The organism is Natrinema limicola JCM 13563, assembly GCF_000337475.1.
Lineage (GTDB): Archaea > Halobacteriota > Halobacteria > Halobacteriales > Natrialbaceae > Natrinema > Natrinema limicola.
Map to the genome: position 1 here is coordinate 57672 of NZ_AOIT01000010.1, position 57023 is coordinate 114694.

Here is a 57023-nt window from a genome sequence, read left to right on the forward strand (position 1 = left end):
GTAGCCGGGGCCGCCGCGGCCGGTCTCGGTCGGGTCGCCGCCCTGGATCATGAAGCCCTCGATGACGCGGTGGAAGGCAACGTCGTCGTACAGCGGCTCCCCTTCGACTTCTTCGCCCGTCTCGGGGTCGGTCCAGGTCTTGCCGCCGGTCGCGAGGCCGACGAAGTTGTCGACGGTGCGCGGTGCGCGTTCGTCGTAGAGTTCGACCTCGATGTCACCTTTGTTCGTGTGCAGGGTCGCAGTAACGTCTCCCATACGTCGGGGTCGACGGGACGACTGAAAACGATAGTGGTCTTGCGTCGCGGCCATCGGCGCGACGGCTGTGCATCGTCGTTGACTGGCGACCGGCGGCCGCAGGTACATACCCCCGGCCGTGGAACGACCCGCCATGAGCGACGGCACGCACACGGCGGAACAGGTCACGCTCGATCGATTGCCGTCGGGCGTAGAACTGACGACGACGGTCCACACCTATCGGGGCGGCAAGCCAGGGCCGACGCTATACGTGCAGGCGGCCCAGCACGGCCGCGAAATCAACGGGACGGAGGTTCTTCGGCGGTTTCACGAGCGCCTGCCTCTCGAGTCGCTGTCGGGGACCGTGATCGCCGTCCCCGTCGCGAACCCGCTGACGTTCGATCGGGTCTCCTACACGACGCCGGAGCCGTTCGACAGCGTCAACCCGAACATGAACCGAGTCTGGCCGGGCGACGCCGACGGCAGTCTCCACCAGCGCATGGCAGCCCGCCTCTGGGAGTACGTCACGGCAGCTGACGCCGTCGTCGATCTCCATACGGGCAGCCCCGACATGCTCCCCCACGTCGTCTACAGTGCAGGCGATGATCGATCCCGGTCGCTTGCTGAAGCTTTTGGGACCGACCTCCTGCTGGCTGAACGGGCTGGCGACGACGCGCCGGACGCATGGTCCCAGCGTGATTTCGACGGCAAGCTCCGTGTCACCGCCGCCGACGAGGGGATCCCCGCGATCACGCCCGAACTCGCCCACAACAAGCAGATCCTCGAAGGAGTCGTCACGGACGGCGTCACGGGCTTGCTCGATGTCTGTCGTCAGCTCGATCTCCTTCCCGGCGCGGTACCCGAACGCGATCAGACCGTCGCCCACAATCACGCCGGACAGGTCACTGCCACCGAGTCCGGACTGTTTCGACCGAATCCGACGCTCGAGGTGGGCGACGTGATCGAGGCAGGGACGCCGATCGGCACGGTCTTTCATCCGACGACGTACGAATCGCGCCACGAGCCATGCGTCGACCGCGACGGCCTGCTCTATGCACTCACTCGAGAAGCGACGGTGACCGCTGGCGACCAACTCGCGAGCGTAGCGGTGGTCGACGACGAGAATTTGATCGCGTAATCGGCAGTATCAATCACTCCTCGAGAGATCGACTGTCGCCGAACCGGTCAGCAGCGTCTTGTCTGTGGCCGTCCGCGCCTCGAGTGTCGTCTCGACCGTTCTCGCGTCGGGGTCGATCTCGACGATCTCGCCCGTCGCGATGACGGTGTCGCCGGGGAAGACCCGTGACCGAAATCGGACATCGAAACGCGTGACGTTCCGCAGGTCGAACCAGCGGGTGACGACGCGGGAGGTGATGCCGGCGGTTAACATCCCCTGGCCGAAGACGGTCTCATTGCCCGCGCCCGTCGCGTACGGTTCGTCGTAGTGGATCGGGTTGAAATCACCGCTCGCGCCCGCGTACCTGACGAAGTGTCGGCGCTCGAGATCGTCGACGACAACCGTCGGGCCGCTCTTGCCGACCACGAGTCCGTCGAGGTCGCGGACTCGCTCGAACCCGTCGTCGGTCGGTGACGGAACGTCGCTGTCGGCCGTGACGGCCCCCCCGTTTGGCTCGGCCATGTCGTCCGCTGTGTGCTCATCGGCAACCGCGTCCTCCGTCTCGAGCATGGTGGTCCGCTCGGTGAGCACGCGGTCGTCGTGCTGATCTCTGTACTCGGTCTCGAGGTGGGCAACGGTCATCGTCCCCGCACGGCCCCCTTCGCGCTGGAAGACGTCCGTGAGGGTGGTCGTTCCCTCGAGGACGTCGCCGACGAACAGCGGGCGCTCGTACTCGTGGCTCTGTTCGCCGTGGAGGACGTACTCTGGGTGGAAGCCGAGGTCGAAGCCGGTTTCCTCGACTCCCTCGGGCGTGTGCCGCGGAAACCGGCTGACCTGACTGTAGGTCAGCGGTGCGGGTACGCGGTCGTAGCCCCGCGTTGCAGCGGCCGCTGTGTCGCGAAACACTGGATCATTGGACGTGATCGCGCGTGCAAACTCCGCGACCTTGCCGGCCTCGATGCGGAACGTCTCCGTTGTCACTCGCGAGTCGCCGACCATCGCCTCGAGTTCCGCGAGTGACTTAGTCGGCATCGTAATATCCCCCGGCCGTTTGACCGGTCGTCGCCGACAGTCGTTCCGTCGTGGCGCGGTGCGTGTCGGGTCCGTCCTGTCCGCATCTCATTACCACCACGGTTTGCTGACGGCTGACATAACAGTATTCCCGGTCGCGGCTGCTCGACTGATACGGTTTGCTGTAACTGTTTACCGGAGGGACCGCAGGACCGCTCGCGGTCCCTCCGGAAGTGACTTACAGCAGACCGTATGAAGCCGCTACTCGAGGCCGCTCGAGTGAGTCAGCGAGTCAGCGGATGACGCCCGCGTCGCGGAGGGCAGTTCGCTGTGCCTCGTCGTAGCCCACTGACGCGAGCAGCTCGTCGGTGTGCTCGCCGTGGGCTGGGAGCGACTCGTCGTCGCTGTCGGGTGCGTCCGGTCCTGCAGCTGGGAACCCGACTCGTGGGGGTGCATCGTCCGGCCGTTCGACCAGTCCGCGGGCTTCGAACTGTGGGTGCTCGAGGGCTTCGGCCGGCGTATACACCGGACCGACGACCGTCTCGTCGCTCAGCGTCTCGAGCCACTCGTCTCGCGAGCGGGTCGCGAACAGCTCGGCCAGTTCCTCACGGATGGCTGCCAGTTCGGCTGGATCGTCGGTCTCGTGAACGTCGATGAGGTCCTCGCGACCGACTTCCTCGCAGAACGTGGTCCAGAACTTCTCCTCGAGTGCCGCAAAGGTCACATAGCGGCCGTCGGCGGTCTCGTAGATATCGTACCAGGGTACCGCGCCGGTGAGCGCCGTTTCGCCGGGCCGGGGATCGTCGCCGGTCAGCGCTTCGTAGGAGAGCGCCTGCGAGAAGGAGGCGACCACGTCGGTCATGGCGATGTCGATGTACTCCCCGCCGGTGCCGAGTTCGCGCGAGAGCAGGCCGCCGACGATGCTGAACGCCGCGAACAGGCCACCGCCGAAATCGCTGATCTGGTAACCCGGAATCTGCGGCGGTGTCGACTCGTTCTCGCGAGTCATATCGAGCAGTCCAGCGACGCCGACGTAGTTGAGATCGTGGCCCGCGCGGTCTGCGTACGGACCGGTCTGGCCGTAGCCCGACAGCGAACAGTAAATCAGGTCTGCGTTGTACTCGGTCAGCGTCTCGTAATCGATCTCGAGGCGGTCGGCAACGCCCGGTCGGAACCCCTCGAAGACGACGTCGGCGTCTTCGACCAGCCGGTAGAACGCGGTCCGGCCCGCCTCGGATTTGAGATCGAGTGCGACGCTTCGCTTGCCGCGATTGACGCTGTCGAACAGCGCGCCGACCTCGCGGTCGGTCATCGGCGGCATGTGTCGGGCGTAGTCGCCCGTCTCGGTGTCTTCGACTTTTATTACGTCAGCACCCGCGTCGGCGAGCAGTTGCGTCGCGTACGGCCCCGGGAGAAGGCGGGTCAGATCAAGTATCTGAACAGAATCGAGTTGCATGTGCTCACGTAACGGGCCGTTCTCAAAAGCCTACTGGCGCTCTTCGTTCTGTGGACGGCGCTTGAGTCACACCGTTTCGGTCGGCGACGAACGAACCGCGATCGGAAAACAGCGGGAAACTTCCCGGTCTCGTCGACCGCTCAGTACGCCTGTAGCTCCTCGAGGACGGCTTGGGCGCTGCCGTCGGCGATGACTTCGCGGGCCTGCTCGAGGCCGGCTTCCAAGCTGTCGACGTCCTGGCGGGCGTACATCCGGAACGCACCGTTGAGCGCGATCGCGTCGGCGAAGTGGTCGTCGCGCTCGCCGGCGAGGACGGCTTCGGTGATCGCCGCGGAGTCGGCTGCCATCTCGTCGACGGCGAGGTCGTCGCGTTCCATCTCCATGCCGTACTCGGCGGTTTCGATTTCGTAGTCCTCGAAAGACTCCTCGCCGTCGGCTCCCGTTTCGTCCCACTCGGCGACCTTCGTATAGCCGGGACGGATGTCGTCGTAGCCTTCCATCCCCTGGAAGAAGATCGCGCGGGAGTAGTCGAGCTGGTCGCTTTCTTTGATGAGATCGGTCAGCTTCTTCGCGAACGCGAGATGGTAGAACGAGCCCAGGTGCACGTCGGCGTTCGCCGGGTTGGCGACGGTCTCGATCGTGTTGACGAAGGTTCGGACGCCCATCTCGTCGCGACGCTCGAAGAGGTCGTCGATTCCGGGGTTAAACGCGGGCTGATAGTAGAAGCCGAAGCCGGTCTCGTCGACCATGTCGGCGCTTTCCGTTGGCTCGAGTTCGGTCCGGACGCCGAGTTCGTCGAGGACGTGTTTGTACGCCGTGGCCTTCTGGGAGGGGACGTAGTCGCCGGAGTGGACGACGACCGGCGTCCCCGCGGCGGCGGCGACGACGCCGGCACCGACGCCGAGGATGGCGGACGTGTCCTTCCCGTCGTAGTTCGCACCGCAGTCGACCGGATCACACTCGGGCTCGGCGGTCACGACCGACTCCTCGCGCATGACGTCGGTATAGGCCGACAGCTCCTCGGGGTTGTTGCGCTTCCAGCGGTTGGCCAGCCAGAACGCACCGAGGGTGGTGTCCTCGGGCTCGCCCGCCAGAATCCGCTGGAACGCCTCGCGAGCCTGATCGTGGCTCATGTCGTCGGCCGACTTCGGACCCGAACCGATGACCTCCGTCATCAGGCGTTTCAACGGCCATTCGCCGAACGTCTGGGATGCCTTCGCCATGTGCGGACGTTGGCACGGACGGCGCAAAAACCCCCCGTTTCCTGTATCCTGCCGGGAAACAGTCCGTGAACGCCCGCTCACGTCTCGAGTGTGCGCGGTGTCTAAACCGGCCAGCATCGAGATAGCACCCCGAATCCACCGGCGATGTCGACGACCGAGGAGTCCCGAAAGCGATACGGGGGCCGTCTCCCTAGAACGGCCAATGAGTACCCTGTCGGGGAACTGGCGTGAGGCCATCGACGACGTGGACGCAGCGCTGATCGACGGCTACCAGAGCGGCTTCCCGATCGAAGACCGGCCGTTCCGCCGGCTCGCTGCCGACCTCGAGATCGACGAATCGGACGCGGTCGAGCGCGTTCGGGCGCTCAAGGAGGCGGGGATCGTCCGCCGGTTCGGTGCCGTCCTCAACCCGCCGGTGATCGGCTCGTCGACGCTCGCTGCCGTCCAGGCTCCCGAAGACCGTTTCGACGAAATCGCGGCGATCATCAACGACTACCGGCAGGTCAACCACAACTACGCCCGCGACCACGAGTGGAACATGTGGTTCGTCGTCACCGCCGGGTCACAGCAGCGACGCGACGAGATCCTCGCGGAGATCGAGGCCGAAACTGGCTGTGAGGTCCTCAACCTGCCGATGTTGACCGACTATTACATCGACCTCGAGTTTCCCGTCGTCAACAGCGACCGCTTCGCCCGCGAGTCACTCGAAGATCGCACCGATTCGTCGGCCACCCGGATCAGCGAGGAAGCGACCGGCGATCTCTCGGCGCTCGAGGCCGATCTCTTGCTCGAGATCCAAGACGGCTTTCCGCTCTCGGCGACGCCGTATCGCGATATCGCCGACAACATTGACGCCCCGATCGAGGACGTCCTCGAGGCAGTCGATAGGTTGCTCGCAAACGGCTGTATCAAACGGATCGGCTGTATCATCAACCACGTCGTGACCGGTTTCGACGCCAACTGTATGGTCGTCTGGGACGTCCCCGACGAGAACTTAGACGAGTGGGGCGAGCGTGCGGGTGGCTTACCCTACGTGACCCTATGTTATCACCGGCCGCGCAGGCCCGACCAGGAGTGGCCGTACAACCTATTTACGATGATTCACGGCCGCGATCCCGAGGCCGTCGACGCGAAGATCGACGAACTCGCAGCCGACTATCTCCCCGTCGACCACGAGCGACTCTACTCGACCGAGACGCTGAAGCAGACGGGTGCACGCTACGATGACCTGATCGGCACCTAACGCTCATCTCGGCGACTGAGATCAGACAGCCACTCGCCCGGCGGAGCGGTCGGAACATGTATGTCTCCGACACATACCAAATAACCTTGGAATAGTCTCTTTAAATCCGCGCCCCAACAGACGGATTGCACCGCAAGGTGCGCCATGTGTGGGGTCCACCACCGCTTACCATTCGAGCCCCCACACAGCGGCTTCCGATTCTGGAAGCGTCTCCTCATAGAGCGACGACCATAATAAATGATTTTGCCCCTCTCGAGCGAGGTGTGTCGTCGATGACGCGGCGTTCACCCTGCGCTGTTGATACTGCCGGACAGAACGACGTGACGATCGGTCGCCTGCGGCCGTCACCGGTGGAGACGGCCGCGAATCCGCGACTGACTTCGTATTGACTGCTGTCCGACAGTATGAGCGATGCTGCCGTCACAGCGACGGTGCTACTGTGGCCGCTCGAGTGCCTCCGCCACGACCTCGATCGGCGTCGGTGGCTCCTCGGGTGCGCCAGGGCGGTTCTCGAGTTGGGTCCGACAGGAGGCCCCCGGCGCGACGACGCGGTCGCCGTCGCTGTCGGCGACCTGCTCGTAGAGGATCGCGGCGATGGCGTCGCTCATCGAGGCGTGTTCGGCCTCGTAGCCGAAGGAGCCGGCCATCCCACAGCAGCCCGAATCGAGGGGATCGACGGCGTAGCCCGCCCGTCGAAGCACGCCGACGGCGTGGTGGTCTTTCGCGACGGACTTCTGGTGGCAATGGCCGTGGTAGACGAGCTGTTGCTGGACTGCCGCAGGGTCGAAGTCGATGGCCTCGTCCAGCCGGAACGTATCGATGTATTCACAGACACCGTAGGTAGCGTCGGCGACCGTTTCGGCCGCATCGGACGTGAGCAGATCGAGATAATCGGACTGGAACATGACAGCATCGGAGGGTTCGATCACGACCACGTCCCAGCCGGCGTTGACCTGCGGTGCGAGCGCGGTCACGTTCTCGCTGGCCGTCGTCCGCGCTTTCTCGAGAAAGCCCTTCGAGAACGCCGGGCGTCCGGTGTCACCCAGTCCGTCTGGGACCCTGACGTGGACGCCCGCGGCCTCGAGGACGCGGACGGCCGCCTTCCCGGCGTCGGGATGGTTGTAGTTGGTGTAGGTGTCGGGATAGAGCACGACCGTACGGTCGGCGTCGGCCTCGGCAACGCGCGCGCCGCCTCGCTCGTCGAACCAGTCGCGGAACGTCTCGGCGTGGAACGTCGGCAGCGACCGGCTCGCATCGATCCCGACGGTGGCCTCGAGTAGCTTGCGGGCGCCCGGCACCTTCGCCGCGACGTTGGAGACGGGGGCGAGTCGACTCCCCCACTTCGAGAGCGTCGCGACGTTGGCGAAGAGCCGATCGCGCAGGGTCGCGCCGTTGCGCTGGTGGTACTCGTGGGTGACCTCGGCTTTGAGCTTCGCCATGTCGACCTCGCTCGGACAGTCGATGGCACAGCCCTTGCAGCCGATACAGAGGTCCATCACCTCCTCGACGAACTCGTCGGAGACGGCTTCGCCCGGCTCGAGCCCCCCGCTCATGGCCTGCCGGAGCGCGTTCGCCCGGCCCCGGGTCGCCGTGATCTCCTCGCGGCTGGCCCGGTAGGTCGGACACATCACGCCGCCGGTGGTCGACTGTTCGCCGCGACAGCCGCCACAGCCGTGACAGAGTTCGACCATGCCCTGCATGCCGTTGTCGTTGTCCCACTGGAGAGCAGGCTCGAACCCCGCCTCGAAGTCGTAGTCGGGGTCGAATCGCAGATGCTCCCGCAGATCGGTGGGGTCGTCCTCGCGGAAGACGACTTGGCCTGGATTCAGCAGCCAGTCAGGGTCGAAGGCAGTCTTGAGGTCCTGGAAGGTCTCCCAGAGTTCGTCGCCGTAGAGCTTGTGATTCCACTGCGTGCGAGCGCGACCGTCGCCGTGTTCTCCCGAGACCGACCCGCCCAGCTCGACGACGAGGTCCGTCACGTCGGCGGCGATCCCGTGGAGTTGCTCGAGGCCGACCTCCGTCTTCGTATTGACCAGCGGCCGGACGTGAAGCACGCCAGGGCCGGCGTGCGCATAGAACGTGGCGTAGGTGTCGTGAGTCTCGAGGATCTCCTCGAATCCCTCGACGAACTCGGGGAGGTGCGCGGGTGGGATCGCAGTGTCCTCGATAAAGGAGATGTGCTTCGCGTCGGTCGTCCGCGAGAGCAAGATCGGGAGGCCGGACTTGCGGAGCTTCCAGAGCTTCGCGCGTTCGGCCTCGTCGTAGGCCTCGAGCGCCTCGATCGCGCGCGTTTCGGCGTCGCTGTGTGGCACATTGGCGGCCGGCTCGCCGGTGGGTGTCGCCGACGGCACGCGGTCGGCAAGCAGGCCGGCAACCTGTGCTTTCCCGTGGGCGTCGTCCTCGGCGTAGAACTCGACGAGGAGGACGGCGTTCGTTCCCTCGGGCAGGATCTCGGTGACGGGGCCGAACTCCGCGGTATCGCGGGCGAGATCGATCAAGACGTCGTCGAGCACTTCGACCGCGGCGGGGTCGTGTTCGAGGATCGGCTCGACGTCGCACATCGCGGTATGGAGATCGGGATAGCAGAGCACGGTGACGGCCTTCGTCTCGGGAATTGGCTCGAGCGAGACCGTCGCTTCCGTCACGATCGCCAGGGTGCCCTCGCTGCCGGCCAGCAGGCGCGCGAGGTTGACGGTGCCGGGCTCGCCGGTTTCCTCGCCGCCCGGCAGGTCGTCGCCCCGTGCCTCGGCGACGAGCCGATCGAGGTTGTAACCCGAGACATTGCGCTTGAGGTCGGGATAGGCGTCTTCGATGCGGTCTGCCTCTTCGTCGAGAATCCGCTCGACTTCGGCGTAGATCCGCCCCTCGAGGTCGCCGTCGGGATCGGCCCGCTCGCTGATCTCTGCGACGGTCACCTCGCCGAAGCGGGTAACGGTGCCGTCGGCGAGGACTGCCTCTACTTCTTCGATGTAAGCGTCGGTCTTGCCGTACTTCAGGGAGTGTGCGCCGGTCGAGTTATTGCCGATCGCACCCCCGATGGCGCTTTTGTCACGCCACGCGGGGTCGGGCGCGAACTTGAGGTCATGAGGAGCCAACGCTTCGTTCAGCGTGCCCACGATCGTCCCGGACTGGACCGTGGCAGTGCGCCCGTCGGGATCGATCGCGAGAATCTCGTTCATGTGCCGGGTGAAATCCAACACGACGGCCCGGTTGACCGTCTGGCCGGCGAGACTCGTCCCGCCACCCCGCGGGAGCACTGGGATCTCGCGTTCGGCACAGTACTCGAGGATTCCCGCGACGTCGGCAGTCGATTCGGGGAAGGCGACGGCGATCGGCGTCACTTCGTAGGCGCTCGCGTCGGTCGCATACAGTTCGCGAGAGTAGGAGTCGGCTCGGACCTCACAGTCGACCACTCGCTCGAGGTCTGTGACCAGGGCCGGGCGGTCGACGTCGTCGCTCCGGTAGTCGTAGTTCGCTCGCCGGTCGGCGGCCGGGTCGGCGCTCGGCTCCAAAGACATACGTCACCCTTGCGCAGGGGCGACAAAAAGCACCCGCATTATCCCATTAGACGACCGGTACTGGGGCTGTTCGGTCGTCTCGCGTTTCGCTGTCATACGGACTACTGTCAGTCAGTTCCGGCGTCTCCGCGACCCGTCCTGCGGATACACCGGTACATCGGTACAGCAGACCGTATCAATCACCGATATCACAGGAAGGGGTGGTCGGACAGGCGGGGGATCTCGAACCCCCTGTCCGGCACGCGTTTGGTTCTGCAGTGTGATCGAGGTCAAACGTCGCCTCACTGCGTTTCAACGCGTGCGTCCCTGGGGGCCGCCGTTCGCTGTCTCGAACGGCACCCATCTGTACTCGAGGCATAAAAACAAATAATGTGCCTAACTAGTGAGGTATCTGTGCCGATGGCCCCACCAAACCGCAGTCGCCCTCGCTGTCGGCTTCGCGGCAACCAGTGTGCCTTGTGACCGTATCCCGTGGCATTAATCGGAATGTCTATCCCTCTCATTCGAGACGGAAGATGTATGCTGGATTTCGTACAACTCGAGGCCGACCTGGGACAAGAAGAGCGACTCATCCGCGAGACGGCGCGTGAGTTCGTCACAGACCACGTGCGGCCCGACATCGGCGAGCATTTCGAGAACGGGACGTTCCCGACGCAACTCATCCCGAAGATGGGCGAACTGGGGTTTTACGCACCGAACCTCGAGGGCTATGGCTCGCCGAACGTCTCGGAGACGGCCTACGGGCTGGTGATGCAGGAACTCGAGGCTGGGGATTCCGGCATCCGCTCGATGGCGTCGGTCCAGGGTGCGCTCGTCATGTATCCCATTCACGCCTACGGCAGCGAGGCCCAGAAAGAGGAGTGGCTGCCGGCGCTGGGTGAGGGCGAGGCAGTCGGTTGTTTCGGGCTGACGGAACCCGAACACGGCTCGAACCCGTCGGCGATGGAGACCCACGCGGAGCGCGCCCCCAACGGCGATGGCTACGTTCTGAACGGGTCGAAGACGTGGATCACGAACGCGCCGATCGCCGACATCGCCGTCGTCTGGGCGCGCGATCGGTCGGCTACCGACGACCCCGTCCGCGGGTTCCTCGTCGAAACCGACCGCGACGGTGTCACGACGTCCGAAATCGACGGCAAGCTCTCGATGCGCGCATCGATCACCGGCGAGATCGGATTGAACGACGTCTCCGTGCCCGCGGCGAACGTTCTCCCCGGCGTGTCCGGTATGAAAGGGCCGCTGTCTTGTCTCACACAGGCCCGGTATGGCATCGCCTGGGGTGCCGTCGGCGCGGCACGGGACTGCTTCGAGGCGGCCCGCGACTATGCCACCGAGCGCGAGCAGTTCGGCGGTCCGATCGGCCGGTTTCAGCTCCAACAGGGAAAACTCGCGGAGATGGCCACCCAGATCACGCTTGGCCAGCTACTGGCCTACCGACTGGCCGACCTCAAAGAACGCGGCGAGTTGCGCCCCCAGCACGTCTCGATGGCCAAGCGCAACAACGTCCGCATGGCCCGCGAACAGTCACGCGTCGCCCGCGAGATGCTTGGTGGCAACGGCATCACGACCGACTACTCGCCGATGCGCCACCTCGCGAACCTCGAGACGGTCTACACCTACGAGGGGACCCACGACATTCACACGCTGATCCTCGGCGAAGACCTGACTGGGCTGCAAGCGTACCAGTAGCCCGCGTCGACGGCCGTGCTGAAAATGGCTCTCTCTGCCCTTTTCGGATCAACAACGTCGTTTTGCTCGTGTTGCGCGAGCCGTTACTGCTGGTGTTTCCCTCGTCGTCGTTCGACACGTCCGAGCTAGCGTCCTGACAGCGGACGAGGTCCTCGAACGCGCTCGTCCGTTCTCCTTCCTGCCAACGGCTCGAAATAATAGCGGTAGCTCGAGAACGTGCTCGTCGCAACTGATAGGAAACTCGTCGCAAACCTTCAGCTCACGAGTTTGCTCGTCGGAAAACCAGTGGGCCAACTCGGATTTGAACCGAGAGCCTCCACCTTATCAGAGTGGCGCTCAACCTAATTGAGCTATTGGCCCGCGTCGCCTGCTTCGCACTCGGTAGTTGCTCGGTGGGACGTTTAAACGTTTCTTTCTGGAAGTCCCGTGCGAACCGCTACCGGGCAAAGGGATCGTCGTCTCGGTCGTCAGTGTGCTCGTCACCGAAATCGATCGTATACGAGTCCTCGCTGTCGTCGCCGTCGACGGTATAGTCGTCGTCGCCGAGGTCGTAGGTTCCGCCAGCAGTCGAGTCAGTTCGTCCTTGCGCCGTCTCTTGGTCGGGGAAACCGAACGTCCAGACCTTCCCACTGGCGAATCCGCTGGTTTTCTTGTCTGCGTACGGCACGATCACGAAGCGTTTGAGCGCCGCCCGAATCGGAATCCGTGTCACTGGCACGGCCAGCAGGAAGCCGATGGCGTCGGTCACCAGTCCCGGCGTCAGCAGGAACGCACCGGCGGCGATCAGCAAGCCGCCGTCGAGCAGTTCGTCGGTCGGCGGCTCGCCACGCACCATCGAGCGTTGCATCTTCCGGAGCGTTCGCCGCCCTTCGGCTCGCACGAGGAGCATACCCACCAGGCCCGTCAGGACCACCAGCAGCACCATCCCGACCCAGTTGAGGAAGCCAAACTGAGTGACGATCACCGCGAGTAACACGGCGTCGAGAAACGGGATGAGCAACAGCGCGAAGATCCACCAAGGCATACCACACTCTAGCCGCCGAAGGGTGAAAGTCCTTTACTCTCGTCACAGCAGGGTCCGGCTCGAGGCGCGATCGGACACGCCGACGCAAACTCACATGTCGGGAGCGAAAGCGAACGAAGGGCTTACCCCGGCGACTCGCCTCGCTCCGATATGGACGATCCAACGCGCGTCGAGTGGCGCGAGTGGGGCCAAGCGGCCTTCGATGAGGCGGCAGCGGCCGATATCCCTGTGTTGCTCTCGCTGACTGCGACGTGGTGTGATCACTGCCACGAGATGGATGCTGAAACCTACGCGGAGCCTCGCATCGCGGCCAACATCAACGATAGTTTCGTGCCCGTGCGAGTCGATGTCGACCGGCATCCGCGCGTCCGCGACCGATACAACATGGGCGGGTTTCCCTCGACGGTCTTTCTTGCACCCAACGGCGAGGTCCTGACGGGTGCGGGCTATCTCGGTCCCGACGGGATGCGCCAGGTCCTCGATAGCGTTCGGACGATGTGGCAGACCAACGGTAGCGGCGCAGCGCGTGTTCCGCGGCCGTTGCGGGAGGACAACCCGCCGGCAGGCGAACTAACGCCGGCGATCGAACAGGCCATGCTGGGCCAGCTCTCGGAAACGTACGACGAGACCGCCGGCGGCTGGGGTCAGGAACCGAAGTTTCCACTGCCGGACGCCCTCGAGTTCGCGCTCAAACGCGACCGGGAGATGGCGCTGCGGTCGTACGACGCCGTCAGTGCGAACCTGTTAGACGAGTACGAGGGCGGTTTTTACCGGTTTGCGACCGACCGCGACTGGTCGGGGCTGCAACACGAGAAACTCCTCGATTCTAACGGCGCGCTGGTGCGTGCGTTCGCAAACGCCTACCTCCTCACGGGCAAAGACGAATACCGCGAGCCTGCCGAGCGCACGATCGACTATCTGACCGCAACGCTATGGAACGGCGATGCCGACGCCTTCGCGAACAGTCAGGCACCTGGCGAGGACGATGCTCACAGCCTCGACGCGACCGACCGGGCGAGCGCCGACGAGCCGCCGGTTGACGACGGCGTCTTCGCCGGCCCGAACGCGCTCGCGATCGAGGGTCTGCTGACCTACTATGCGTATACCGACGACGAGCGCGCCCGCCGATACGCCGAACGCGCACTCGCGACTCTTCGTGAGGACTTACTCGTCGACGGCGTCGTTGCCCACTCCCTCGAGAACGCGGCGAGCGCTGACGACCCTGTCTGTCTCCTCACGAATCAGGCCCGTGCGCTGGGCGCACTGACGACGGCCGCGAGCACGATCGATCCGTCCGTCCTCGCGGACGCAACGGCGATTGCCGACGCAGCGATCGATCGCTTGCACGACGGGGACTCGTTCCTCGATGGCCCTGTCGAAGGCGTCGGCCTACTCGATCGGCCCCTGCGACCGCTCGACGCGAACGTTGCGTTCGCCGACGGGCTGCTCGAGCTGGCCGTCCTCACCGGCGAGGACCGCTACCGCGAGCGTGCCCGCGAGACGCTCGAGGCTTTCGCAGGGGCCAGCGACCGCTTTGGCGTCCAGGTCGCACGCTACGCGACCGCAGCCGCCCGGTTGCTCGAGGGGCCGCTCGTGCTCCGCGTCGCTGCCGAACCCGGCTCGGACCTGCACCGCGCGGCGCTCCGACTCGCGGACCACGAGAAGGTGGTCGTTCCCGATGCCGACGGGCTCGAGGCTGGAACGGCACGGGCCGAACGGAGAGACCGTGTGTCTGAACCTGCCGAAACCCCAGCGGCGTTGAGCGAGCGCGTCCAGGCCGTCCTCGATTGAGACGGACTCCTGTCGATCAGTGCCGGTGCGACCGCGACCGTCCTGCGGTTGTACCGGTGCATCGTTACAGCCGACCGTCTCACTCGTGGACGTCGTACGACTCGACCAGCGCCAGGAGTTCTCGTTCCAGTTCACCGCCAACAAACTGAACGTGCCCCGTTTTAGCCTCATAGTCGATTATCCGAGCCTCGTCCAGTTTTGGAAGATGGGTATGGTGAAGTGCGATCCGGACGCGTTGTCGGTGTTCGTCTGACTCCCGTTTCGCGTCTTCGTCCTGAACCCGGTCTGCAACGCGATCGACGAGCACATCGTATTCCAGTGTCTTCTCGGAGGCGTTGTCCAACGCCTCGAGGGTGGCACGTCGATGTTCGTCCGCTACTGCCGACAGAACCGTATCGGGAGAGATCGGTCTCTCACGCCCCGAAGAACCGGAAACCGCATCAATTGACTGGATATCACGCGTCCCCAGCTCTCGACTCTCATCCATACTCACATAGTGGAGACCCAACTGTCTGGTCCTGTCCCATGGTGTATAATGGGAACAGTCAGTCCACTTGCGCCGCTGACTCGGGAGTGAGAAGTGCGTACCTCCCGAACGTGCCGATGGCACGACGCAGTCGCTCCGTCACTGCCTGATCGGAAATTCCCAACTCGTCAGCTAACTCCGCGGTCGTACAGCCTCGTGGTATGTCGTAGTATCCCATTCGAACGGCAAGCGTAAGCGCTTCTCGTTGGGGCTCACTCAAGCCGTACCACGGACCAGACTCGGGGTCCGTTGGATTGTATATACGGATTATCTTCAGGGAGATGTGCGCGTCCTCACAACAGTCCTGGCACTGACTCAGTGCCTCGCGGTTCGAGAATCGTATCTCGAGATTCCACCCTTCCGGTGATCCAGTAGCACCCAGTATTTGCCCGTCGTGTTCCAAGATACATTGAAAAAGGTGGTCTTGGCTCGCATCCCAGTTGATCCTGAACAGCGTCCGATCGTCGAACACGTCCACCTCCGTGACACTGCTGACAGTTGGATAGCGTTCGACGGTATCGAGAAAGCCGTTTTCGACCGGTTCGTAGACCCAGAAGAGCGGTACGGTCGCGTCCCCACTCGGGACGAGCGTTTCGAGTTCGATTGCCGACGCTTGCTCTAGACTGAGGATTTGTCCGAGTTCAAAATCATCGGACGGGATACGAATTTCCGTTATCACACTCATGCTCGCTTGTGAGACTAGATTGCTCGGTCGTACAAAAGGAGATGACATGGTACACCATGGCTGCTGGATACCAAACGGACTCCCCGCTCGCAGCGCACACTATACCGGCCAACAACTGTGTGTTGCCGCTTCTCGAAGCTATGATACTGCTGGACAGAACGACGTGAAGCCGGCCGCACATATGCGGCCGTCACCTATGGGGACGGCCGCGAATTCGCGACCGGCTTCGTATTGACTTCTGTCCTGTAGTATGANGAAGCCGGCCGCACATATGCGGCCGTCACCTATGGGGACGGCCGCGAATTCGCGACCGGCTTCGTATTGACTTCTGTCCTGTAGTATGAGACACCACCCATGCCGGTTATTCGTCTGCTAGACGAAGGCTCCCGCATGGCGACTGTGATGGAGTTTACGAGTCCGGTAGCGGAGTTTCCACTGGGGAGTGTATTCGAGAATTTGCCGGGTGTGACCGTCGAACTGGAACGACTGATCCCACACGAGACGCTGATTATCCCGTATTTTTGGGTGCGTGGTGCAGAAACGGAGGACATCGAAGCGTCGTTCGAGGGACATTCCGGCGTGAGCAACATCCGACTGGTCGATCGCGTTGAAGACGAGTATCTCATGCGTGCCGAGTGGGAGTCAGAGTACTTCGGCATCTTGAGTGCGCTTGCCAAGGCCAACGTTGTCGTGCTTTCCGGGACTGGAACGAAAGACGAGTGGCGATTCGAGGTGCGAGGCGAGAGTCAGGAGGCAATCGCCGAGTTTCGAGAGTACTGCCAGGAAAACGACATCCCGATAGCGATCACCGCGGTTCACGCCATGCTTCCGATCCAGGGAGAGGGCTATGAGTTGACCGAGACCCAACGCGAGGCACTGATATTGGCCTACGAACGGGGCTACTTCGACACCCCACGCGAGACGTCGCTCGAAGAGGTCGCTGACGAGCTTGGTATCACCCAGCAGTCACTATCGTCACGTCTTCGACGCGGGCATCGACGCCTCATTGGAGCGACGCTTAGCAGTTCGGCGTGATCGTTCGGATAGGATTCTTTCTTAAACCCTCTGTATAATCAGCACCCCTATTGAACCGATCCAGACAGCTAGAATCAGGCGAGATGAACGCAACAGTTTCTGGGGTTGGAGTCGAATCGGTCGAGTACACTCCGGAATCTGGGACTGTTCGCACCCAGTTCGATCAAGAGAAGACACCTGCGAGCATGGCTGTTATCGCAACGCTGGCAGATGTAATGGACACTGATCCGGTTGATCTGACCCCGCTCCATTCCACTGTTGACCCTGAAGAGTTAGATTCGTTCGTCCGGGTTCGCAACGGGGCAAACGGAGATACCCACAGTGCATTCACTCATGAGGGCCACGCGATAACCGTACACAGCTACGGTGTGATCGCCATCACACCAGACACGAACTCACAACGGAAAAATACGGCAGGGGCAAGGGAAGATGACGTCTGAGGAGACCTCGCTTACGTCGAAGGAGGAATTGAACGCGGAGCTGAAAGCGCTCCTTCGCAGGGCCTACGAGGGTGGAATTGATGTGGAGGGGGGATTCGAATGTCGGAATGGGGTCGAACATCCTGACTGGGACGTGATCGTCACGGAAGTCAAAAAGAACGAGCAGTCGGAGTGACCGACGACGAGGGAGACCGATCGTAGCAGATAACAGGTCTGTGAGAGAGGAACGCCGTAACGACGATCGCATCGAACGGGTGCTCTCAGCACAACAGTGGCAAGTATTACGTGCGCTACTGGACGAGAGTGCGATGTCTGCAGATCCGATTCTTCGAAAGGGAGAGACTCTTGGCTCCGGGGAGTATCTCACGATCTGTTACGAACTCCATCACGTTCTACTCCCCGAATTAGCGGACATGAGACTCGTCGAGTTCGACAGGTTCAAAGACAAAGTACGGCGAGGACGGAGATTCGACGAGGGACGTCGATTTCTCGAACAGATCGCTGACGATCATGACAAGTAACATGTGCCTGTAAGCGCTTCGCTGCTGACTCTCTCACTCCTAGACTGGTATTCGACAGGCTGCCGTTCGGCTCGAACCTGTCGATACCGTTCACCGCTCAAACCACCCGAGCGTTTATACCGCTTCGGTAGGTTCGTGTTTGATATGGCCACTCTTAGAGATCTCGGGCTTTCCGAGTACGAAGCGCGGGCTTATCGAGCGCTGCTCACGACAGGTCCCACAACGGCAAAGGAGTTGTCGCGAGCCAGCGACGTGCCGATGGGACGGATCTACGACGTGCTCAATAGCATCGAGCAGTACAATCTGGTGCGCAGTCAGACCGCCAGCCGACCGAAGAAGTACGTCGCCGTCGAGCCCTCGACCGCGCTCGATCGGCTCCTCGAGGACAAGAAACGCGAACTCGAGGAAGAGGCCGAACAGTACGAATCGATCGTCGACGACCTTTCCGACGAACTCGACGCAGCCGAGCCGGTCGACGAACAGTTCTGGACCGCTGCCGTCGGCCCCGAGGAGACGCGCGATCTGCTCTTAGAGCGGCTCGCGGCGGCCGACAACGACATCGTGATGGTGTCGGCACATCCCTCCCCACAGTGGAACATCGAGGCCGTCAGTGAGAAAATCAACGCACAACTCGAGGACGCACTCGATAGGGGTGTCTCGATCGATCTCTTGATGACCCGCGACATGGTCGCTTCCCTCTCCGAAGCGGTCGGCCGCCGCTACCGGGAAACCTTACAGCAACGGACGGCGTTCAACGTCCGGACCCACGACGATCTCACGGGCTCGTTTAACATCATCGACGGCGTCGAGGTCTGCATTCAGGTGCCGAACCCGCTGTCCTCGGGCGAGGCCTTTGGCATGATCGACCTCAAGGATCCGGAGTTCGCCGCGAACGTCCACGAGGAGTTCGTTCCGCGCTGGGAAGCGGCTGAGCCCCTCGAGTTCTAGTCGCTGATCTCCTCGCGGAGCGTCCCCAGATCGACAACGCGCTCGGCGTGGGCGTTGTGCTGGTGGATCGACTCGTCGTTGGACTGGGCCATCGTGATCACCGCGTCGTCTGGCAGATGATCGAACTCGTCGACGACGCCTTCCGCCATTGCACGCACGCAGTCCTCGACGAACTTCGCGTCGGCGTGGGCCTCGTAGGTCATGTGATCCTCGTCGGGTCGCTTCGCGAGGTTGTAGATCCGCGCGCTCATCGAGTCCCGCGCGATATCGATGACGTCGTTGAGATCGACTTCAGGGTCGCCACCCGCCTCGACGGTCAGCGTGGCGTGGCCACGCTGGGAGTGGCCCGGCTGTGGCACTTCCTCTAAGAATTCGGTGATCGTCTCTTCCTCGACGCCCAGATCCTCGAGCGTCTGTTTCGCGCGGGAGGCGGACATCCCCTGTGAGCAGGGACAGACGGTCATGCCGGTGACCTGTGCGCCGATCTCCTCGCGGGTGCCCTCCTCGGTCGCCGTCGCCGAGGCCACGATATCGACCATGTGTTGGGTCTCGCGGTCGCTTGCCGGCGTCTGCTCGCGGCGCATGAATTCGGCTTCCATCGAGACCTCCGCGCGCGAGGTGTAGTCGTGTTTCTCGAGCAGCCGTTCGGCGGCCTCACCGCAGACTTCCTCGACCCCGTAGGCCTCCTCGCGGGTCGCGTCCTCCAAGATTTCGTCGATGACCTCCATGTTGCGGCTCATGTCCGCACCCTTGCGCCAGGCTGGGAGGTCGACGAAGACCTCGAACTCGGCGGTGAGGACGATCGGCCGTTTGTCCTCGCGGGCGATCTTGACGAGCTTGTCGACGCCGGTGACACCGACCTGGCTCAGACCGACAGTCACGTCTGGCGACGTCGCCTGCACGTCCGGCAACTGATGACTCATTGGCCGCATTCAGGGCAGCGTCCGATTCAAGCTTTCGGAACCGGGAGTATTACAGTGGGGCGTCTCGGCACTAGCTCGAGCCATCGGTTCTTTAAGTGTCTCTGGTTACAAGGTAGAGCTATGACGGGAGATCGTCGCTTCTCGAATTCTCACACCGTCGAGCGACAGGTGTGTCCGTGTCTCGAGTAGCAGAGAACGAGTCAGGTTCGGCGCTCGTCTTCCTTTAAGTGCTTCTGGTCACAAGGTGAAGATACGACGGGAAGACGGCCGTTCTCCTGACTGCTGGTTCGGTAGTGACGATGTCGGTTCGTTCATACGGTCGTCATCGTGACGTGTCTACGCACGTCCGCTGGTTCTTTAAGTCCCTCTGGTCACAAGGTGAAGCTACGAAGGGCATTCGGCACCCGGTCTTCTCTCGTCTTCCGCGCCTCGAGCCACAGTTATGGCCGCTGTCCCCAACCACGTCCACGAGACCGTCACCGACCACCTGACGACCATCGAACGCGAGCACGATGTCGCGGTCCCGCTGGCGGTCGCCCGCGGGAGCCACGCCTGGGGTGGGGCGAGTCCAGACAGCGACTACGACGTCGGCTTCGTCTTCGTGTCGGCCGATCTGCGTCGGTACGCACACCTCGAGCGTCCACCCGAGACCATCGTCGAAGATCGCGGCGCGTTCGAGTACCAGGGCTGGGACGTGCGGACGTTCGCGCGGTTGCTCGCCGATTCAAACGAGGGTGCGATCGATCTGTTGCGCAGTCCGATCAGCTACCAACGTGCGTACGACCCCGACGAACTCGCCACCTACATCGAACAGACGTACAATCCGATCGATCTCTATCATACGTGGCGCGGCATTGCGACGAGCAACTATCGCAAGTACATCTCGCATCATTTGGTCCGCAGTGATGACGAACTCTTTCCGATCGTCGAGGCAGACGACGAGACGTACCTCGTCGAGACCGACGACGGCACGATGACGGTATCGGCCGACGACGAGCGATTTCAGGAGACACAAACGAAGCCCACGGTCAAGCGAAACCTGACGATCTACCGTGCGGCGATGGCCGCCCGCTATCTCAAAGCGACCGGCGAGCGCGGCACACACGATCTGCCGGCGCTCGCGTTCGAGACGTTCCTCCGCGAGCAGGCACCTGCGGTCTTCGATCCCGAGCGGATCGAGCGTGCCCGCGAGTTGCTCGAGCGAAAACGGGCCGGCGAGGGCAACGCCACGATCGGTGACGCAGTCGGCCGCGCGTTTGCACATCCACCGAAACGGATCGATCCCGACGTGCATGCACGGGCTGGTCCCGATCCCACGCGGCTGGATGGGTTCATCGACGAGGTGATCGACGCGGTCCAGTAGTCCGTCGGTCCCGTCTGTTCTTTAAGTGGTTCTTGTCACAAGGTGAAGCTACGAAGGGCTTTTCGCCGGCCGATCGTCTCGAGACACGAGCCACAGCACCGGTCGTTGTCCCCGTTCGGACTCGACTTGTTAGCGATCCTGTCAGTCGAATTGATACGCGAGACGTGCGGAGCGAGCCTTTTTCACGCTCCCCCTCCGAGCGACAGGTGATGCACGACGACGGTGCCGACCCTGGTCGCCCCCCTGTGGCGGGTGGGACCAGCACGGACGGCGTCGAGTACGATTCCGATCGTGAGCGACGCCTCGAGACCCGGCCCGGTTCCGGGGCGCTCTCGCGGGCGGAGGTCCAGCGCGATTCGACGGTTCGCCAGTGGGGCGTCGTCACGCCGAGTGCGACCGTTATCGGCCGCGCAGAGTCTCCCGACGCGGACCTCTCCGAAAGCGTCCGCCGCCTCCACGACGAACAGCACGCGGCGACACCGGGCTACAGCGAGCGCGCCCATCGCCTCGATCGGCTCCGAACCACGCAGGCGCTGTGTAACGCCCTCGAGGTGACGCCGTGGCAGCGCGATCTCGCACTCGGCGTCATGGACGAGATCGATCTCACCGAGTTCGGCAGCCAGCGGGCGATCGAGAAGGTTGCGCTCGTGGTGATCCGCCACGTCGTCGACGTCGACCGCCAGCAGTACTTCGGACTCGACGACATCGACGCGCAGGCGCTGTCTGCCGACCGTATGGAAGAGTTGTTCGCCCAGTATCGGGCCCACGACATCACCGACGAGGAGTCGTTCAAGCGCCTCGCGGCCGAGTACGGACTCGATACGACGAGCCTGAATCGCTTGCGCCGCGTCCTGAAATCGCAACTCGACGACGAGCTCCCCGCCTACGGTCGCAACCCCTACCGCGATCCGAACCTGCCTGACGTGACCGGCCAAGACACTGCCGACGCAACCGTCTCCGGAACGGAAAGCTGACCTGACAGTTGCCGGTGAGACGCTTCTCTTGTCCCGTCTCGAGTCCGTCGCTGTGTGCCTATCGAACGCGGGTCGGCACCTCGCGTGACTTGCCCGATCGGGAGTGACTACTCGAGCTTGTCGAGCCCATCGAGGAAGTTCGCCTGTGGGCCGACGAGCGTGACGGCGTCGTCCGCAAGCGAGATCGAGACCGTCGCCGGCGGCTCGAGCCGTTGTCGGTTGCGCCCGTCGCTGATCGCGTAGGCGGTGTCGGTGCCGGAGACAGTGAGCGTGAGTTCGCTGTCGGGTTCGACCACTAACGGCGGCATCGACTCGGTCGCGGCCATCTGCGTGACGACGAGTACGTCGGCCGACGGATGAACGAGCGGGCCGCCTTCGCTCAGGTTGTAGGCCGTCGAGCCCGTCGGCGTGGCGACGAGAACGCCGTCGGCGTGGCTCTCGGCATATTGCTGGCCGTCGACGCGGATCTCGATGGTCGCACCGCCACCGTGGCCCCGTCGGGGACCGTGGACGACCACCTCGTTGAGCGCTGGCTCGAGCGTCCACTCCGTGTCGACGCCCGTCGCCTGCAGCCGCGCCAGTTCGCGTCCCTCGACGGTGCCTGTCTCCTCGAGGTCGGCGACGAGGTCGGTGACGACAGCGAGCGCGTCGTCGGGGGCGACGGCGTTGAGAAAGCCGACTTCGCCCAGATTGACGCCAAGAATCGGCGTGGGGCCGACTTCGCGGGCGACGAACAGCAGCGTTCCGTCGCCGCCGATACTCACGACGAGATCGCGCCCTGCCATCGCGGCGACCGGGACGGCGGTCGCGTCGACCGCCTCGCCAGTGAGCTCGTCGACGACGACGCGTGCGCCCTCGCGCTCTATGGTGTCGACGAGGGTCGCGGCGAGTGCCTGTGCTCGTTCGTTGTTCCGTTGAGCCACGATTCCGACGGCGACGTCCATCGTCGGCGGCTTCCCGCCCCGTGGTCAAAAAGCCACGCTTGTCTTGCTGGGTCCCATGGCCGACGGTCAACTCGCAGTCGTCGCTGTCGATCCAATCGAGATCGCAAACAGCCTGGCGTCGATCCGCAACGAACTCCCGACACTCGTCGAGGCGGTCTGTGTCTTGCTGCTCGTGGTGATTGCCGGGAATCGGGCGAACCAGCGGAACGAAATCTATGATTTCATCCGCGGTTTGAACAATGCGGGCGTTACCACGTTGCTAACGAGCGAAGCCTCAGAGGCGAGGCGGACGCCTCGCGGTATGGTATTGTCGCGTCTCTTACCGATTCCATCGTCTACAAGTACGGTCAATCGGACGACGTCCGCGAGACCAGGCTGGGGAGTCGAAAGGCAGCCACTCCCCGATGCGACCCACTCTCGAGAGTTCCCTCGAGGCGGCTCGGTCTACCAGCACGTGAACCTGTGTTACCATCACTTTCCGGGGCAGTGAACTGTTACGGCGACGGCTGATCTAGTAACAGCGAGTTAGGGTGCCGTTTGGTGTCCATACTTTTGCGGGTACGGACGCCATACCCCCGCATGGCCCAACGGACGACCGCCGACGAAACACTGTCACGAGACGAATTCGCCGCCTACCTTCGGGACCTCGCAGCGGAGTTCGAGCAGGGCGACGAGCAAGTCACCGTTCCGGTCGGGAACAAGAACGTCGCGCTGGCGCCACCGGAGATGCTCGACGTGTCGGTCGAAGTAGTTGAGCGGTCGTCGATGCTTCGCGGAGACCGCGAGACGGTCGACATCGAACTGAGCTGGAAACCGTAATATGGCTGTTGTCGACTCGATCCTGATCTTCGTCCTGAGTCTGCTCGTGGGAACGGTCGGCATCCTCGCGGGCGTGCGACTGGTGGTAGACAGGGATGCGGGCTTTGCGAACGCAGCCATGACTGCACTGATCGGCGCGATCGCGTGGGCGATCACGAGTTTCTTCGTCGGCTGGGTCCCGATTCTGGGTGTGTTGTTGATGCTTGCCGTCTGGGTCGGCGTGATCAACTGGCGCTATCCCGGCGGCTGGGGTACTGCCGTCGCGATCGGCTTCGTCGCCTGGATCGTCGCGGTCGCGCTCGTCTATGCGTTTGCGGTGATCGGCTTTGTCACGCCCGATGCGCTCGGAATCCCGGATGTGTGAGACGATCGGGTGGCCCGCGCGTTCCCACTGCCGAAGATGGAGGGAAACCCCTTTTTCTGTCGGCGCGAGAGGACAGCCTAGACAGCGATGTACGAGACGATTCTGTTCCCGACTGACGGCAGCGAGCACGCGGCAACCGTCGCGGACCACGCGATCGATATCGCGGCCACACGAGACGCCACTCTGCACATTCTCTCGGTCGTCGACGATCGCGCCTTCCTCGTCCTTGACGACGACCGCGTCGAGCGCGTCCGCGAGGACCTCGCGGCGACCGCCCGCGAAGCGATCGACGACGCTGTGACCCGCGCCACCGAACACGACATCGAGACGGAGACGGCAGTCGAGACGGGCAACCCGGCCGAGTGTATCGTCGACTACGCCGCGGACGTCGATGCCGACCTGATCGTTATGGGAACCAGCGGCGACGAGTACGAACGCAACGTCGTCGGCAGCGTCTCACAGCGCGTCGTCCGCGAAGCGCCCGTCCCCGTCACCACTGTCGGCCCCGACGTCGAGAACTGATTCGGGTCCGACCGACGAGCCGGGGTCACGCTTGCTTCGCACCCGATCGCCGATGTGACTAGCCGTTTGCCGTTGCCCTCTTTTCGACGGGGCGGGCCGGTACACACAGTTTGATATGTCTTCTGTCGCTACTGACGGAGACATGCGTCGATCGCTCGTGATCGCGGCCGTCCTGTTCGTTCTTGCGTTCGTGCTCATCGGTGGGCCATCGATGGCACTGTCGCTCTCGTCGAGCCAGCAGCCGACCGCGGACTCACAGTCGGCGTCGAGCCCTGCCGAAACGGACACGCCGGCTCCCGACGTCGTCTCGTTCGATGACTCCGAGAGCGGCTTCTGGGAGTATCTCAGCCCTCGAAAGGGGTTTCAAAAGCGGAGCCCGATCAACGTAATCGTCCGCGGTGACGTCGCGGACGTCGAGCAAGTCCTGGTCGAAGCGAACGACGGCGACTGGTCCGAGATCGATGACTCCGAGGAGGCTGCGGTTCCGGAAACGTATGCTCTCGTTGGCGGGAACAGCTCCGATAACGAAACCCAGTCGATCAACGAAACGCCGCCGAACGACTCGGTCACTGCCGAGGCGAACAACTCGACGCTCAACGCATCGGACGACCCGGCAACCAACACGACCGACGACGCATCGAACGGCCCACGGAGCCGCCTGCCCGAGTTCAACTGGGGAGAGGCCGACGGCGGAACTCGCTACGCCTACGTCGACCCCGGGCCCAACGAGAGCGGCTACTGGACGACCGAAACACGCCAGCTCGAGGACGGCAGCTACTACGGCCAGCGCTATCACATCCGCCTCTACGAGAGTCCGAACGAGGGCGACGACTGGGTCGCCATGCAGACCCACTCCGAACACTTCGACTGGTTTACGCTCCGCCACCGCGTCCACGGCTCACAGGCCGCCCAGCGAAAGGTCGAGTCCAACTTCATGGACCATCCCCAGATCGACGTCGAAGACGACGTACGGCGGATCTATTTGGGGAATAGCAACTCTTCCGATGCCGACGGCTGGGCGACGGTGGTCGATCTTGCCGGCCTGCTCGTCGTGCCCACGCTGGTCGGCATCCGGGCTCGCAGGCGGCGCTCTCACGACTCCGCTGGAGCCGACCACGTCACCGACCGACTGGGCCAGCGAACGGCCGCCGTTCTCGACGATCACCTGACCGACGCCGATGGGCGTCGCCTTGCGGCTGCACTCGCCCGACTCGAGGGTGGCCACTTCGCGCTCGCCTTTGCCATCATCGCCCTGCTGCTCGGTGTGCGGGCGGGTGGTATCGTCCTCGAGCACCGTGCGACGTTTCTTACGCCCCACCAGATCGCCGCGGTACTGTATCCGGTGATCGGCCTCGGTCTCCCGACGGCGACGTACCTGATCGCACGCGGGCTGACACGCCGACTCGACGCCGCCGTCGTCGCCGCGGGCTCGCTTGCGGTCGCGATCTGGCTCGACTACGGCATGCTCGGCGTCGAGACACTGCCGCTCGAGGTCGTCGTCCAGCGGATGCTCGTGGTCGTCGCGCTCGGGCTGCTGGCCGGCGGTGCGGCCAAACGCGCAGCGCGTCCCTCGAGGGTCAACGACATGTTGCTGGTCGGAATCACGATGTGGGTACTGGTGCTGGTCGGCACGCTGTCGGGTCATTTCTGACCTCTGTGGCGTCGATTTATCGGTGAAACGGCTCGTCACTCCTCTGTGAGGCTGGCGTTCTATCGCGGCGAGGCCTTAAGTTCTTGCGCCGTTGTTCTCTACATGACATGGCAAGCCCACCCCGCCAGCGCGAACGTAATCCTGGAACGACAGAACAAACGCAGGAATCAGCGGGTGAGCGTGCCTGCGACGAATGCGGTGGCGGGACCCTCGTCAAAAGCGAAGATCAGGGCGAACTCGTCTGCGACCAGTGTGGCCTGATCGTCGAAGGGACGAACATCGACCACGGGCCGGAGTGGCGCGCGTTCAACCACTCCGAACGCCAGAACAAGTCCCGGGTGGGCGCGCCGACGACCCAGACGATGCACGACAAGGGGCTGACGACCTCGATCGACTGGAAGAACCAAGACGCCTACGGCCGGTCGCTGTCCTCGGACAAGCGCAACCAGATGCGCCGCCTGCGCAAGTGGCAAGAGCGCATCCGCACCAAAGACGCTGGCGAGCGCAACCTGCAGTTCGCACTCTCCGAAACCGACCGGATGGCTTCCTCGCTTGGCATCCCTCGCTCGGTGCGCGAGGTCGCCTGTGTGATGTACCGGCGTGCACTCGACGAAGACCTCATCCGCGGGCGCTCGATCGAAGGCGTCGCAACCAGCACCCTCTATGCCGCCTGCCGGATGGAGGGCATCCCCCGCTCGCTCGAGGAAGTCTCCGGTGTCTCCCGCGTCGAGCGCAAGGAGATCGGCCGCACGTATCGGTATGTGGCCCAAGAGCTCGGCCTCGAGATGGAGCCGGTCAACCCCAAAAAGTACGTGCCCCGATTCTGTTCGGAACTCGAGCTCTCTGAAGAGGTCCAGGCGAAAGCCAACGAGATCATCGATACGACGACCGAGAAGGGACTACTCTCGGGCAAGTCACCGACGGGGTATGCCGCGGCCGCGATCTACGCTGCCTCGCTGCTTTGTAACGAGAAGAAGACTCAGCGCGAGGTCTCGGACGTCGCGCAGGTGACCGAAGTGACGATCCGAAACCGGTATCAAGAGCAGATCGAAGCGATGGGGATTCACGAGTAGCGGCTGTCAGAAACGGTTCGAGAAATTGAGGTGACGCGCACATTTCTCCTTCGGTAGCAACTGTCGCCATCGTTGTAGATGGATTAATATGTACGACGTGGGGTACATAACGACAAATGAAAAGCGAGGCCGTTCGCAAGTACGTCGAGCAGTCAAAATCAATTTTAGAAGCCTCGCCGCAGATGGATGAGGAAAACACGAAAGTCCGACTCGTACAACCGTTTATCGAACTTCTCGGGTGGAATATCTACTCTACCGAGGTTGAACTGGAATATCCAGTCCAAATGGGGACACAGCAGTCAAAAGTTGATTACGCTCTTATGCTCGGGGATACCCCAGTCGTATTTATTGAAGCGAAGTCCGCTCGATCAGATCTTTCTGAACATAACGTGAGCCAACTCCGGAGTTATATGCGCCAAGCCTTGAATGTTGATTGGGGTATTCTTACGAACGGTAAACAGTTCGAAGTATTCAGTAAAAATGGGAATTATGAAAGCGGTGAGGAAACCTCAATTGCGTCATTTCATGTTAATAGATTAACAGAAACTCCAGAAATACTTGAAATTTTATCTAAAGAGTCGATTCAGTCGGGACGGGCGGATGAGATTGCGACTCAGATTGCAGAAACGAATCAAGCAATTCAGTATCTAGACGATCGAGAAGGTCAGATTGCGGAACAACTAGCAGGGATTATACACGATGAACTCGGTAGTGTCCCGATCAACCTTGAAGAGCAAAGTATCGAGTTCGTACAGGAACTTCGAAGTGCTCTTCGAGATCAACGTCAATTCCTCGGGAATACTACGGAAGCTGATAGAGATACAGATTCAGATAAACCGATCACATCGGTTGAGGCCAGCAATACGGACCGTTCGCATGCTAAAAGCGATACGGACGGCAATGAAAGATATGTCATTGAAATAGGAAATGACAAAACAACACTTGCAACGCTTTCCGGGGAGAATCAAACTGATGCGTTACATGAGGCGGTGAATTATCTGATTGAAAACCACGACCTTATTTCAAAAATTGAACCACTACCATATATCCCAGGCAGAGAAAAGGCAATAATTAACGATGAACCGACTTCACCGCATGATGAAGAGGCTATGAGAGTATACCGCGAGTTACCGGATAGCAATTATATTGATACACATATGAGTAAGGAAGGGAAGAAGCGTCACCTTCGAAAACTTACTGAGCGATGTGATCTTGAGGTTGAATTTGCCGGAGAATGGTAGCTGATGGACTCTAGCGTACGTGCTTGTATTGTTTTCCTCATTCTCGTGAAAAAGCAGATAACAGCCAGATAAGAAGGAAGATGACCATGCGCCGACCGGGAATTGAACCCGGGCCGCGAGCTTGGGAAGCTCGAGTCCTACCACTGGACCATCGGCGCCCGCTTACTTCGCCCGAATGTATCGCCCGGTCACACTTCAACGTAGCGCTCTCGAGCACACATCGAAATCGGTCGTTCGACCACTTTTTTGCGAGGAGGGGTGCCTATTAGGTCACGCCGTCCCTAGCCAGTCACATGATCGACCTTCGCTTTTCGGAGGCGGAACTCGAGCAACAGCGCGACCACATCACGGCGTTCATTCGGGATCGGGTCGAGGCCGCAGGAGCCGACGGCGTCGTCCTTGGGTTTTCGGGTGGGATCGACAGCACGCTGACCGGCTATCTCGCCGTCGAGGCACTCGGGGCAGAGAACGTCCACGGGCTCGTATTGCCGGCACACGTCAGCAGCGAGGAGCACATGAGCGACGCCGAGTGGGTCGCACAGGAACTCGAGATTACCTACGACGTGATCGAAATCGAGCCGATCGTCGACTCGTTGCTGTCTGTCTACCCTGAAGCCGAGGGTGACCACGAAGCCGTCGGCAATGCCCGTGCCCGTGTTCGGGCGGTGCTCAACTATCTCGTCGCCAATCACGAGAGTCGGCTGGTGCTGGGCACCGGCAACCGTAGCGAGGCCGCCGTTGGCTACTTCACCAAGTACGGCGACGGCGCAGTCGACTGCCACCCGATCGGGAACCTCTACAAGGCACAGGTTCGCCAGCTCGCCCGCCACGTCGGCATCCCCGAGGACCTGGCCGAAAAGACCGCGACCGCAGAGCTGTGGGCCAACCAGACCGATGAGGACGAACTGGGGATCAGCTACGAGACGCTCGACTCGATTCTGGCGACCCACATCGACGGTCCGCTCTCCGTGGCGGCGACCTGTCGGTTGCTCGAGGTCGACGCGGAGACGGTCGAGCGGGTCCGCGGGATGTACGACGGCAGCGAACACAAGCGCACGGTGCCGCCGGCTCCGGAGCCACTCGAGTAATATCGACCCGGGCCGGTCCGTTTCGCTCAGCGAGACGGTCTCTGCTTGTCACCGAGGCTGCTGTGCGTGCGAGTTGGTCGGCACATACGGTCTGCTGTAGCGATGTCCCGGTGGGACCGCAGGACGGGTCGCGGGTGCACCAGAACTGACTGACAGCAGACCGTATCAAAGGACGTGCTTAGTCGAGCACGGCATCGATGTCGTCGGCGTGGGCGGCAACGAGGTCGGCAAAGGCTGCGGCCTCGCGTCGCTCTTGTGTCGCTCGCTCGCTGTCGTCGCGGAGTCGCCGTTTCAGGACCGGCAGCGTGTCCGTGGCGTTTGCCGCGATTTCCTCGGCCACTGACTGAGGATCGTCCTCGATACGCGAGATCACGCCCATCCGCAGGGCCTCCTCGGCGTCGATCGATCGCCCGGTGAGCGCGAACTCGAGGGCGTCTCCCTCGCCCATGACACGTGGCAGCCGGACGGTCCCGCCCCAGGCACCGAACAGCCCGAAGCTGACACCCGGCTCGCCGTAGGTCGAGTCGGGTGTGCCGATGCGGACGTCACAGGCCAGCGCGAGCTCGAGGCCGCCACCGCGTGCGGGGCCGTCGATCCCGGCGACGACGATCGCCGATGTGTCCTCGATCGTGCGCGCGACGCGCTGGCCCAGTCGCGCGAACTCGGCTGCACGGTTGCGATCCCCCTCGAGGGCTGCAACCGCGTTCAGATCTGCCCCTGCACAGAACGCCGGACCGCGGCCACGAAGGTAGATGACTGGCTCGTCGGTGTCGTCGACTGCCGTCTCGAGTGCGGTGAGCCCGTCGACGGTGAGGGCGTTGCGCGCCTCGGGACGGTCGAGCGTGATTGTCCGAATCGATCCGTTCGTGTCAACGTCGATCATAGATGCAGTCGATCAGGCGTTTCCAAAGGTCTTTGCCTACTCCGTCGTAACCCCCCGCTAATGGAGAAGGCCGACAGCTGTCGGCGTGCCGCCGTCGAGGCCGTCGCGGACGTCGAACCACCACGGTTGTACGAGTACATCGAATCCGTCCTCGACCGGGCATCGATGGTTCCCGCAGCACTCACCTTCGAGAGCGCTGTGGCGATGGCGCCCGAGGGCCACGCTCTCGAGGACGTGAAGGGCCGCTGCCACGACACCGAGCCCGACTCTGGGGACCACCACCAATCACGTGCGTCCGACCGCAATCGCGACCCCGAGAGCATCGTCACGCATGCCGCCGGCGTCCAGCTCATCTACGAGGGGCTCCGACTGACGCGGTCGCTCGCCCACGACGAACCGTGGACGGCGACTGATGCCGATGCCAGCGATGCTGACCTCGCGATCCTCGCGGCCGATATTCTCGTCGCACGCGGCTTCTACCTGCTGGCTCATACCGACGCCGCCGGGAAAGCCGTCCGCACGGTCCAGTCGTTCGGGCGTGACCAGACCTGCCGCAGTGCACTCGAGGCCGAGACGGAGGCAGATATCGGGACCGACAGCACCGATCTCGAATCGATCGACACCAATCTCGAACGCGACGTGCTCGAACTCGCCGTCCGCACCGGCGCTGTCGCCGTCGACGAAACCCCGTCACCCAAACTGCTCGCCGTCGCCGCGGACATCGCCGACGCTACCGGCACCTCGTTCCCGCCGGTTACGGAGTGTCTGACCGATCTCGAAGCGAAGGTCCGCGAACAGTCGCTCGAGGACTCCACGACTGATCGAGCGACATCGGCGACGGATCACTGATCGTATTTCTCGCACCAGCTGACCCGCGTTCGTCACCGATCGCACACTGGGTGCGATCGCCGCTGCAATGACGACCAGTGGCGACGATAGATACTGGGAGGTCGCTACGACATACCGACGCACAGCCCGTCCGAATCGAAACCCATAAAGACGGCTCCGAACAACGAAGAAGTACGCGCCTGGGTAGCTTAGCGGTAAAGCGCGTCCTTGGTAAGGACGAGAGCCCGGGTTCAAATCCCGGCCTAGGCTCTTTCTGCCGTACACTCCTTGTACGCACACTTTTATGGCTACACTTGTCTGAATAAAACCCGTTCAAGATTCGCGTCTCTCGCTAAACAGGGCATCCCTCGCCGTATGGCGATTCGGTAAACTGTCAGGACACACAAACCAACCCGCAGACTACGTCAGGGTAGACCCGAAATTGACCGGGAGCGCATCCCTTCAGGGACACCCCGGATTTCGCTAATTCGCGCTCGCAGAGGAACGAGTGAAGGAGAGTCAATAATATGATAGAACCGCCCTCGATGCGGTGATCAACTGCTAACTACAGGACAAATAGATACAATCCGCTCTGATTACTATTGCTTGACGACGACAGTATCTGCAACGAGGTCGCCGACCCGTTGGTTATCATCCGTAAGCAGTATCAACACCATTGCGACGAGGTTGAACGTCGGGAGCGCGTCAACAATCCATAACAGGTTCCGAAGTATTGACGCGCCAATCGTACAGTCTGAGCCGTCGGACTTGATAACGACGAGTCCAAGCAGGTATTTCCCCGGCGTGTAGCCGTACAGTCCTTCAAGTAGAAACCCGTAAACCAATGTTGCGACCAGTCCTGCGAACGCCAGCACGAGGAACCCGATATCGCCGAGGGGCGTCCCGGCGAGTATAACGACAACCCAGATTAGCCCCATAAGTATTGAGTCGATAAAGTATGCCCCCACTCGGTGCCAGATCACATCCCCGTTCGTCCCTCGTTGTGGTTTTGGATGCTTTTCCATAATTCACTCCTGTTCCCCGACACATCTTAATGATTGATGGTATTCTTGGGGCGGAGAAATGGAACTGTTCGGCTCTGTTGAAATCCTCAGATATTTACACATATATCTATCTTATTTGATACTGAAATCGTCTGTCTGAGGGTCTAAACTCCCTATCCACGCCCTGATCGCCCCCATCGGAACTAAATAGAGCAACCACACGGCCCGTGAATCCAGATCGGTACCCGTCCCGATAATCACAAAGCTGACGGGAGCAACCACAAAGACCAACATCAGAAACAACTCAAGGATGGGGGCAAACGCGAAGGCCATCGCGTCTGCCGGCGATTTATCTTGATATGACCGGTTGACGATGAAATAGCGCCAGACGCGCGATAGCTGAAAGAAAACAGTGCCGGCAATTGCGAGCCAAACTGAGAGGGGAAGTCCTGAATCCAAATCATAACCGGAAAGGACAGGTCTCATGATTACTGTAAGAAGGAAAGCTGGGATAACCGCCTTTCGCAAAACGAAGTTGATATTCCGCCAGTATACCGGCGGTATTAGACCAATCGGTTGAATTGGAGTGGGCTCCTCATCCCAAGAATCCCCATCGAGATCATCCACGGACTGTGGCGTGAACAACGCGACAGAAAAGAACAGGAGGTTGATGATCGCTATCTCGATGAGATAGATGACAGCGATTTCAACGAGACTCCACTCAAATACAACCACTCCAAGGATAAGCGCAAGGTTCAGAATACACGCAGAAACGAAATCACCGAACTCTTTGAGCATTCCGGGTATCGTTTTAGTAACCCCCGTCGGACTACTCTCTCCCATCTATCTACACATTCCTTCGGTAGCTGTTTATTTGGCTCTGCTGAACCCTATCCTTCAGATACAACACGGTATGACCACCTGTAGCTAAATATTAGGCCTTGTTGAAATCCTCTGTATATGACAATTTTTGACTTGATGCCGGTTAATACGCATACCTACCTATCGGCTGTTTCGGTAGGGGAAGATGCCGAACTAAGAGGATTCCAATAGAGCCACCCGACTCGATGAAGGGTGCCATTCAGCTGAACCACTCGAACCCCACACAATTTTGATGTGTCGAGTAGGGCAACGCTCACCCGAACACGTTTGTCGTTTTCCGGTTTCCACAGACGACATACGGGGCTGAATACCCAATTCTTTTATAAGCAGGGTTGCTAATAGCGAGATAAGAAGCACGCAAAGTGGGCGTTTGCGGCAAAGGTAGCCGCTTTCAGGGCCGAAGGCCTCCTCGGTAAAGCAAGTCCTTGGTAAGGACGAGAGCCCGGGTTCAAATCCCGGCCTAGGCTTTCCCTGATTTCTGGCGAGGACATTTCCCACGGTTCTGACTGATCGTCTTCGAGCGTCTGTTCAATAGCTTAGCCCCTCTTCGTTGCCCCGCTTGTAAAGCTAGAAGAGGACGGCCTTCAGAAACGGGCGGGATGTCGATACGAGCGCTCGAGGGCGTCGATGCGACCCTCTTCGTCTTCGAGAGTAGCGCCGATCGCCCTGACGCCGCTTATCGGCCAGGGAACGACGCCTGCTGACGAGTTGACCAATCTTCGTCTCGAGCGTGCTGCACCTGCCGGCTGATCGCTTGTGACACTCGCAGCGCTGTCGTATCGTGGCGATCTGAATGCCGAACTGTCCGTCGTGTAACGACCCTGTCGCGTACGATTTCGCGTCTGCACACGGTGATGGCGACACCGTCGACTGGTGTCCACGATGTCGAGACGGACGATGAAAACGCCCAAAACGAGCGTTACCGATCGGTCAGCAGCCGACGGAGGATATCACCGTAGGCGGGGCGAGTGATCAATACCCCGATGAAGACGCCGAGGATGGTGATGATCGCGAACCCGCGGAGGTCGCCGAGGCTCAAGACGGCAAGCGGCGAGAGGGCCACGACGGTCGTCGCTGCGGCGGCTCCGATGACCCAGAAGGCTTTGCGGAACCGTGACTGGAAGACCCGTTCCGAGCTGACGTCGCCTTCGTCCATCACTTCGTCGGCGATGATCACGAGGTCGTCGACCCCGGTCCCGACGACGGCGATGAACCCGGCGACGTGGGAGAGATCCAGCGGCATGCGTATCAGCGCGGCGAACCCAAGCAAGACGACGACCTCTGCCAGTGCCGTGACGATCATCGGCAGGGCGACGCGCGTGTCCGTATAGCGGGCGTAGACGACGCCGCTGACGGTGAGCACCGAGAGGAGCCCGATCAGCAACGAGTACTGTTTGAACTGGTCGGCGTGGGCCGCTTCGATCGAGTAGACCTGACTCTCGCCGAAGTCGAGCGGTGCGCGCAGGCTACCGGCTTTCAGGTTGACCGAGAGTGACTGGGCGTCCTGTTGGTTCTGAGCACCCATCTGGAAGATGGGGTCGTTGGCCCACTCTTGGCTTCGCATCGTCTCGGCCAGGCTCGGTCCCATGCTGTGTGCGGCAACGGCTTCGCCATCGGTGACCGTCACCAGACAGTATTGCTCGTTCTCGTGGTCGAAGTCGACGGTTCCGTTGGTGGTGTCGAGACTACACCGCCCCATCCCTTCGTTCGGGTCGGTAAAGCCCTGCTCGTTCATCTGCTGTTGGAACCCGGGTGCGGCTTCCTCACTGACCTGGACCGGGACCACGTAGCCCTGACTCGCCTGTCCCGGCCGCGACTCTTCTTGCCGAGGTGGGTCGACGCTGGCGATGTCGTCGCCGGTCAGCACCGTTTCGTTGGTTTGGTTCCCGCTTTCGGTGGGATAATAGGCGACGACCTCGACGACGCCGCGCTCGGAGAGGATGGTACGGAGTTCGTCGGAGCCCATATTGGGCACTTCGACGACGATATAGTGGTCGCCGTTTGGCGTCGTCTGCTCGTAAACCGTGCCACCGGAGAGCCCCGCAGCGTTGATCTTCGTCTGGATCGTCTCGATGATCTGATCGCGGGTCCGCTGGCTCACGCCGTCACGGATGTCGTCTTCGGAGACGTCGGCGTCTGCCGATTGCAGTGCTGCAGCGAACTCCGCGTCGCTGACGTCGTCGGTGAACACCTCTGCGACGACCGTCCCGTCGTCTTGGACGTGGACGCTGGCGTTCGCCGGCTCGAGGCCGAGTTGCTCCGCCCCGTCACCGCGGAGCGTTGCCTCGAGTTCGTCGATCCGATTCTGGTCGACTTGTCCGTCGTCGCTGACCGCGTCGGGTGCGATTCCCTCGGCGGTCATTCCCGTGACGGGGGCCCGCAGCCGGGTCCCGCCCTCGAGACCGAGGCCGAACTCGAGGTTCGTGGGGTTGTCCTGGAGGCTTTCGTTTCCGGCGACGCTGTTGTCGGCGACGATACCACCGGGGATGAACAGGGCGACGACGGCAAAGCCGACGAACGCCACCAGCAAGAGCACCCGCCAGTTGGACTTGACGGCGCTGATTGGGTTCATGAGCGGATCCCCTCGAATTTGTACCAGCGAAGCAGACTCAGATTCAACATGTAGGTGTTCATCAGGTCGGCTGCGAGGCCGACGAACAGGATGATACCGATCGATGCCAGCAGGTCGATGCCGAACAGAAACGCCGCGATGCCCATCACGAGCATCGCGACCATCGACGTGACCGTCATCGTGACGCCGGTGCGCATCGCGCGGTAGGTACTCTCATAGAAGTCACCGCTGCGGCGCAGGATGTGGTTGTTCAACAGGATGTCGGAGTCGACGGAGTAGCCGATCAACATCAACAGCCCGGCGACCGTCCCAAGCGAGAGCGGAATCCCGACGAGTCGCATGAACGCAAGCGGGATCACGAGGTCCGAAAACGCCGAGATGACGATCGCGATCGAGGGGACGAACGTCCGAAACAGCAGGAAGGCGATCGCGCTCATCCCGACGAAGGCGATGACAAGTCCCATGAGGGCCGTCTGCTGGCTTCCCTGCCCGAAGCTCGCCGACGTCGACGAGATCGATTGGACGATCGCGCTGTCGCCGTCTTGGGCCAGGTTCGATTCAGCCTGCTCTCGCAGGGACTGGGAGTCGGTCGAGGCGAACTGCACGATATACTGGTTCTCGCCGCCTGCCCCAGTCACCGATTCGGGCTGTTGATCGAACGCCGCCGAGATTTCGTCGGCCGACGCCGTCGTCTGGACGGTCAGTTCCGTCCCACCGGCGAAGTCCATCCCCAGCGGCACCGGCGTGCCGTACACGAGAAACGACCCACTGAGGACGAGCAATGCAACCGCGAGGACCGCGAGCGGAACCGCCGCGAGTTGGCGGTTACTGTACCGGTTGTATTCGATCTCCGGTACGTCGAAATACGCCATATATCGCTTCTCTTGCAGGCCGCCGAAGTAAGCCTTCTCCATTTCGACTCCCGTTCATCGCCGTGTGTCAGCGAATCGAACCCGACGGCCTCGCCACTCGCGACTCCGACCCACTGGCTCAGTCCGGCAGATAGCGGACGCTCATCACGCCGTCGGCTGCCGAACATCGTACCTCTACGCGAACCGCTTCGAGTCTGGCTGCTCGCGCGATCGTCTCCTCGTCCTCGAGGACGTCCTGGGCTGCTGCCTCGAGCTCGTCTTCGGGGACACAGAACACGTGTAGTTCGCCCGTCCCGGCGCGCTCTTCTTGGATCAGGTCGCCGACCTCGGCGTCGGCTGCCAGCGCCTTTTCGTGCTGGGTCGGCTCGAGATCGCTATCGACTAACTCGATCGAGCGCCGTTCCGCCACGTCGATTACTTCCCACGCAACCTCAAGCGGCGGTTCCGGTGCGATGGTCGCCTCGAGGACGTCGTGGACCTCGAGGCCGGGATTCGACGCGAGGGGGTGGACCTGTGCGGTCTCGACGTCGCGGACGACCGCCGACTCTGGCTCGGCGTGCGTGACGACAAACGTCCCCGTCTTTTCGCTCATGGGCGCTCGTAGGTGGTGGATGGGTTTCGGGGTTTCGGCTTTGGGTTGTGTGGCTGTGCGGGCGACTGCCCGTTGCTGCGGTGACACGGTGGCGGCGATCACCGTGGAACGCAGCACGCACCGCTCTCGATCGACTCGGTGTTTCGCAAAACGGTAATGGGGGGNTTTGGGTTGTGTGGCTGTGCGGGCGACTGCCCGTTGCTGCGGTGACACGGTGGCGGCGATCACCGTGGAACGCAGCACGCACCGCTCTCGATCGACTCGGTGTTTCGCAAAACGGTAATGGGGGGTGGGGGAAGTACCTCCGGATGCTCCGGAGGCAAGCTATTGTTTTCGGTAATTCCTGTTAGTTGTTACGGTAACGGTCATTCGGCCACCAAGGTTATTTCAACACACTTCAAATCCGTAGATGGCGGAGGGGGCATTCCGTCGGTGCCAGATCGAATCCGATCGACTTCGAGACAGACGGACCCTCTCCGCCCTCCTGGGATCGGTCCACCGTCAATAGCCACATCATCACCCCGATCTCAGGCCCTCTCGAGTGATACGGACTCCTCTTAGTCAGTGCTGGTACACTCACAACCCACACTGCGGACCCACCGGGACAGCAGTACAGCAGCCCGTCTGACACACTCCCTCTCGGATGGAGGGCTCAACCGCTGGCCTCTGGCGGCGGTTCTCGAGCGAAAACCGCACTCAGTAGTGATGGCGATCTCGATCTCACCGTCGAACGGCACTGCTCGTGTCGACAGCGTCTCGGCGCTGCTCGAGTGTGAGGTCATCGCGCTCGAGGCCCTGGCGGGCAGCCTGGACGCACTTCGGAAGCGAGCTACGGGATATAGAGGCCGAAATCGAAGGAATCCCACCGACGGACTACCGATACAACACGAAAGAGGCCAGCGATTGGAGTTGGTCAGATTACGGAGAGGAAACCGACGATATGGGGGCCGACGAATCGGCCCGAATGACGGCAATCTGGACGGTGATCCAGTGCAAACAGGAGGGAATGAGCGACCGTGAAACCGCCAAATTCGTGCCGTACAGCCATGGATGGATCAATTCTCGATGGAAGGAGTACCAGAAAGAAGGAAAGCACACAGAGGCACTTAGCAAAGTCGAGGAGAGAATCGCATGACTGCGTCGGGTTGCATAGGTGGTAAGCGCATTCGCATCCCCTTTAGTCACAGCCCACAGCCTGCTCCGCTCCCGATGGGCGCGCGGCTTGGGGGCAGCGGAGGCGTATATATAACAGCGCGCAACGCGCGTGGTGCGCGTGAATCGCTCGAAACGAGCCAACCACTTTGGGACCGCCGTCGAGAAACGGATGGCCGAGAAGCGACGATTCGATCTCGAGCGGGCGAGCTGGCACGACGCGAGGTTCGGCAACGGGACACCTGTCGAGATCAAATCAACGATGCACAAACACGCAAACGGCCAGCCCGGCAACTGGAAGGTCTACCGGAAATACCATGAGAAGCTCCGGCGGCACGGCAGCTGGTACTGTTTTGTTGTTTACCGGCCACATGGGCGCTCAGGACTGACGATTCTCCAGGACAAGATGGTCCGCTCGAGCGATCTCCCCTTGCTTCGGTGGCACGGTGGTGGCGATCACCGCGGAACCGAACAAGCGAAGATTTCGATCAGTGCTATATTTTAGCGATCTGTCTTACTTCAGCGATTTTATAGCACATAGGTAATTTTTTCGAAACATGAATTGGCGAACTGCAGGTGTTATAATTGGAATCTTGACAGTAGTTTGTCTTGGACTTGTATTTTCCATCGTATATCCGCCCTCAACTACAGAGTTAGACTATCGTGATCCGTTCACTTCTCCTGAGACCAGTGAGTATGAACTGTCCGGTGAAATAGTCGTTGACGGAGAACTACTGGTCGAATTGGAGGCGACCGTGACAGCCAATGGATCGCGGTATCGGTCTATAGGGTCAGATGAGGATCTTACTGAGTCGTATCAAGAATCTCCTGGCGAAGACAAATATATACGAATGAAGGTAAGAGACGGTTCAGTTGACCAGCGAATAGAGCAGATAGAAAGCGACGATGATCGGAAATTGATTCGTGAAGATCGCGCCGATGAAGAAGTTATCCTTGTGATATTAGAAAACACGACGGAAGATCAAGCGGATAATATCATAACAAATATAGAACTATTCACCAACGTCCTCCAAAGCACGAAGTATCGGCAGGTAGATGAAACGGCCGAGAACCGCGTATACGTGCCTCAAGACGGATGGTTTGGTGGCCACCGTTTTCGCCCTTACCGAATTACTGATTCAGCCGGTCAAGTGATCGTTGACAAAGATTCGTACGAAGTCAAATCCGCAAACGTCTCTTGGGATCGCACCTCGGATACCGAAACCTACGCTCAGTACCTAATAAATAGAGTAATTGCCGACGAAACGGAGACCATAGATCTGAGATTCGAATCAGACACAGATGTCGCCGAGACGGAAGTCCCTCAGTGGGTCGAAAATGCACAGGAGGAAGCTAAATAAGAGAGATTTTGCGTTATAGACGCGAGATCAGTCTCTTTCTATAGCTACCGACTGTTGAACCTCAAAGCTCGTCACCTTCGTTGACAGCGTCTCGGCGATCTCTTGGCGCTGCTCGTGAGTGAGATCGTCGCGCTCGAGGACCTGTTTTGCGCTGTGACGAGACGAGGTACATCTTCGCAGGCCGAGACGACGGCTTTCGTCTTGTTACAGTCGTAGAAGTCGGCTGCTCGCTCGATTGCATCCTCGCGATAGGCGTAGTTGCCATCGTCTCGAGCAGGTCGCTTTCGCGTTCACAGAGCGCCCTGCCGGGTTCGAACCACGCCGACGGCTCGCTTCGCTCGCCGTCGTCTCGTTCGAACCGGCAGGACAGCACGTACTCGCGGCCCACGAGGTGTTCGCCGCGAGAGACATGGGCCCTGCCGGATTCGAACCAACGACCACTCGGTTATGAGCCGAGCGCTCTTACCAGACCTTTCCAGCAGTCCTGCCCTATGACCGCTATGAAGCCGTAGGCCAATGGGGAATTTGCCGCTTACATCTACATTCAATACGCGCAGAGTGATAAAATCCTGGCTTGTGAGTAGGATGCTCATCCAGATTTGGTGAATCAAACTTGATGAAGCATATTAGTATGTGTTTGCCACAGTAGTAATTAATCTGCCTCGAATATCATATATAACTTGAGGAGACTTTATTCTTTAAATACAGAACACATATCTATTATCATAGTAAGCCGCCAGTCGTTCCAGGGACCCATAGATGGCTGCGAAGCAACCAACCATGATTCTTACACCGTGTCCTTCTTCCCTATTTCCATACTCTGTTTGTCGTAGTGCTATCACGGCTTATCTAAATCGAGATGTTCCTATGGAAATTTCGTCTGATTAGATGAACGTCTCTATTGAGACTCCTGAACTCTACTACGATGTCGTCACGAAGAAGAAAAACAGATGAATCGGAACAAACGTCTTGATAGGATCAAGTTCATTCTATTTAGTATAGGGGGATGTTAGAATAGTCAGTTATTTGTCTCACTTGAGCATTGGCACTAACAGAGGACAATTGGCTATGCCCAATTTCGAAACAGGAAACTTGGCGTTGGGTCTGATTTTCCCCTACCAGAATCCAGTATCCGATGACCGGCTTAATGACTGGATGGACGAGAATAATTATAATCCTATTGTACAGGACTCACCGAGAGCGCTCAATATAGGCCCTAGCGGGCTGGAGGTTGAAGGCGAAGAAGGAGTTGGAAAAAAAGATGGCCTTCGCTTGTTATACCAATCGAGTGCCAATCTTAATGGGTTTCCCAATTCCTCGTTCATAACGATCAAGAATACTGAACAGATTGAGTTTGATCCAGTTATATCTGATGCAAAATCAATTTATTCATGGTTGGATGAATATATCGATGTTGATGAAGAAATCGTTAGCCGAGAACTGACCATTGAAGGACTTCTCCGTGTAGGAAGAGACCATGATCTTTCGAACTATTATTCTGGGGAAACATTTGACCTTCTGGAATCCGTTGGAGGGAGTAGTGCTAAAGGAGTCACGGTTCAGTTTGAGTCGTCTGCTAAACCAGATTCAAATGACTGGTATAGAATATTATTAGATGGTAAATCCGCAGGAAATCCTAATTTATGGTCAATGAAAATGACACTAAGGTACGATGACATAGATGAAATTGATCAGGAATCAGTTTTGAGTTCCATTGATGAACTAATTTCACACACTGAGGAGGAATAGGATGAGTTCTGCTGGTGGATCTGACCCGGATGAATTCTTGGACGCACAAGGTACGAGCACAGCGAAACAGGCTGGCAAGGGGGCTATCTCTGATACGTCCGGCGGGGCCGGAGGAGAAATTCCTTTCAGTGATGAACAAATTTGGACCAGGTCTGATACTATGCCTCAGCCCGCTACTATAAGCGGGAGCACGACAGCGAGTATCCCACAACGTGTCAAACATCTTGAGAAAGAAGTAGGAAGACTTCAACAAACGAATCACCAACTCTATTCAGCAGGAGAAAATCTGGGAGTCGAAAATCCCTATGATCTTCTGATGGAGATTGGCCAGATCTCAGAGGATGTTGGACGGCTTGAAGAACACCTGGCGGAAATCTCCCAAAAGACTTCTACCGATGAGAACGTAGATGATACCCCCAGCAAATCAGAGGAGGAAATAGATTGGGACAACATAGAGATGCAAAATACCTATACCGCCGTCTCTCAAGCCGTATTCGTTCTTCTTGGGTTAGCCTCAATTGGGGTTTCAATATTGGCCCAGAATACGTTTATGAGTATGGCTGCCACTATTCTTGTTCCGATACTGTTTATATTGGCTTTTGCAGGTATAGTTGTAGAGAGGATGACTATTCGGGAGGCTATATAAATGCCCTCAGCATATCTCAGACCAGGTGAGTTCGTAGAAGTCATCTCGTATGATGTATTCATCACTGGGATCGGTTTAAGCATTGCTTCGGGTATAGTTCGATTAGTCTCTAATTCTTCTCAATCTTCTCAAACTTGGGTCGGCCTCGCCGTTTCTTCCGGGATATTAGTTAGTCTCTCTCTTTTTCTATGGCGATTAAGCAGTAGTATCGAAGACCGAGTTTCCAAAATCGAGAATCAACCAAATGAAGCCTGAGCAAACCATCAAATCCAATATCGTCTTCATCATTTATTAGCATGTCTTGAGATTAGGCGGAACTACAGCGGTCCAATTCATACCGGATTCAACCTTTTTGTTCGGAATAACCGCAAGGGAACACGGAGTGGGGGAAAGATACTATCTACCTGATCACTGTTATCTGGCCAGTTGAAAGATTACCAAGTGAACCCAATCCTCGAGAGATAGCAACTTAGTTCGACCCGACCTGGTACCCCGTCGCCCTCAACCCCTCATGTAATATCTATAACGAGCGTAGAAAATGATCACAGGTGTATCTGAAGACCTATTTATTCGAACTACTTGGGATGGAAAATATCACGCTGGAATCAACTTACTCTACTCAAACTAACCGCAGAGGAAACACGGGTTGGGGGTGAGAGAAAATACTGTGTCTTTTCTATCAGAGCCTGGTCGATCTCGGTGAACCTGTTGAAGAACGACCAACCACTGTTTCAAGACGAACCAAGTGACGTAGTTCGAGTCACACCAGGACTTCGTCTCCCCGAACCCCTCATGTAATATCTATAACGAGCGTAGATCAGCAGAGAAGCCAATCATTCGGAGTAATTCAGGATAACATATTTATACCCAGGAATCATAATATCAGTTGTCGCTCTCGACGCCGCATGAGGGTAAATGAAAGTAAGAGAGAGCGCACAGTTTACGAATATTCTGCAGAGAACCCTGCAATTTACCTTGATCGAAGCAAGGGTTCAGGCTCGCGTGCTTGGACAAGTGATGAGAGAGACGAAAATACCTACGAGTATACAACATCAATGCCAACAGCCACTTCTGCCCGAACTTCTTGGTGGCTCCGAGATGCAAGAGATGTCGGAAAAGGACTAAAATTCAAGGATCTCTTTCTTCTCCAACACAACCGCGGTGGTGCGAAATCAATGGCACCGATGGAGTATGAAAAAGGACTCCGTGTGCGCCAAGATTTCGTCATCGACCGCAAGAGATGTGATGCTATTCTTCAGGGTCTGGACGTGAGGAAGCCCACTCGAAAGTATGCAAGCAATCGGACAGCGGAGATAGATCTTCGCGGATTCAATTCACACCATGGTGGATTCGATGGTGCCTGTATTGCATTTGCGCTACTCTATGAACATGAGTCCGCCGAGCAAGCCAAGAAATCGCGAATCGCTTCACAGGTTGATGAGCGAGATGACTTGGATATAGATGTCGATGCCCTTGCTGACTACGTATTCGGTAAATACGGAGGTGAGGCGTAATGATGGGTGATCTGGCTAATCTCCCAAATACGCTCACGGAGTACGAACAGTGGATCATAGTCGACCAAAATAAAGAACCGGTAAAGCCCTCATTCAACTGGGAGGAAGAGACAAACCAGTTCTCTTTCGAGCAGGCTCGGGGCAACCAACTATTGGATTCGACGGACACACGTCGTTTAGCATTTGTACTAAGTGAAGATGACCCATTTTGCGTGATTGATTACGACAAGGTCCGTGATCCAGATTCAGGCGAATTACTTGATGGAGTACAGGAGCAACTAATTGCCCCACTTAATACGTATACGGAGTTGAGTCAGTCAAAAACCGGATTCCATCAAGTCTGTTACGGCAATAAATCCGAAGACCGTCAAGAGGCAGGCCGGCTGGCCCAAAGTGGACCTCTTGCAGAGCCACCTCGAGTGGAAGTATTCGATTCAGGCCAGTACATCCTCTTCACAGGCGCGGTCATTGATCGACGTACAGAAATCAGAGAGGGAGGCCCATTGCTTGATGAAATCCAGGGAGAGTACCTGCCAAGCCAATCGTCCTCTGACACTACAGAGTTAAGAACCAAGCCAGGGGCGAAAAAGCAAGGATGTACAACAGTTAAGAAGGTTCGTCGGACGTTGGAAGAATACGCAAAGACAGACAACCAGAGCGCTAAACGTACCTTAGAACTCTGGGATGCACCTTCGACTAGCACAGTTGGACATCCCTCTCCCTCAGAGACAGACATGGAGTTTGCAGGACGGCTGGCCTTCTGGTGTAGAGAAGATACGGCACTCATGGAAGATTGCTTCCGTGCCTCAAATCGATATCGTGCAAAGTTTGATAGTGAAAACTACGGTGAACGCGGAAAGACCTATGGCGAGACTACGATAACCAAAGCCGTCCAGAACAATAGAGACGTCTTCAGCGGGCATTACGTCTCAGTAGAGTAAGCCCCCAGTCTTGGTCCTATATTCTACACTTATAGGACTCAAAACCTCTATCAACGTACTATACTGGTTGCGGTAGGTTATTTTCTATATCGGCGATTAATCAATTCACCGTGTGTTCTCTGGAGACCTTCAATCACAATTACGTAGATTACAAGAGCAAGTCTTGGAATGAGGAAGTGCAATATTTCGTGATAGACCTCCGTATCTGAGAGACGATTTAAGATCTAAAAATAAGAAAAAACCGTGTTCCCTTGCGGGGAGTTCAGACTAACCGATCCAAATTGATGTGAACTGAATTGGTTGGTATTCCGCAAAGTTCACTTATTTCCGAGTTTGTCAAGATAACATGTTTGCTCAGACACTGCTACTTCCGTTTGTAGTCCTATTTTCTGCAGCAGCGACACTAACACGGCATATTGGTAACTTCCTTCCTGCAGCGAATTTACACAGAATATTATTTGATCTCCTTATTGGGGGTCGCGGACATGCCTGTGACGTACGTGATGAACTCCTGGCTGCGACAGAGAGGTATCTTATCGAGAATGAGGTTAATATAGAGTCATCACAGGAAGAATTGCTAGCCGATCTCGAGAACTCTCGTCAAAAGGCCAATACTACTATTTCCAGTGGAGAGTTTGTACTTGCACTTCTGTTTGGTGTCGCAGGATTCTACATCTCAGCATGGTTTGCATTTGGAATTAGTGTAGTGATTGCTCTTTCAGCCTCTATCCGAGTCACTGCTATTGATTCGCTTGCAATCACTTCCCCTGATAATCCTTCTATCGAATGGCTGATGGCTGCACGAGCATGGAATCAGGGAGCCATCAAGGAGGGTAGACTTCTTCTCAATACTGCATTAGCAGTTTGGGTACGCGAATTTGATGAGAAAGTGTTTGAAGTGTTTATTCAGGAGGTCTTCCTCCCCACCTTGGAACAAGGTGAAATATCAGCGATCCAAGCAGCGAAGAACCTTCTTCCGCAAGTCATTGGAATTCTCAAAGAAAGGCAACGATGATTGTCTGACATGTACTTGAGCGACTGGAATTTTCAGAAAATGCTACCGTTGCAGGCGAGGGCTGCCAGATATAGTTATTTATGCCAGAGGGGTCAGTCAGTACGATTTGAATTGGACTGTCTCCTTGTCAGGTTGCCAGGAAAGACAAGTTGACGCTGGAATTTTCCAAGTTGGCCTGATAGCAATGACCGGTAGATCTCATCGTTTCTTACCACCCCCGTGTTTCCTTGCGGTGATTTTGAACAGAAATGGCTGAGTGCAGCATATTCCGAGAAAGGTTTAATATGACTGTAGAGGCTACCTGTCAGACACACAATAACTACTTGCCATCTCAGCCCGATGGTCGAAATATGGCACACCAATGCCGCATACGTGGTTGCGAAGAAACGTTCGAGTCCACCGGGCAGTTGTTCTTCCATGAATCGAAGCACGATGTTATGCTTCCAGAAGTAGCCCAGGACGTCCGCATCTATGAGGTTCCAAAGTTTGATGCAGCCAGAATCGTTTGCCTTCGTCAGGCCAACGGTCGTTGTCAGCACCCGTACTGTCATCAGTCTATCTGGGAGGAAGAATTAGTTGAAGAAGAGAAACAGATAGAGGCACATCACACGAGGAGGATTAACCATCCAGATCACATGGCCGTCTTTTGTTCTCTACATCATGGATTGGCCGATCGGACGCCTCCAGTTTTGAACGCTGAGGCGCTCATCACACCGCTAACCGAGTACGGTCCTTTAGAGCCGGATAAAGACCTGATATCAAAGTAACTCCCACCCACTACTCGTTGAACCCGTGTATATTTCGATGGGCCGATAGATAGAGAGAGTCTGGCTGTAATTCCTTTTCAGGTAGATTGATCTTATTCCCCTCTAACTGCTTGAATTCGTGATAACCCTGCTTGGCCGGCGCTTCTTGAACGATCACCTGGTAGTCGTCAGACACCGAGAGCCAGCCTGAATCAAAGGCCCAGTGGTGGAGCCGGCATAGAGTAATCCCATTCCGGGGATCATCGGTGCCATCTTGGCTCTTCGGGTAGATATGTGCTGCTTCTACCTCAAACCCTCCCTGTGGCGACTCTCTTCGGGCTCCACAGATTGCGCATTTGTGATCATATGCTTCCTTCACGAGTTCAGCAAAACCGCTATCACGTGCTCGTCGCCGGCTCTCTGTATATACGGTTTCATCCTCAGTGAGTTCTGGTTCAGTCTCCACTAATTGCTCAATCGCCTCACGCTCACGCTCAATTTCCTCAGAGGACGGCTCAGCGTCGACGTCATCGTTTTCGTCGAACAGGGCGGCCGAGAGGCTGTCGTATTCCTCAAGCACTTCTTGGACCCGATCCTCGCTAACACGGAGAAGACTACTCTGGACAATTCTGTCACCTTCATATCCGAGTAGGTCACTGACCTCCGCAACTCCCGGAGTATCCCTCGTGAAATCCTTAACGAGGTAAATATGGCTGCTTTCGGGGTTATCCCAGAGATATTCGCCTACAGCCGAACTCTCGAAATATCTGGCAATGCGTCCGGCTCCGATGAATTCGCCACTATTGTAGAAGAGAACGATATCGCTTTGTGAGAGTTGATCAATGGCCTTCTGTTTAGCCGCACTCTCCGTCTCTGTTGTTCCCCATGCACGGAGACGATCGTACCCTTCCAGACGTAGCGGGATATTCGACCGGTCGGATAGATCGAGGGGTGAGACTACCGTATTTTCGAAATCCGATAGCCACTCGTCACTTACTGCTACAAGGTATAGGCCGACCTTTGGCGTTGTGGATTCCTCCGATGACAGGTCCATGTGTTCCATCCCAAACTCGAACACTTTACGACCGCTCCTCTCAACATATTCGTAGTTGGATACTGCCACCTGGCCTTGGTACTCCCACTTACTTCGGCCTGTATCCTTGTAGAAGAAGTAAATCGGAACTGGTTCTTCGACAGCATCAATGAGCGCAGCGTTGCCTGGGGCACTCTCTTTTTGATCCCCTGATAACCCCTCCCCGATGTATGTAAACTGCCCCTGACGGACATTATCATCATAAGGGCCGTCTTCATTAGCAAAGAGGAGAATATATCGATCATCATCAGCGTCGCGCCGAACATTGATTCCGGAGGTACGGTAGCCAAAATTCGTATCAAATATCTCTTCAATCTCTTCTTGGTTTAGACGATCTCCTTCCTCTAAGTCCGGTAGAGGGTGTTGCATGTATCGATAAATCAATAGGATGTTCTTAGTCGTTCTGCCCACCACCGTGTTTCCTCGCCTGCCTGTCAGGGGCAACTCAGGCGAAGCCCGACGCGATCGATCTGTCCTTTCGAGCGAAGCAAGAAAGGAATGGATTTGCCGAAATAACTTGATGCTATCTCATCCCATTCGTTCCAGCGCCGCACGTCTATCCTCCACTGGTGCCTGATCGTATTTCATTGTAGTTCTCTCTGATCGATGCCGTAATTGAATCTGTGCAGCAGCGAGGCCTTCTTCTCGAGTCATATACGTTCCAACAGAATGTCGTATCACGTACCACGATATCTGCCTGTTCTCAGTAGGTATACCTGCAATTTCACAAAGGCGGTTGAGCAGGTACTTCAGACTATGGCTTCGATACGGATTTCCTTCGCGGGTTAGCCAAAGGGAGTCAGTCTCGCCGTACTGTGAATAGAGTTCGCGCTCATCGAGCCATCGGTAGAGCATTTCTGCAGTCCGTTGCTGGAGACTAACGATCCAATGTTCATTGTTCTTTGCAGCCTCCTCTGCAGGAATACGTAGCACCGCATTTTCCGTATCCACCCAAGAGATCTTTGCGCGCTCAACCTCAATCGGGCGCAATCCAGTGTCGAGAGCAGTCCACACCAGTGAGGGGACTTTGAATCCGTTGGCTCGCTTGAAATCGTCTGCTGCAATCTCGGACATTGGTTTGCGCAAACTATGCGCGAGATATCTCTTCCACTTCCGACGTTGCTCTGGTGAGAGGCTGTTATAATTCGGCACACTGCCGTATTCAAGTGCAGCCTCACGGATCTGCCGGCGTTCCTCCCGGCTCAGGAAATCTTTTGGCTGCGATGCACTGCTGGTATCGCTGAACGTTAGTTCGGGTTCCCACAGATCATCATTGAACTCTGATTGACGCCACCGAAAGAGCATTTTCAGCGCTTTTTGAATATTTGTCTTATAGGTAGCACTTTCGTCACTATATGCGAGTTCACGACAGTATTGGTCCGCATGGTCATGCGTAACATGTGAGGTATATGTCTGATCTGTCTCCCAAACCCATCTGTAAAACCGGTCAAGATCATATGCACGCCGTCTGACCGTCTCATGAGCATATCCTTTTGCTTGCTCTGGATCTTTCCCGAGATGGAGCATCCAATTGAGGAGTTCCTCTCGGAGATGCCGATAGTCAATGAGTTGCCGACGGTTCAGCCAATTGCGCGACGGTTCTGGGACGAGCGGGATTCCTTCAATCTTGTGAGCCTCAACCATATCTTTGTCACCATCGATGTAAGCGACAGAAACTGCAGGAAGAGACTGTGAGGAGCCCGATACGGATGGGCCCTGCCGGATTCGAACCAACGACCACTCGGTTATGAGCCGAGCGCTCTTACCAGACTGAGCTAAGGGCCCTCCACTCGGCACAAACCGTGCACGCTAATTAACGTTTGCTGTCCGGTTCGCTCGCTGCATCTCGAGCCGTGAGCCGCTGGCTACTCCTGATACTCCGTCAGCGTCGGCTCGTCCGTCCCGGCGCGGTGGCGCGTCGCCAGCCCCGCGAGGTGGGGCGCTTCGGGGACGATCAACTCCTCACAGGCGGTTTCGCAGGCGCTTTTGCTGCCGGGCAGACAGAACACCGGCGTATCGACGGCGATCCCCGCCGTTGCGCGGGAGGCCATCGCTCGGGTGCCGACTTCTTCCCACGACAGCGACCGGAACAACTCGCCAAAGCCCGGCAGCTCGCGCTCGAACAGCGAGGCGGTCGCCTCGGGCGAGACGTCGTCGACGGTGACGCCCGTGCCGCCGGTGGTACAGACCACGTCGATATCCTGGCGGGCGACCAGCCCCCGGACGGCAGTCCGGATCGCGGCGTAGTCGTCCCGGACGAGGCGTCGCTCGCGGACCTCGTGGCCTTCGGCTTCGAAACAGTCCTGGATGGTGTCGCCGCCCGGATCGTCGGGGTCGGGGTCGTTCGCTCGCGAGCTCGAGACGGTCACGATACCCACGTAAAGCGGGTCGATGAGGTCGTGGCCGTGATGGTCTGTGGTTCGCCGATCGTCTTCATCGACTGTCATACAGTGACATCCATGCTGGAGGGAAATAATCCCTCTCCCCGATCGACAGTACGCGAGCGTCCCATCGATCCTGATCGGGTCACTGAACGACTTCATGCCGAGGAGGGCCACGAGAGCACTCGAGGCGGAGACACCGACTTCCGGCTGCAACGACTAGACTGTCTGATACGGTCTGCTGTAACGATGTACCGGTGCAACCGCAGTGTGGGTCGCGGTTGCACCGGAAATGACTGACAGTAGTCCGTATGAGTCGGTGCTGAATCTCGCGACAACCGAGCGGTTTCCGAACTGCCCGCGGAGTAGCCCGAAGTTGTGATTCTCATGAGAAGGGGACGATTGGTTCCGGTAGCCGGACCGAACACGGTCGCAGACTTGATCAGGGGCCGCTTCGCTTGCCGACCACCGACTCGATTGGCTCGAGTCGAGCGACGGTCACAAGCGTCCGATGATGAGGAGTCTGTCATGGTGTTGCTCCCTCATGTCTCGAATACGGTACTCGTACGGAACACGTGTCGGACGTGCTGGGTTCAAATGCCACACATACTCAAGGGCGACGTGATGCTGGCTGAAACCGGTATGCGAGATTCCGAATCCGACGGGGCAGGGATTGGGCGTCGGTTGTATCTGTGTGGCAGCGCGCTCGCAGTTGGTGGGCTCGCGGGCTGTCTGAGCGCGACGGACGAACAACAGTCGACGAAGGCCGAGTCCGGCGGCCAGCCGACTCGAGACGACGGTGGCGGTAAACACGTCGATAAAGAGACCACTGCCGAGTCGATCACCGACTGCACGACGATCACCGAACCGGGAACCTACGTGCTGGCGGCAGACCTTGAGGCCGAGCCGGGCGAAACCTGCATCGAGATCCGCGCGAGCGACGTCACGCTTGACGGGCAGGGACGGACGATCACCGGAAGTGGCCCGACCGAGCCGTTTGAAGAGCCGTTCAAGCCAGTGACTAGCGGCGTCCTCGTTCGACCGGAGCTGACGGGCGCAGAAAAGAAACGCAAAAAGGCCGGCGTCACGCCGCCACTGACCGACGGTCTCTCGAACGTAACGGTTCGGAACCTCTCCGTCGAGGGATTCGACGCCGGCATCGCTTTCGAGGGGGTGACGGACGGTGCAATCGCAGGGACGACCGTGAGGGCCACGCAGGATGGACTCACATTGTTCCAGTCGGCCGAGAATACGCTCTGTAAGAACAAGACGGTCGGCAACGGCCGAACCGGGGTTCGACTCGAGCGTGCAGACGGCAATCTGCTGGAAGCGAACACGGCGACCGGGAACGGGATGCCCGCCTCGGAGAACGGCGGCATCGTACTCATTGACTCGAACGAGACTCGTCTGGTCCACAACGATGTCGATGGAAACATTGCCGGGATCGAACTCACCCGCTCACACGGCAACACGCTCACAGAAAACAGTGTGAGCGGCAACATCTTCGACGGCCTTGTCCTGCTCGAATCGCAGGCGAATACGCTCGTCGGTAACACCGTGAATTCGAACACCAATCTCTTCGGTATCATTCTCGTCGACTCACACGAGACCACGCTCGAGGAAAATACCGCCAACGGGAACGCTCAGGGCGGTATCTTGCTCGTGCAGTCGGCCGAGAATACGCTCATCGGAAACACGGCAAACGAAAACGGACTCGATGGTGGGATCATCCTCACGCGATCGAACGAGAATACACTCTCGAACAACACCGCGAACGACAATGTCGGGGCGAGCGCTCTCGGAGGACCGAACGTCGATCCGACTTTCGGTCCCGGCTTCAACCTGTTTGACTCGAGGTTTAACCGCGGGCGCAGCAACACCGCTCGAGGCAACGACGGCGGGCCGATACGGCTCGTTGGCGGCGAGGGCAACAGTATCGAGATCAACGGGGTCGTCTACACCGAGGCGACTGCGGACGAAACACCACTCGAGACCGATGAGCAACCGCCTCTCTCGGAGCCACTCGAGGCGCTCGCCGAAACCGGCGAGCGAGAGCCACTTTTAGAGACGATTGACGTGGAGGTTGCGGAACGACTATTCGATGGCTACCCAGCGTCGCTACTGCGACGATAGCCTCGTCTTGATCGAAATCACAGCGAGTTCGACCGACCGTCGAAAAACTAGCAGGGCTGAAACACATAGCGTTATAGGCAGAAAAACGCCATCGAAAGAAGTCGAACGCCGAAACCAGGACTCGAACAGGTGCGAGACGGTCGGCCTCACTTCGTTCGGCCGCGTGCGACTCGCGCGTTCGAGTCTGGCTCGTTCCGCTGTTTTTCTCGTCGGGTCCGCTCGGAGCTACCACTTCTCGCGAGTGGGTCCTCGGAAAACAGCGCCGAAGCCAGGACTCGAACCTGGGACAACCTCGTTAACAGCGAGGTGCTCTACCATCTGAGCTACTTCGGCTTACTCCCTTGTTGCCGGGTGCATTTAATAGGACTTTCGTTTTCCCGGCAGCGGGTTCGATACCCTTTCACGCACCGCTCGAGTGTATCCAGCCATGAGCGATGAGGACGCTGACTGTGACGTCGAGCGGGTCGTCGCCGCGGTGCGCGACCGCGTCGATCCGGCTGCCGAAGAACGGGCACGGCTGCGCGAAGTCGCCGATCGGCTGATCGAGCGTGCCGAGACGGCGGCCACGGAGCTGTGTGCCGATGCCGACGTTCTGCAGGTCGGCTCGACGGCCAGAAACACCTGGATCAGCGGCGACCGCGATATCGATATTTTCGTCCGCTTCCCGCCGGCGCTCGACCGCGACACCTTAGAAGAGTACGGCCTCGAGGTCGGCCACGCGACGGTTCCCGACGGCCACGAGGAGTACGCCGAACATCCCTACGTGAAAGGCGAAGTCGAGGGGTTCGACATCGACGTCGTCCCCTGTTTTCGCCTCGAGTCGGCGACGGAAATCCGATCGGCGGTCGACCGGACGCCCTTTCACACGCAGTATCTCGAGCAGCGACTTGACGACGACCTCGCCGGTGACGTCCGGGTCACAAAGCAGTTTCTCAAGGGGATCGGTGTCTACGGCAGCGACCTCCGAACGCAGGGCTTTAGCGGCTATCTCACCGAACTGCTCGTCTGTGAGTACGGTGGCTTTCGGCCGTTACTCGAGGCTGCGGCCGACTGGCACCCCCCGGTCGAACTCGACCCCGAGGAGCACGGCCGTGTGAGTTTTGACGATCCGCTGGTCGTCATCGACCCCACCGATCCCGAGCGCAACGTTGCTGCCGTCTGTGCGGCCGAGAACGTCGCGCGGTTCCAACACTATGCCCGCGCGTTCCTCACGGCCCCCCGACCGGACTACTTCGATGCCGACGACCCGGAGCCACTCACCGACGCAGCGCTCCGCGAGCACCTCGAGCGGCGAGCCACCACACCCATCGCCGTCCGGTTTGCCGCCCCCGATCTCGTCGAGGATCAACTCTATCCCCAACTCTACAAGTCACTCGACGGGATCACGAACGGGCTCGACGATCGTGGGTTCGACGTGTTCCGGGCGACGACGTTCGCCGACGACACCGCCGTCGTCTTCGCCGAACTCGCCGTCAGCGAACGGCCAGCCGTCGAGCGCCACGAAGGGCCGCCGGTTCAGGTCCGTGACCACGCCGCCGGCTTCTACGACGCCTACGCGGACGACCCCGACGCCTACGGGCCCTTCATCGAGGACGGCCGGTACGTCACCGAGCGCCCGCGATCGTTTACCACGGCCCGCGAGTTCCTCGAAAGCGACCGGCTTTTCGATGTCGGCCTCGGGGCACACGTCGAGACGGCACTCGAGGACGACTACGAGGTCCTCGTCGACGATGAGATCGTGGCGTTGCTCGACGAGTTCGGACAAGAGTTGGCAGCGTATTTCGACCCACAGCCCTGAGACAGACCTGATAGCGTCTCAGAGGCTGTCGACATCCACGTCGAGGTCGTGTTCGTCGAGCACGTCCTCGAGGGTATCTATCGCCTTGTCGCTTGGGTCGTCGTCGGGTTCGATCGGCTCGCGGCCGTCGAAGGTCTCGTGGACGAGCGCGACGCTGTCGGCGAGGACGTCCAGTCCGTAGCCGCCCTCGAGGATAAAGGCCAATGCAGCGTCGAGGTCGTCGGCAAGTGACCGCATGCGGTCGCTCAGCAGTGCATAGGCTTCCGTCGAGAGTCGAATCCGCGAGATCGGGTCGTGTTGGTGGGCGTCAAAGCCCGCACTGATAAGGACGAGATCCGGATCGAAGTCGGTGAACGCGGCGGCGATCGGCCCGTCGATGGCGGCCAGATAGCCGTTCTCGTCGGTGCCAGCCGGCATCGGGATATTCATCGTCGTTCCCGCACCGTCGCCCTCGCCGGTTTCGTCGATGTCGCCGGAGCCGGGATAGAGGCCCTGCTCGTGGATCGAAACGAAGAACACGTCGTCGCTGTCGTAGAAGATGTCGTGTGTCCCGTTGCCGTGGTGGACGTCCCAGTCGAGAATCGCCACGCGGTCGACGTCGTAGTCGTCGTGATCGAGCGCATACTGGGCGGCGACGGCGGCGTTGTTGACGAAGCAAAACCCCATCGCGTCGTCGTAGACCGCGTGGTGGCCCGGCGGTCGGCCGATCGAAAACGGCGTCTTGCGACCTGTCTCTCCCTCGAGTGCCGCTTTGGCGGCCCAACAGGCGAGCCCGGCGCTCCGGCGAGCCGCATCCCAGGTGGCCTCGACGGCGGTGGTATCTGGATCCCAGTTGCCGCCGCCGTTCTCACAGAACTCACGGACCTCTTCGAGATACTCCCGATCGTGGACGGCAGCCATCGTCTCGAGGTCACAGGGGTCGGCCTCGACGTATTCGACGCCGTGTTTACGCTTCAGTCGTTCCCGGATCGCTCGTAGCCGGTCCGGCGACTCCGGGTGTCGCGAACCGGGATCGTGTGCGAGACAGTCCTCGCTGTAGCCGAACTGCATTTGCTCACTCGAATAACGAAAAGTACGTCTCGATGTCGTCGTCGGTGATCGTCCGCCGGTCGGCGTGGCGTGCGAGGATCGCCGCCGCCCGGGCGACGTTGTCGGCGTAATCCTCGAGGATGTCGGCCAGCGCGACGCGGGCGTCCATCGAGACGCGATAGCGGTCGTCGATCTCCAACCGAGCGATGCGATCAACCGGTGCGACCGGTAACTCGAGGTCGTCCTTGTCGATGACCGCCTCGACCCCGAAATCCTGGGCCATCAGTGTCTTGCGGCCGTCCGCCGTCGCCTCCTCGGCGGCGTCGATCGCGAGCTCGCTCCCGTGTTCCTGAATCCGCGTTGCGAGTTCCCTGGACGCATCGGCGCTCACCCGAAGCTCGCCCGCGTTCCGCCGGATTATGGTGTCCACCGGGGCGAACGGGAGTTCGACGTTCATATCACTATAGGCGAAGCTAACGCCCTTAACGCTTTTCCTAGGTTCGTGATGGGGTTGCTCGAGGCGTCAGAACACGTCGTTTGCCTCGAGACGACCATCGCGGACGACTCCTCGGGCGGTTACCTCTTCACCGAGGCCGACGTCGGCATCGGTTGCGACACTCATGGTCTCCTCCCCGTCGTCGAGGACGACCGGATCGCCCGCCTGCACGACGACGCCGGTAAACTCGAGTTCCTGTCTCTTATACACATCTCTGAGNGAGCCGGTATCGTCGGGCTCGGTCGTCGTCGACCCGGTATCTGTGTCATCTGTTGCCGTTTCTTCGTCGGTTCCGTCGCCGGCAAAGGCAGACAGACCGGCGTTCTCGTCGCTCGAGTCGTCGGCATCCGTCGACCCATTCGAGCCGGCCGGCTCGGATTCTAAGACCGTAATCGTCGACTGCCAGCCGGCGGAGGCCTCGAGGTCGTCCTGCCAGCCGTCCTGGATCTCGACGTCACCCAGCGCGACTTCGTCGCCCGGCCCGATGTCGGTGTCGGCTTTCTCTCCCCACAGCGCGACACGGATGTCGCCGGTCGCATCTTGAACGCGGATGTTCCGGACCTGCCCCTCGGAGCCGTCGTCGCGGTCGAACGTCCGTTTGGGGTCGGCCGAGCGGACGACGCCCGCGATGTCGACCGTCTGGCCGATTTCGAGGTCTTCGATCGGTGTGCTCTCGGGGACGTACTCGACGTCTTCGTCGACTTCCTCGACGGCACCGCGGTTGCCGACGTGGAGTTCTAGCTGTCCGTCGCGTTCCTTGACGTAGCCGTCGATCACCTCGACGGTCGCTCCGGCCTCGAGTTCCGTGGCACGGTCGGCCTGTTCGTCCCAGAGTGTTACGCGCACGCGCCCGGTAGAATCCCCGAGGACGAGATTAGAGACTTTCCCCTCGGAGCCATCGTCGCGGTCGAACGTGCGCACGCTGTCGGTATCCAAAAGCAGGCCGACGAGGGTGACGTTCGAGAGGCCAAGCGAGAGGTCCTCGATCGCGTACGTATCGGAGACCTGCACGTCGACCTCGGTGTCGTCGTCGGGTTCGACATCGTCGACGCTGACCTCGACGCCGGAAAAGCCCTCTTTGGGACGGCCCTTGATTCGGAGGACCTGTCCCTCCTCGAGTTCTTCGATGGCGGCTTCGGCATGGTCGTCCCAGAATGCTGCCCGAACCGAGCCGGTTTCGTCTGCGACCTCGACGTTGACGACTTGCCCGTCTTCGTCCTCGCCGTCACGCTCGAAGGTTCGTTTCTCGCCGATCGAAATCACCTTGGCGACGAACTTCGCCTCTTCCATTCCGGGCTCGATATCGGCGATGCCACCGACCTCGCTCTCGCCGACTTCGTGAGCGACGAGCATCGCTGCCGTCTCCTCGTCCGCGAGTCCCCCCATCTGCTCGACTTTCGCCTCGACGACCTCGCGAAACTCCTCGAGAGAAACGTCGGCCTCAAGGTCCTCGTATACACCCTCGATGTCGCTCATTCTATGCTCGTGCATGGGTAGCCCGCGCATAAGCGTTATTCATTCGCTGCTTTCCCGTGTGGGAGTGTTCGACGCGTCCAGTACGCATACTGGCCGGAGCGACCCATTCCGTCGTCGCAGACCCAGCATGGAACCGCCACGACCTGTCGGGGCTCGAGCAGGGACTCATACCCCACCTGGCCGCCTTTCAGTATATAAATCCCTGGCTGGCTACTGTGATACTCTCTCCCTCGAGACGTGTCGGCAGACAGCAGGAATCGACAGCCAGCGGCGGCTTCGTTTCGAAAGGGCTTTAATGGTATGCCGGTTACGTAGAGATGAGTCCTGATAGGGTAGTGGACTATCCTCTTGGCTTGCGGAGCCAGGGACCGGAGTTCAAATCTCCGTCAGGACGCTCACTCCTTTCGAGTGCTTCACGTTGTTCAGCACTCGCTGTG

The 57023-nt window shown here is 59.4% G+C and carries 51 protein-coding genes, 6 tRNA genes and 1 pseudogene (1 of these 58 only partly in view); 31 read left to right on the forward strand and 27 right to left on the reverse strand.

Annotated elements, in window-relative coordinates; genetic code table 11:
• A protein-coding gene (locus tag C476_RS00420) for a peptidylprolyl isomerase (protein ID WP_008008750.1) crosses the window boundary here: on the reverse strand, positions 1-255 show its start. Its footprint begins 264 nt before the window's first position; 255 of the gene's 519 nt are visible here — the first part of the coding sequence; the start codon lies at positions 253-255; its stop codon lies off the left edge, out of view.
• A gap of 133 nt (positions 256-388) precedes the next feature.
• Between C476_RS00420 and C476_RS00425 the strand changes: the two genes are divergently transcribed.
• Positions 389-1372 carry a succinylglutamate desuccinylase/aspartoacylase family protein gene (locus C476_RS00425; RefSeq protein WP_008008751.1) on the forward strand — a complete coding sequence of 328 codons (984 nt, stop codon included), beginning with the start codon at positions 389-391 and terminating at the stop codon, positions 1370-1372.
• 9 nt (positions 1373-1381) lie between these two features.
• Here the strand turns inward: C476_RS00425 and C476_RS00430 are convergent, their stop codons facing one another.
• The 3 genes from C476_RS00430 to C476_RS00440 form a co-directional block, all read right to left on the reverse strand.
• Positions 1382-2383: an FAS1-like dehydratase domain-containing protein gene (locus C476_RS00430; RefSeq protein WP_008008753.1), complete on the reverse strand. Its 1002-nt coding sequence runs from the start codon at positions 2381-2383 to the stop codon at positions 1382-1384.
• Between the two features lie 271 nt (positions 2384-2654).
• Positions 2655-3818, reverse strand: coding sequence for a CaiB/BaiF CoA transferase family protein (locus C476_RS00435; protein ID WP_008008755.1), 1164 nt, complete (start codon positions 3816-3818; stop codon positions 2655-2657).
• Between the two features lie 140 nt (positions 3819-3958).
• Positions 3959-5041 carry an anthranilate phosphoribosyltransferase gene (locus tag C476_RS00440; RefSeq protein ID WP_008008757.1) on the reverse strand — a complete coding sequence of 361 codons (1083 nt, stop codon included), beginning with the start codon at positions 5039-5041 and terminating at the stop codon, positions 3959-3961.
• Positions 5042-5243: 202 nt separating this feature from the next.
• Between C476_RS00440 and ahbB the strand changes: the two genes are divergently transcribed.
• Positions 5244-6284 (forward strand): siroheme decarboxylase subunit beta, encoded by a 1041-nt coding sequence (gene ahbB, locus C476_RS00445; RefSeq protein ID WP_008008759.1) that lies wholly within the window; start codon positions 5244-5246, stop codon positions 6282-6284.
• 434 nt (positions 6285-6718) lie between these two features.
• Here the strand turns inward: ahbB and C476_RS00450 are convergent, their stop codons facing one another.
• Positions 6719-9802 carry an FAD-binding and (Fe-S)-binding domain-containing protein gene (locus C476_RS00450; protein ID WP_008008761.1) on the reverse strand — a complete coding sequence of 1028 codons (3084 nt, stop codon included), beginning with the start codon at positions 9800-9802 and terminating at the stop codon, positions 6719-6721.
• A gap of 519 nt (positions 9803-10321) precedes the next feature.
• Between C476_RS00450 and C476_RS00455 the strand changes: the two genes are divergently transcribed.
• A complete protein-coding gene (locus C476_RS00455; RefSeq protein ID WP_008008763.1) occupies positions 10322-11491 on the forward strand; it encodes an acyl-CoA dehydrogenase family protein in 1170 nt (389 codons plus the stop codon).
• A 286-nt stretch (positions 11492-11777) separates the two neighbouring features.
• Here the strand turns inward: C476_RS00455 and C476_RS00460 are convergent.
• Positions 11778-11851: transfer RNA gene (locus C476_RS00460), tRNA-Ile, on the reverse strand.
• Positions 11852-11927: 76 nt separating this feature from the next.
• Entirely contained in the window at positions 11928-12515 is a 588-nt protein-coding gene (locus tag C476_RS00465) for an FxsA family protein (RefSeq protein WP_008008764.1), read from the reverse strand.
• A 150-nt stretch (positions 12516-12665) separates the two neighbouring features.
• Between C476_RS00465 and C476_RS00470 the strand changes: the two genes are divergently transcribed.
• Complete coding sequence (locus C476_RS00470; RefSeq protein ID WP_008008767.1) at positions 12666-14306, forward strand: DUF255 domain-containing protein; 1641 nt, start codon at positions 12666-12668, stop codon at positions 14304-14306.
• A gap of 79 nt (positions 14307-14385) precedes the next feature.
• Here C476_RS00470 and C476_RS19255 read toward each other — a convergent pair whose 3' ends face one another.
• Positions 14386-14793, reverse strand: coding sequence for a DUF7344 domain-containing protein (locus C476_RS19255; protein WP_241430456.1), 408 nt, complete (start codon positions 14791-14793; stop codon positions 14386-14388).
• A 58-nt stretch (positions 14794-14851) separates the two neighbouring features.
• Complete coding sequence (locus tag C476_RS00480) at positions 14852-15517, reverse strand: helix-turn-helix domain-containing protein (RefSeq protein WP_008008771.1); 666 nt, start codon at positions 15515-15517, stop codon at positions 14852-14854.
• Between the two features lie 390 nt (positions 15518-15907).
• Here C476_RS00480 and C476_RS00485 point away from each other — a divergent pair, with 390 nt between their 5' ends.
• From C476_RS00485 to C476_RS00505, 4 genes are all read left to right on the forward strand, one after another.
• Positions 15908-16552, forward strand: a complete 645-nt coding sequence (locus tag C476_RS00485) for a helix-turn-helix domain-containing protein (protein WP_049911514.1) — start codon at positions 15908-15910, stop codon at positions 16550-16552.
• A gap of 215 nt (positions 16553-16767) precedes the next feature.
• Positions 16768-16992: a HalOD1 output domain-containing protein gene (locus tag C476_RS19260; RefSeq protein ID WP_241430458.1), complete on the forward strand. Its 225-nt coding sequence runs from the start codon at positions 16768-16770 to the stop codon at positions 16990-16992.
• A complete protein-coding gene (locus C476_RS00495) occupies positions 16982-17167 on the forward strand; it encodes a hypothetical protein (RefSeq protein WP_008008775.1) in 186 nt (61 codons plus the stop codon). The genes C476_RS19260 and C476_RS00495 overlap by 11 nt, the downstream gene beginning before the upstream one ends.
• Positions 17168-17657: 490 nt before the next feature.
• On the forward strand, positions 17658-18461 hold the full coding sequence (locus C476_RS00505) for a TrmB family transcriptional regulator (RefSeq protein WP_008008780.1): 804 nt from the start codon (positions 17658-17660) through the stop codon (positions 18459-18461).
• Here the strand turns inward: C476_RS00505 and mptA are convergent.
• Positions 18458-19384, reverse strand: a complete 927-nt coding sequence (gene mptA, locus C476_RS00510; RefSeq protein ID WP_008008782.1) for a GTP cyclohydrolase MptA — start codon at positions 19382-19384, stop codon at positions 18458-18460. The genes C476_RS00505 and mptA overlap by 4 nt on opposite strands.
• 442 nt (positions 19385-19826) lie before the next feature.
• Between mptA and C476_RS00515 the strand changes: the two genes are divergently transcribed.
• Positions 19827-20747 (forward strand): nucleotidyltransferase domain-containing protein, encoded by a 921-nt coding sequence (locus C476_RS00515; protein ID WP_008008784.1) that lies wholly within the window; start codon positions 19827-19829, stop codon positions 20745-20747.
• Between the two features lie 209 nt (positions 20748-20956).
• On the forward strand, positions 20957-21721 hold the full coding sequence (locus C476_RS00520) for a hypothetical protein (protein WP_008008786.1): 765 nt from the start codon (positions 20957-20959) through the stop codon (positions 21719-21721).
• Positions 21722-21828: 107 nt separating this feature from the next.
• Here C476_RS00520 and C476_RS00525 read toward each other — a convergent pair whose 3' ends face one another.
• The gene (locus C476_RS00525) at positions 21829-22665 is read right to left on the reverse strand and encodes an NAD(+)/NADH kinase (RefSeq protein WP_008008787.1); all 837 of its coding nucleotides are present in this window, start codon (positions 22663-22665) and stop codon (positions 21829-21831) included.
• A gap of 579 nt (positions 22666-23244) precedes the next feature.
• Between C476_RS00525 and C476_RS00535 the strand changes: the two genes are divergently transcribed.
• From C476_RS00535 to C476_RS00560, 6 genes are all read left to right on the forward strand, one after another.
• Complete coding sequence (locus C476_RS00535) at positions 23245-23484, forward strand: amphi-Trp domain-containing protein (RefSeq protein ID WP_008008793.1); 240 nt, start codon at positions 23245-23247, stop codon at positions 23482-23484.
• Position 23485: 1 nt separating this feature from the next.
• Positions 23486-23848, forward strand: coding sequence for a hypothetical protein (locus C476_RS00540; RefSeq protein WP_008008794.1), 363 nt, complete (start codon positions 23486-23488; stop codon positions 23846-23848).
• Between the two features lie 87 nt (positions 23849-23935).
• Positions 23936-24370: a universal stress protein gene (locus tag C476_RS00545; protein ID WP_008008796.1), complete on the forward strand. Its 435-nt coding sequence runs from the start codon at positions 23936-23938 to the stop codon at positions 24368-24370.
• Positions 24371-24512: 142 nt separating this feature from the next.
• Positions 24513-26021 (forward strand): hypothetical protein, encoded by a 1509-nt coding sequence (locus tag C476_RS00550; protein WP_008008798.1) that lies wholly within the window; start codon positions 24513-24515, stop codon positions 26019-26021.
• Positions 26022-26128: 107 nt separating this feature from the next.
• The gene (locus C476_RS00555; protein ID WP_008008801.1) at positions 26129-27094 is read left to right on the forward strand and encodes a transcription initiation factor IIB; all 966 of its coding nucleotides are present in this window, start codon (positions 26129-26131) and stop codon (positions 27092-27094) included.
• A 116-nt stretch (positions 27095-27210) separates the two neighbouring features.
• A complete protein-coding gene (locus C476_RS00560) occupies positions 27211-28335 on the forward strand; it encodes a type I restriction enzyme HsdR N-terminal domain-containing protein (protein ID WP_008008802.1) in 1125 nt (374 codons plus the stop codon).
• 87 nt (positions 28336-28422) lie between these two features.
• On the opposite strand, the gene C476_RS00565 is transcribed toward C476_RS00560, so the two are convergent.
• Positions 28423-28493 (reverse strand) — tRNA-Gly (locus tag C476_RS00565).
• A 135-nt stretch (positions 28494-28628) separates the two neighbouring features.
• Between C476_RS00565 and C476_RS00570 the strand changes: the two genes are divergently transcribed.
• On the forward strand, positions 28629-29423 hold the full coding sequence (locus C476_RS00570; RefSeq protein ID WP_008008805.1) for an NAD+ synthase: 795 nt from the start codon (positions 28629-28631) through the stop codon (positions 29421-29423).
• Between the two features lie 178 nt (positions 29424-29601).
• On the opposite strand, the gene C476_RS00575 is transcribed toward C476_RS00570, so the two are convergent.
• Positions 29602-30306 (reverse strand): enoyl-CoA hydratase/isomerase family protein, encoded by a 705-nt coding sequence (locus C476_RS00575; RefSeq protein ID WP_008008806.1) that lies wholly within the window; start codon positions 30304-30306, stop codon positions 29602-29604.
• A gap of 60 nt (positions 30307-30366) precedes the next feature.
• On the opposite strand from C476_RS00575, the gene C476_RS00580 reads away from it, so the two are divergent.
• Positions 30367-31155: a DUF7114 family protein gene (locus C476_RS00580; protein ID WP_008008808.1), complete on the forward strand. Its 789-nt coding sequence runs from the start codon at positions 30367-30369 to the stop codon at positions 31153-31155.
• A gap of 177 nt (positions 31156-31332) precedes the next feature.
• Positions 31333-31404 (forward strand) — tRNA-Thr (locus C476_RS00585).
• A 329-nt stretch (positions 31405-31733) separates the two neighbouring features.
• Here the strand turns inward: C476_RS00585 and C476_RS00590 are convergent.
• The 5 genes from C476_RS00590 to C476_RS00615 all read right to left on the reverse strand — a co-directional run bounded on the left by C476_RS00590 (position 31734) and on the right by C476_RS00615 (position 37056).
• Positions 31734-32159, reverse strand: a complete 426-nt coding sequence (locus C476_RS00590; protein WP_083857014.1) for an RDD family protein — start codon at positions 32157-32159, stop codon at positions 31734-31736.
• A 111-nt stretch (positions 32160-32270) separates the two neighbouring features.
• Complete coding sequence (locus tag C476_RS00595; RefSeq protein WP_152418151.1) at positions 32271-32981, reverse strand: DUF6498-containing protein; 711 nt, start codon at positions 32979-32981, stop codon at positions 32271-32273.
• 958 nt (positions 32982-33939) lie between these two features.
• Complete coding sequence (locus C476_RS00605; RefSeq protein ID WP_008008815.1) at positions 33940-35592, reverse strand: preprotein translocase subunit SecD; 1653 nt, start codon at positions 35590-35592, stop codon at positions 33940-33942.
• The gene (gene secF / locus C476_RS00610) at positions 35589-36464 is read right to left on the reverse strand and encodes a protein translocase subunit SecF (protein WP_008008817.1); all 876 of its coding nucleotides are present in this window, start codon (positions 36462-36464) and stop codon (positions 35589-35591) included. Before secF ends, C476_RS00605 begins: the two co-directional genes overlap by 4 nt.
• Positions 36465-36582: 118 nt before the next feature.
• On the reverse strand, positions 36583-37056 hold the full coding sequence (locus C476_RS00615) for a DUF5812 family protein (protein ID WP_008008819.1): 474 nt from the start codon (positions 37054-37056) through the stop codon (positions 36583-36585).
• Positions 37057-37996: 940 nt separating this feature from the next.
• On the opposite strand from C476_RS00615, the gene C476_RS18210 reads away from it, so the two are divergent.
• The 3 genes from C476_RS18210 to C476_RS18215 all read left to right on the forward strand — a co-directional run bounded on the left by C476_RS18210 (position 37997) and on the right by C476_RS18215 (position 39569).
• The gene (locus C476_RS18210) at positions 37997-38191 is read left to right on the forward strand and encodes a hypothetical protein (RefSeq protein WP_008008821.1); all 195 of its coding nucleotides are present in this window, start codon (positions 37997-37999) and stop codon (positions 38189-38191) included.
• A 138-nt stretch (positions 38192-38329) separates the two neighbouring features.
• Complete coding sequence (locus C476_RS00625) at positions 38330-38713, forward strand: hypothetical protein (protein ID WP_049911529.1); 384 nt, start codon at positions 38330-38332, stop codon at positions 38711-38713.
• A gap of 52 nt (positions 38714-38765) precedes the next feature.
• Positions 38766-39569, forward strand: coding sequence for a hypothetical protein (locus tag C476_RS18215; protein WP_152418152.1), 804 nt, complete (start codon positions 38766-38768; stop codon positions 39567-39569).
• Positions 39570-39596: 27 nt separating this feature from the next.
• Here the strand turns inward: C476_RS18215 and C476_RS19265 are convergent.
• Positions 39597-39805 (reverse strand): annotated as a pseudogene (locus tag C476_RS19265) (DUF7692 domain-containing protein).
• Between the two features lie 832 nt (positions 39806-40637).
• On the opposite strand from C476_RS19265, the gene C476_RS18220 reads away from it, so the two are divergent.
• From C476_RS18220 to C476_RS00660, 6 genes are all read left to right on the forward strand, one after another.
• Positions 40638-41318 carry a hypothetical protein gene (locus C476_RS18220; protein WP_152418153.1) on the forward strand — a complete coding sequence of 227 codons (681 nt, stop codon included), beginning with the start codon at positions 40638-40640 and terminating at the stop codon, positions 41316-41318.
• A gap of 1 nt (position 41319) precedes the next feature.
• Positions 41320-41964, forward strand: coding sequence for a hypothetical protein (locus tag C476_RS18225; RefSeq protein ID WP_152418154.1), 645 nt, complete (start codon positions 41320-41322; stop codon positions 41962-41964).
• Positions 41965-42869: 905 nt separating this feature from the next.
• Entirely contained in the window at positions 42870-43478 is a 609-nt protein-coding gene (locus C476_RS18230) for a hypothetical protein (protein WP_152418155.1), read from the forward strand.
• On the forward strand, positions 43478-44419 hold the full coding sequence (locus tag C476_RS18235) for a phage NrS-1 polymerase family protein (RefSeq protein WP_152418156.1): 942 nt from the start codon (positions 43478-43480) through the stop codon (positions 44417-44419). The genes C476_RS18230 and C476_RS18235 overlap by 1 nt, the downstream gene beginning before the upstream one ends.
• Positions 44420-44765: 346 nt before the next feature.
• Complete coding sequence (locus C476_RS18240; RefSeq protein ID WP_152418157.1) at positions 44766-45434, forward strand: hypothetical protein; 669 nt, start codon at positions 44766-44768, stop codon at positions 45432-45434.
• A 350-nt stretch (positions 45435-45784) separates the two neighbouring features.
• Positions 45785-46201: a hypothetical protein gene (locus tag C476_RS00660; RefSeq protein WP_008008836.1), complete on the forward strand. Its 417-nt coding sequence runs from the start codon at positions 45785-45787 to the stop codon at positions 46199-46201.
• 10 nt (positions 46202-46211) lie between these two features.
• On the opposite strand, the gene C476_RS00665 is transcribed toward C476_RS00660, so the two are convergent.
• The 4 genes from C476_RS00665 to C476_RS00680 all read right to left on the reverse strand — a co-directional run bounded on the left by C476_RS00665 (position 46212) and on the right by C476_RS00680 (position 49720).
• Entirely contained in the window at positions 46212-47642 is a 1431-nt protein-coding gene (locus tag C476_RS00665) for an HNH endonuclease (protein WP_008008837.1), read from the reverse strand.
• A 159-nt stretch (positions 47643-47801) separates the two neighbouring features.
• On the reverse strand, positions 47802-48917 hold the full coding sequence (locus C476_RS17660) for a tyrosine-type recombinase/integrase (protein ID WP_008008839.1): 1116 nt from the start codon (positions 48915-48917) through the stop codon (positions 47802-47804).
• A gap of 66 nt (positions 48918-48983) precedes the next feature.
• Positions 48984-49058 (reverse strand) — tRNA-Ile (locus C476_RS00675).
• An 80-nt stretch (positions 49059-49138) separates the two neighbouring features.
• The gene (locus tag C476_RS00680) at positions 49139-49720 is read right to left on the reverse strand and encodes a MogA/MoaB family molybdenum cofactor biosynthesis protein (RefSeq protein WP_008008841.1); all 582 of its coding nucleotides are present in this window, start codon (positions 49718-49720) and stop codon (positions 49139-49141) included.
• Positions 49721-50251: 531 nt separating this feature from the next.
• Here C476_RS00680 and C476_RS00685 point away from each other — a divergent pair.
• On the forward strand, positions 50252-51787 hold the full coding sequence (locus C476_RS00685) for a right-handed parallel beta-helix repeat-containing protein (protein WP_008008843.1): 1536 nt from the start codon (positions 50252-50254) through the stop codon (positions 51785-51787).
• A 260-nt stretch (positions 51788-52047) separates the two neighbouring features.
• Here the strand turns inward: C476_RS00685 and C476_RS00690 are convergent.
• Positions 52048-52120: transfer RNA gene (locus C476_RS00690), tRNA-Asn, on the reverse strand.
• A gap of 94 nt (positions 52121-52214) precedes the next feature.
• On the opposite strand from C476_RS00690, the gene cca reads away from it, so the two are divergent.
• Complete coding sequence (cca, locus tag C476_RS00695; RefSeq protein ID WP_008008845.1) at positions 52215-53585, forward strand: CCA tRNA nucleotidyltransferase; 1371 nt, start codon at positions 52215-52217, stop codon at positions 53583-53585.
• A gap of 18 nt (positions 53586-53603) precedes the next feature.
• Here cca and C476_RS00700 read toward each other — a convergent pair whose 3' ends face one another.
• From C476_RS00700 to C476_RS00710, 3 genes are all read right to left on the reverse strand, one after another.
• Positions 53604-54635, reverse strand: a complete 1032-nt coding sequence (locus C476_RS00700; RefSeq protein WP_008008846.1) for a histone deacetylase family protein — start codon at positions 54633-54635, stop codon at positions 53604-53606.
• A 4-nt stretch (positions 54636-54639) separates the two neighbouring features.
• On the reverse strand, positions 54640-55071 hold the full coding sequence (locus C476_RS00705; protein WP_008008848.1) for a histone: 432 nt from the start codon (positions 55069-55071) through the stop codon (positions 54640-54642).
• Positions 55072-55137: 66 nt separating this feature from the next.
• Positions 55138-56586, reverse strand: a complete 1449-nt coding sequence (locus C476_RS00710; RefSeq protein ID WP_008008852.1) for a single-stranded DNA binding protein — start codon at positions 56584-56586, stop codon at positions 55138-55140.
• Positions 56587-56907: 321 nt separating this feature from the next.
• Here C476_RS00710 and C476_RS00715 point away from each other — a divergent pair.
• Positions 56908-56980 (forward strand) — tRNA-Arg (locus C476_RS00715).
• The last annotated feature ends 43 nt before the right edge of the window (positions 56981-57023 follow it).

Excerpts from the sequence above, each read along its gene's own strand:
- C476_RS00425 (WP_008008751.1), top strand. The coding sequence starts at position 389 with ATGAGCGACGGCACGCACACGGCGGAACAGGTCACGCTCGATCGATTG.
- C476_RS00430 (WP_008008753.1), bottom strand. The coding sequence starts at position 2,383 with ATGCCGACTAAGTCACTCGCGGAACTCGAGGCGATGGTCGGCGACTCG.
- C476_RS00435 (WP_008008755.1), bottom strand. The coding sequence starts at position 3,818 with ATGCAACTCGATTCTGTTCAGATACTTGATCTGACCCGCCTTCTCCCG.
- C476_RS00440 (WP_008008757.1), bottom strand. The coding sequence starts at position 5,041 with ATGGCGAAGGCATCCCAGACGTTCGGCGAATGGCCGTTGAAACGCCTG.
- ahbB (WP_008008759.1), top strand. The coding sequence starts at position 5,244 with ATGAGTACCCTGTCGGGGAACTGGCGTGAGGCCATCGACGACGTGGAC.
- C476_RS00450 (WP_008008761.1), bottom strand. The coding sequence starts at position 9,802 with ATGTCTTTGGAGCCGAGCGCCGACCCGGCCGCCGACCGGCGAGCGAAC.
- C476_RS00455 (WP_008008763.1), top strand. The coding sequence starts at position 10,322 with ATGCTGGATTTCGTACAACTCGAGGCCGACCTGGGACAAGAAGAGCGA.
- C476_RS00465 (WP_008008764.1), bottom strand. The coding sequence starts at position 12,515 with ATGCCTTGGTGGATCTTCGCGCTGTTGCTCATCCCGTTTCTCGACGCC.
- C476_RS00470 (WP_008008767.1), top strand. The coding sequence starts at position 12,666 with ATGGACGATCCAACGCGCGTCGAGTGGCGCGAGTGGGGCCAAGCGGCC.
- C476_RS19255 (WP_241430456.1), bottom strand. The coding sequence starts at position 14,793 with ATGGATGAGAGTCGAGAGCTGGGGACGCGTGATATCCAGTCAATTGAT.
- C476_RS00480 (WP_008008771.1), bottom strand. The coding sequence starts at position 15,517 with ATGAGTGTGATAACGGAAATTCGTATCCCGTCCGATGATTTTGAACTC.
- C476_RS00485 (WP_049911514.1), top strand. The coding sequence starts at position 15,908 with ATGGCGACTGTGATGGAGTTTACGAGTCCGGTAGCGGAGTTTCCACTG.
- C476_RS19260 (WP_241430458.1), top strand. The coding sequence starts at position 16,768 with ATGGACACTGATCCGGTTGATCTGACCCCGCTCCATTCCACTGTTGAC.
- C476_RS00495 (WP_008008775.1), top strand. The coding sequence starts at position 16,982 with ATGACGTCTGAGGAGACCTCGCTTACGTCGAAGGAGGAATTGAACGCG.
- C476_RS00505 (WP_008008780.1), top strand. The coding sequence starts at position 17,658 with ATGGCCACTCTTAGAGATCTCGGGCTTTCCGAGTACGAAGCGCGGGCT.
- mptA (WP_008008782.1), bottom strand. The coding sequence starts at position 19,384 with ATGAGTCATCAGTTGCCGGACGTGCAGGCGACGTCGCCAGACGTGACT.
- C476_RS00515 (WP_008008784.1), top strand. The coding sequence starts at position 19,827 with ATGGCCGCTGTCCCCAACCACGTCCACGAGACCGTCACCGACCACCTG.
- C476_RS00520 (WP_008008786.1), top strand. The coding sequence starts at position 20,957 with ATGCACGACGACGGTGCCGACCCTGGTCGCCCCCCTGTGGCGGGTGGG.
- C476_RS00525 (WP_008008787.1), bottom strand. The coding sequence starts at position 22,665 with ATGGACGTCGCCGTCGGAATCGTGGCTCAACGGAACAACGAACGAGCA.
- C476_RS00535 (WP_008008793.1), top strand. The coding sequence starts at position 23,245 with ATGGCCCAACGGACGACCGCCGACGAAACACTGTCACGAGACGAATTC.
- C476_RS00540 (WP_008008794.1), top strand. The coding sequence starts at position 23,486 with ATGGCTGTTGTCGACTCGATCCTGATCTTCGTCCTGAGTCTGCTCGTG.
- C476_RS00545 (WP_008008796.1), top strand. The coding sequence starts at position 23,936 with ATGTACGAGACGATTCTGTTCCCGACTGACGGCAGCGAGCACGCGGCA.
- C476_RS00550 (WP_008008798.1), top strand. The coding sequence starts at position 24,513 with ATGCGTCGATCGCTCGTGATCGCGGCCGTCCTGTTCGTTCTTGCGTTC.
- C476_RS00555 (WP_008008801.1), top strand. The coding sequence starts at position 26,129 with ATGGCAAGCCCACCCCGCCAGCGCGAACGTAATCCTGGAACGACAGAA.
- C476_RS00560 (WP_008008802.1), top strand. The coding sequence starts at position 27,211 with ATGAAAAGCGAGGCCGTTCGCAAGTACGTCGAGCAGTCAAAATCAATT.
- C476_RS00570 (WP_008008805.1), top strand. The coding sequence starts at position 28,629 with ATGATCGACCTTCGCTTTTCGGAGGCGGAACTCGAGCAACAGCGCGAC.
- C476_RS00575 (WP_008008806.1), bottom strand. The coding sequence starts at position 30,306 with ATGATCGACGTTGACACGAACGGATCGATTCGGACAATCACGCTCGAC.
- C476_RS00580 (WP_008008808.1), top strand. The coding sequence starts at position 30,367 with ATGGAGAAGGCCGACAGCTGTCGGCGTGCCGCCGTCGAGGCCGTCGCG.
- C476_RS00590 (WP_083857014.1), bottom strand. The coding sequence starts at position 32,159 with ATGGAAAAGCATCCAAAACCACAACGAGGGACGAACGGGGATGTGATC.
- C476_RS00595 (WP_152418151.1), bottom strand. The coding sequence starts at position 32,981 with ATGGGAGAGAGTAGTCCGACGGGGGTTACTAAAACGATACCCGGAATG.
- C476_RS00605 (WP_008008815.1), bottom strand. The coding sequence starts at position 35,592 with ATGAACCCAATCAGCGCCGTCAAGTCCAACTGGCGGGTGCTCTTGCTG.
- secF (WP_008008817.1), bottom strand. The coding sequence starts at position 36,464 with ATGGCGTATTTCGACGTACCGGAGATCGAATACAACCGGTACAGTAAC.
- C476_RS00615 (WP_008008819.1), bottom strand. The coding sequence starts at position 37,056 with ATGAGCGAAAAGACGGGGACGTTTGTCGTCACGCACGCCGAGCCAGAG.
- C476_RS18210 (WP_008008821.1), top strand. The coding sequence starts at position 37,997 with ATGGGGGCCGACGAATCGGCCCGAATGACGGCAATCTGGACGGTGATC.
- C476_RS18215 (WP_152418152.1), top strand. The coding sequence starts at position 38,766 with ATGAATTGGCGAACTGCAGGTGTTATAATTGGAATCTTGACAGTAGTT.
- C476_RS18220 (WP_152418153.1), top strand. The coding sequence starts at position 40,638 with ATGCCCAATTTCGAAACAGGAAACTTGGCGTTGGGTCTGATTTTCCCC.
- C476_RS18225 (WP_152418154.1), top strand. The coding sequence starts at position 41,320 with ATGAGTTCTGCTGGTGGATCTGACCCGGATGAATTCTTGGACGCACAA.
- C476_RS18230 (WP_152418155.1), top strand. The coding sequence starts at position 42,870 with ATGAGGGTAAATGAAAGTAAGAGAGAGCGCACAGTTTACGAATATTCT.
- C476_RS18235 (WP_152418156.1), top strand. The coding sequence starts at position 43,478 with ATGATGGGTGATCTGGCTAATCTCCCAAATACGCTCACGGAGTACGAA.
- C476_RS18240 (WP_152418157.1), top strand. The coding sequence starts at position 44,766 with ATGTTTGCTCAGACACTGCTACTTCCGTTTGTAGTCCTATTTTCTGCA.
- C476_RS00660 (WP_008008836.1), top strand. The coding sequence starts at position 45,785 with ATGGCACACCAATGCCGCATACGTGGTTGCGAAGAAACGTTCGAGTCC.
- C476_RS00665 (WP_008008837.1), bottom strand. The coding sequence starts at position 47,642 with ATGCAACACCCTCTACCGGACTTAGAGGAAGGAGATCGTCTAAACCAA.
- C476_RS17660 (WP_008008839.1), bottom strand. The coding sequence starts at position 48,917 with ATGGTTGAGGCTCACAAGATTGAAGGAATCCCGCTCGTCCCAGAACCG.
- C476_RS00680 (WP_008008841.1), bottom strand. The coding sequence starts at position 49,720 with ATGACAGTCGATGAAGACGATCGGCGAACCACAGACCATCACGGCCAC.
- C476_RS00685 (WP_008008843.1), top strand. The coding sequence starts at position 50,252 with ATGCCACACATACTCAAGGGCGACGTGATGCTGGCTGAAACCGGTATG.
- cca (WP_008008845.1), top strand. The coding sequence starts at position 52,215 with ATGAGCGATGAGGACGCTGACTGTGACGTCGAGCGGGTCGTCGCCGCG.
- C476_RS00700 (WP_008008846.1), bottom strand. The coding sequence starts at position 54,635 with ATGCAGTTCGGCTACAGCGAGGACTGTCTCGCACACGATCCCGGTTCG.
- C476_RS00705 (WP_008008848.1), bottom strand. The coding sequence starts at position 55,071 with ATGAACGTCGAACTCCCGTTCGCCCCGGTGGACACCATAATCCGGCGG.